At 68.5% G+C, this 46,049-nt stretch carries 37 protein-coding genes and 2 pseudogenes (1 of these 39 only partly in view); 12 read left to right on the forward strand and 27 right to left on the reverse strand.

Features of this window, described 5'->3' with window-relative positions:
* The 14 genes and pseudogenes from ACZ5NH_RS10510 to ACZ5NH_RS10575 form a co-directional block, all read right to left on the reverse strand.
* Positions 1–86: the beginning of an SCO2584 family spore wall biosynthesis protein gene (locus ACZ5NH_RS10510; RefSeq protein ID WP_468774161.1), read on the reverse strand. Its footprint begins 481 nt before the window's first position; the window shows 86 of its 567 coding nt (coding positions 1–86); it begins with the start codon at positions 84–86; its stop codon lies off the left edge, out of view.
* A 121-nt stretch (positions 87–207) separates the two neighbouring features.
* Positions 208–1,494 (reverse strand): glutamate-5-semialdehyde dehydrogenase, encoded by a 1,287-nt coding sequence (locus ACZ5NH_RS10515; protein WP_388622277.1) that lies wholly within the window; start codon positions 1,492–1,494, stop codon positions 208–210.
* Between the two features lie 72 nt (positions 1,495–1,566).
* Positions 1,567–1,992, reverse strand: coding sequence for a hypothetical protein (locus tag ACZ5NH_RS10520; RefSeq protein WP_450984531.1), 426 nt, complete (start codon positions 1,990–1,992; stop codon positions 1,567–1,569).
* Between the two features lie 133 nt (positions 1,993–2,125).
* Positions 2,126–3,232, reverse strand: coding sequence for a glutamate 5-kinase (proB, locus tag ACZ5NH_RS10525; RefSeq protein WP_388622349.1), 1,107 nt, complete (start codon positions 3,230–3,232; stop codon positions 2,126–2,128).
* Between the two features lie 494 nt (positions 3,233–3,726).
* Positions 3,727–4,941 (reverse strand): glycosyltransferase family 2 protein, encoded by a 1,215-nt coding sequence (locus tag ACZ5NH_RS10530; RefSeq protein WP_468774164.1) that lies wholly within the window; start codon positions 4,939–4,941, stop codon positions 3,727–3,729.
* 290 nt (positions 4,942–5,231) lie between these two features.
* Positions 5,232–7,349 (reverse strand): hypothetical protein, encoded by a 2,118-nt coding sequence (locus ACZ5NH_RS10535; protein ID WP_468774243.1) that lies wholly within the window; start codon positions 7,347–7,349, stop codon positions 5,232–5,234.
* A gap of 165 nt (positions 7,350–7,514) precedes the next feature.
* The gene (locus tag ACZ5NH_RS10540; protein WP_468774166.1) at positions 7,515–9,011 is read right to left on the reverse strand and encodes a D-ribitol-5-phosphate cytidylyltransferase; all 1,497 of its coding nucleotides are present in this window, start codon (positions 9,009–9,011) and stop codon (positions 7,515–7,517) included.
* A gap of 204 nt (positions 9,012–9,215) precedes the next feature.
* Positions 9,216–10,364, reverse strand: coding sequence for a hypothetical protein (locus tag ACZ5NH_RS10545; RefSeq protein ID WP_468774168.1), 1,149 nt, complete (start codon positions 10,362–10,364; stop codon positions 9,216–9,218).
* A gap of 290 nt (positions 10,365–10,654) precedes the next feature.
* Positions 10,655–12,103, reverse strand: coding sequence for a GTPase ObgE (gene obgE / locus ACZ5NH_RS10550; RefSeq protein WP_468774170.1), 1,449 nt, complete (start codon positions 12,101–12,103; stop codon positions 10,655–10,657).
* A gap of 133 nt (positions 12,104–12,236) precedes the next feature.
* A complete protein-coding gene (gene rpmA / locus ACZ5NH_RS10555) occupies positions 12,237–12,491 on the reverse strand; it encodes a 50S ribosomal protein L27 (RefSeq protein ID WP_023550764.1) in 255 nt (84 codons plus the stop codon).
* A 14-nt stretch (positions 12,492–12,505) separates the two neighbouring features.
* Complete coding sequence (gene rplU, locus ACZ5NH_RS10560) at positions 12,506–12,826, reverse strand: 50S ribosomal protein L21 (protein ID WP_009188585.1); 321 nt, start codon at positions 12,824–12,826, stop codon at positions 12,506–12,508.
* 232 nt (positions 12,827–13,058) lie between these two features.
* Positions 13,059–17,750 carry an Rne/Rng family ribonuclease gene (locus tag ACZ5NH_RS10565; protein WP_468774172.1) on the reverse strand — a complete coding sequence of 1,564 codons (4,692 nt, stop codon included), beginning with the start codon at positions 17,748–17,750 and terminating at the stop codon, positions 13,059–13,061.
* Between the two features lie 262 nt (positions 17,751–18,012).
* Entirely contained in the window at positions 18,013–18,789 is a 777-nt protein-coding gene (locus ACZ5NH_RS10570; protein ID WP_468774174.1) for a TIGR03936 family radical SAM-associated protein, read from the reverse strand.
* Positions 18,790–18,835: 46 nt separating this feature from the next.
* A pseudogene (locus ACZ5NH_RS10575) lies at positions 18,836–19,712 on the reverse strand (hypothetical protein); the annotation flags it as partial.
* 358 nt (positions 19,713–20,070) lie between these two features.
* Here ACZ5NH_RS10575 and ACZ5NH_RS10580 point away from each other — a divergent pair.
* Together ACZ5NH_RS10580 and ACZ5NH_RS10585 are read left to right on the forward strand one after the other, a co-directional pair.
* Positions 20,071–21,789: a sialidase family protein gene (locus ACZ5NH_RS10580; RefSeq protein WP_468774176.1), complete on the forward strand. Its 1,719-nt coding sequence runs from the start codon at positions 20,071–20,073 to the stop codon at positions 21,787–21,789.
* Positions 21,790–22,257 (forward strand): hypothetical protein, encoded by a 468-nt coding sequence (locus ACZ5NH_RS10585; RefSeq protein ID WP_468774178.1) that lies wholly within the window; start codon positions 21,790–21,792, stop codon positions 22,255–22,257.
* Positions 22,258–22,506: 249 nt separating this feature from the next.
* On the opposite strand, the gene ACZ5NH_RS10590 is transcribed toward ACZ5NH_RS10585, so the two are convergent.
* Complete coding sequence (locus tag ACZ5NH_RS10590) at positions 22,507–22,671, reverse strand: hypothetical protein (RefSeq protein ID WP_468774180.1); 165 nt, start codon at positions 22,669–22,671, stop codon at positions 22,507–22,509.
* Positions 22,672–22,827: 156 nt separating this feature from the next.
* A complete protein-coding gene (locus ACZ5NH_RS10595; RefSeq protein ID WP_468774245.1) occupies positions 22,828–23,268 on the reverse strand; it encodes a DUF4291 family protein in 441 nt (146 codons plus the stop codon).
* Positions 23,269–23,343: 75 nt separating this feature from the next.
* Here ACZ5NH_RS10595 and ACZ5NH_RS10600 point away from each other — a divergent pair, with 75 nt between their 5' ends.
* Positions 23,344–23,637 carry a hypothetical protein gene (locus tag ACZ5NH_RS10600; RefSeq protein WP_468774181.1) on the forward strand — a complete coding sequence of 98 codons (294 nt, stop codon included), beginning with the start codon at positions 23,344–23,346 and terminating at the stop codon, positions 23,635–23,637.
* Between the two features lie 232 nt (positions 23,638–23,869).
* Here ACZ5NH_RS10600 and ACZ5NH_RS10605 read toward each other — a convergent pair whose 3' ends face one another.
* The 3 genes and pseudogenes from ACZ5NH_RS10605 to ACZ5NH_RS10615 all read right to left on the reverse strand — a co-directional run.
* Complete coding sequence (locus ACZ5NH_RS10605; protein WP_468774247.1) at positions 23,870–24,316, reverse strand: PP2C family protein-serine/threonine phosphatase; 447 nt, start codon at positions 24,314–24,316, stop codon at positions 23,870–23,872.
* 170 nt (positions 24,317–24,486) lie between these two features.
* The gene (locus ACZ5NH_RS10610; protein WP_468774183.1) at positions 24,487–26,583 is read right to left on the reverse strand and encodes a phosphorylase family protein; all 2,097 of its coding nucleotides are present in this window, start codon (positions 26,581–26,583) and stop codon (positions 24,487–24,489) included.
* A gap of 164 nt (positions 26,584–26,747) precedes the next feature.
* Positions 26,748–26,918 (reverse strand): annotated as a pseudogene (locus ACZ5NH_RS10615) (DUF190 domain-containing protein); the annotation flags it as partial.
* Between the two features lie 692 nt (positions 26,919–27,610).
* On the opposite strand from ACZ5NH_RS10615, the gene ACZ5NH_RS10620 reads away from it, so the two are divergent.
* The 5 genes from ACZ5NH_RS10620 to ACZ5NH_RS10640 all read left to right on the forward strand — a co-directional run bounded on the left by ACZ5NH_RS10620 (position 27,611) and on the right by ACZ5NH_RS10640 (position 33,423).
* Positions 27,611–28,165 (forward strand): hypothetical protein, encoded by a 555-nt coding sequence (locus tag ACZ5NH_RS10620; RefSeq protein WP_468774185.1) that lies wholly within the window; start codon positions 27,611–27,613, stop codon positions 28,163–28,165.
* A gap of 1,781 nt (positions 28,166–29,946) precedes the next feature.
* Positions 29,947–31,257, forward strand: a complete 1,311-nt coding sequence (gene mycP, locus ACZ5NH_RS10625; RefSeq protein ID WP_468774187.1) for a type VII secretion-associated serine protease mycosin — start codon at positions 29,947–29,949, stop codon at positions 31,255–31,257.
* A 1-nt stretch (position 31,258) separates the two neighbouring features.
* Positions 31,259–31,699: a hypothetical protein gene (locus ACZ5NH_RS10630; RefSeq protein WP_468774189.1), complete on the forward strand. Its 441-nt coding sequence runs from the start codon at positions 31,259–31,261 to the stop codon at positions 31,697–31,699.
* Between the two features lie 3 nt (positions 31,700–31,702).
* Positions 31,703–32,935, forward strand: a complete 1,233-nt coding sequence (locus tag ACZ5NH_RS10635) for a hypothetical protein (RefSeq protein WP_468774191.1) — start codon at positions 31,703–31,705, stop codon at positions 32,933–32,935.
* Positions 32,936–33,219: 284 nt separating this feature from the next.
* Entirely contained in the window at positions 33,220–33,423 is a 204-nt protein-coding gene (locus ACZ5NH_RS10640; protein ID WP_468774193.1) for a hypothetical protein, read from the forward strand.
* Between the two features lie 558 nt (positions 33,424–33,981).
* On the opposite strand, the gene ACZ5NH_RS10645 is transcribed toward ACZ5NH_RS10640, so the two are convergent.
* From ACZ5NH_RS10645 to ACZ5NH_RS10665, 5 genes are all read right to left on the reverse strand, one after another.
* Complete coding sequence (locus ACZ5NH_RS10645; protein WP_468774195.1) at positions 33,982–34,881, reverse strand: bile acid:sodium symporter family protein; 900 nt, start codon at positions 34,879–34,881, stop codon at positions 33,982–33,984.
* A 16-nt stretch (positions 34,882–34,897) separates the two neighbouring features.
* Positions 34,898–36,232, reverse strand: a complete 1,335-nt coding sequence (locus tag ACZ5NH_RS10650; RefSeq protein ID WP_468774197.1) for a Dyp-type peroxidase — start codon at positions 36,230–36,232, stop codon at positions 34,898–34,900.
* Positions 36,233–36,253: 21 nt separating this feature from the next.
* On the reverse strand, positions 36,254–37,189 hold the full coding sequence (locus ACZ5NH_RS10655) for a hypothetical protein (protein WP_468774199.1): 936 nt from the start codon (positions 37,187–37,189) through the stop codon (positions 36,254–36,256).
* Positions 37,190–37,274: 85 nt separating this feature from the next.
* Positions 37,275–37,808, reverse strand: a complete 534-nt coding sequence (locus ACZ5NH_RS10660) for a hypothetical protein (RefSeq protein WP_468774201.1) — start codon at positions 37,806–37,808, stop codon at positions 37,275–37,277.
* A gap of 813 nt (positions 37,809–38,621) precedes the next feature.
* Positions 38,622–38,978 (reverse strand): carboxymuconolactone decarboxylase, encoded by a 357-nt coding sequence (locus tag ACZ5NH_RS10665; protein ID WP_468774203.1) that lies wholly within the window; start codon positions 38,976–38,978, stop codon positions 38,622–38,624.
* 499 nt (positions 38,979–39,477) lie between these two features.
* On the opposite strand from ACZ5NH_RS10665, the gene ACZ5NH_RS10670 reads away from it, so the two are divergent.
* The 4 genes from ACZ5NH_RS10670 (at position 39,478) to ACZ5NH_RS10685 (ending at position 43,127) form a co-directional block, all read left to right on the forward strand.
* Entirely contained in the window at positions 39,478–39,930 is a 453-nt protein-coding gene (locus tag ACZ5NH_RS10670) for an SHOCT domain-containing protein (RefSeq protein WP_468774205.1), read from the forward strand.
* A gap of 28 nt (positions 39,931–39,958) precedes the next feature.
* Positions 39,959–40,396, forward strand: coding sequence for a DUF7144 family membrane protein (locus ACZ5NH_RS10675; RefSeq protein ID WP_468774206.1), 438 nt, complete (start codon positions 39,959–39,961; stop codon positions 40,394–40,396).
* Positions 40,397–42,365: 1,969 nt separating this feature from the next.
* Positions 42,366–42,944 (forward strand): fasciclin domain-containing protein, encoded by a 579-nt coding sequence (locus tag ACZ5NH_RS10680; protein ID WP_468774208.1) that lies wholly within the window; start codon positions 42,366–42,368, stop codon positions 42,942–42,944.
* Positions 42,945–42,986: 42 nt separating this feature from the next.
* Positions 42,987–43,127: a hypothetical protein gene (locus tag ACZ5NH_RS10685; protein ID WP_468774210.1), complete on the forward strand. Its 141-nt coding sequence runs from the start codon at positions 42,987–42,989 to the stop codon at positions 43,125–43,127.
* Positions 43,128–43,953: 826 nt separating this feature from the next.
* Here the strand turns inward: ACZ5NH_RS10685 and ACZ5NH_RS10690 are convergent.
* From ACZ5NH_RS10690 to ACZ5NH_RS10700, 3 genes are all read right to left on the reverse strand, one after another.
* Positions 43,954–44,376 (reverse strand): hypothetical protein, encoded by a 423-nt coding sequence (locus ACZ5NH_RS10690; RefSeq protein WP_468774212.1) that lies wholly within the window; start codon positions 44,374–44,376, stop codon positions 43,954–43,956.
* A gap of 284 nt (positions 44,377–44,660) precedes the next feature.
* Positions 44,661–44,897 (reverse strand): hypothetical protein, encoded by a 237-nt coding sequence (locus ACZ5NH_RS10695; RefSeq protein ID WP_468774214.1) that lies wholly within the window; start codon positions 44,895–44,897, stop codon positions 44,661–44,663.
* Between the two features lie 931 nt (positions 44,898–45,828).
* Positions 45,829–46,049: transposase (locus tag ACZ5NH_RS10700; RefSeq protein WP_468774216.1), on the reverse strand; the 221-nt coding region annotated here is incomplete at its 5' end.

A 46,049-nucleotide genomic window follows, 5' to 3' on the forward strand; every position in this document is an offset into this window, starting at 1 on the left:
AACTCTTCGTCCGACACCCCGTGGTCGTGGTCGTCGTCGGGCTCCCAGCCGTCAGGGAACGGCGTGCCCCCCACGTCCTCCGGCACGCATCCAGAGTAGACCTGGGGGGTCAATTTGGGCAGACGGTATGGAAATTCGTCTGACTGGTGAGACGCCGTTTCGGCCGCCCGCCACGACGCGCGGGGCGTACGGCCGAACGGGTGAGCCTCAGGGGCGCACGTGGCCGTCACCGGTGACGATGTACTTCGTGCTGGTCAGCTCCGGCAGGCCCATCGGTCCGCGGGCGTGCAGCTTCTGGGTGGAGATGCCGATCTCGGCGCCGAAGCCGAACTGGCCGCCGTCGGTGAAGCGGGTGGAGGCGTTCACGGCGACGGTGGTGGAGTCGACCAGCTGGGTGAAGCGGCGGGCGGCCTGCTGGGAGGTGGTGACGATCGCCTCGGTGTGGCCGGAGGTCCACAGCCGGATGTGCTCCACGGCCCTGTCCAGGGAGTCGACGACCGCGGCGGCGATGTCGTAGGAGAGGTACTCCGTCTCCCAGTCCTCGGCCACGGCCTCCACCACCGTGGCCTTGGAGTTCTCGGCGTAGGCCATGACCCGCTCGTCGGCGTGCACGGTGACGCCGGCCTCGGCGAGGGCGTCGAGGGCGCGCGGCAGGAACAGCGGGGCGATGTCCTGGTGGACGAGGAGGGTCTCGGCGGCGTTGCAGACGCTGACCCGCTGGGCCTTGGAGTTGATCAGGATGTCGATGGCCATGTCGATGTCGGCGTGGGCGTCGACGTAGACGTGGCAGTTGCCGGTGCCGGTCTCGATGACGGGGACGGTGGACTCGCTCACCACGGTCTGGATGAGGGAGGCGCCGCCCCTCGGGATCAGCACGTCGACGAGGCCCCGGGCGCGCATCAGCTCGCGCACGCTCTCGCGGCTCTCCCCCGGGACCAGCTGGACGGCGTCGGCGGGCAGCCCGGCGCCGCCGACGGCGTCCCGGATGACGCGGACGAGGGCGGTGTTGGACTCGTAGGCGGAGGCCGAGCCGCGCAGCAGGACGGCGTTGCCGGACTTCAGACAGAGGGCGGCGGCGTCCACGGTGACGTTGGGGCGGGCCTCGTAGATGATGCCGACGACGCCGAGCGGGACGCGGACCTGACGCAGGTCGATGCCGTTGGGGAGGGTGGAGCCGCGGACGATCTCGCCGACCGGGTCGGGCAGCTTCGCCACGTCACGGACGTCGGAGGCGATGGCGCGGACCCGCTCGGGGGTGAGGGTGAGCCGGTCGACGATGGCCTCGCTGGTGCCGTGCTCCCGGGCCTTGGCCACGTCGCGAGCGTTGGCCTCGACGATCTCGGCGGTCCGGACCTCCAGCGCGTCGGCGATGGCGAGCAGCGCGTCGTCCTTCACGGCCCGCGGGAGCGGCGCGAGGTCGGCGGCGGCGGCCTTGGCCCGGTAGGCGGCCTGGGTGACCGGGGACATCGAGTCGTACGGCGAAAGCGTGGTCATGAGGGAAGGGTAGTGCGCGGCTCGTGTCGGTCACCGCTCATCCCAAACCCCGAGACAAGGTCTCAGGAGGGATCAAAAGGGATGGACTCCCACCGGTGTGGCGGGCGGCGGGCCGTAGCCCTCGGCGATGCGGTGGTGGTAGGTCTCGCGGTCGATGACTTCCAGGCCGACGATCTCCCACGGGGGCAGTCCCGCGGTCTGCCGGTGCTCGCCCCACAGGCGCAGGGCGACGGCGGCGGCGTCGTGCAGGTCGCGGGCCTCCTCCCAGTACCGGATCTCCGCGTGGTCGCTCGCGTACCGGCTGGTCAGCAGGAAGGGGTGGTCGTGGGCCAGCTGTTCCAGGGCCCGCCGCAGATCGGTGAGGGGGACGTCCGGGCCGGAGACGCTGAGAGTGACGTGCCAGAGCCGGGGCATGTCCTTGGGCTCCTCATAGGTGTCACCGGCGGCGACGCTCGTCAGGGCACCGCGGGTGGCCACCCCAGGGCGCACTCGTCTCACGACGGCCTCCTTCACCCACTGCTCGGGGACGTCTGTCGGAACGTCTCTCTGAGACAAAGTTGAGCAGGCCCTACGGCACCGCGGGGCGGTTTTACGGAACGTCCCCCACCGGGGGCTGCCGTTACGTCCCGTTTTACGCGTGCAAGAGCACCAGGTCGTCCCTGTGTACGACCTCGCGTTCGTACGCCGGGCCGAGTTCCCGGGCCAGTTCACGGGTCGAGCGCCCGATCAGCCGGGGGATCTCCTTGGCGTCGAAGTTGACGAGTCCACGGGCCACCGCGCGCCCCGTGGTGTCGCGCAGTTCGACGGGGTCACCGGCGCTGAACTCGCCCTCCACAGCGGCGATTCCGGCGGGCAGCAGCGATGTGCGCCGCTTCACGACGGCGTCCACCGCCCCGTCGTCCAGGATCAGCGCCCCTTGCGGGGTGGAGGCGTGCTGGAGCCACAGAAGCCGGTCGGCGGAGCGCTTTCCGGTGGGGTGGAAGTAGGTACCGGTGTCGCCGCCGCTCAAGGCGTCCGCAGCGTGCACGGCGCTGGTGAGGACCACGGGGATGCCGGCCGCGGCCGCGATCCGGGCGGCCTCGACCTTGGTGACCATCCCGCCGGTGCCCACGCCGGCCTTGCCCGCGCTGCCGATCTCGACGCCCGCGAGGTCCTCCGGCCCCTTCACCTCCGCTATCCGCGAGGTGCCGGGCTTGCTGGGGTCGCCGTCGTAGACGCCGTCGACGTCGGAGAGGAGCACGAGCAGGTCGGCGTGGACGAGGTGGGCGACGAGGGCGGCGAGGCGGTCGTTGTCGCCGAAGCGGATCTCGTCGGTGGCGACCGTGTCGTTCTCGTTGACGATCGGGAGGGCGCCCATCGCGAGGAGCTTGTCGAGGGTGCGGGAGGCGTTGCGGTGGTGGGCGCGGCGACTCATGTCGTCGGAGGTGAGCAGGACTTGGCCGACGCGGACGCCATAGCGGGCGAAGGAGGCGGTGTACCGGGCGACGAGCAGGCCCTGACCGACGCTGGCGGCGGCCTGCTGCCGGGCGAGGTCCTTGGGGCGGCGGCGCAGACCGAGCGGGGCGAGGCCGGCGGCGATGGCACCGGAGGAGACGAGGACGACCTCCCGCTCTCCCCCGCTGCGGCTCTTGGCCAGCACGTCGACCAGCGCGTCGACGCGGTCGGCGTCCAGACCGCCGGCGGCGGTGGTCAGCGACGAGGAGCCCACCTTGACGACGATCCTGCGGGCCTCGCCCACGGCCTGCCTTGCCCTTGCCACCTTGCCCTCTGTTCCCCTCTTTAGCCCGCGCGCTGTTCCGGCTGCCTGAGCGGCAATCTACGCGAAGCGGATCGCCCCTCGCCCACCGGTCCAGCCTCCGGACACACGGTCCGTAGCCGTTCCTTCACGGTCTGCGTACGGCAAAAGGCTGCACTGATTGTGTATGGAAATTAAAACTCGTCCAGACATAAGTCGAAGATCCTTCGGCTCGCGCCTCCACGGCACCATCGCGGCGCTGGTGGGGACGCCCGCCACCGTGCATCCGGCCGTGGAACGACACGGACCTCGCCTCGCTCGGCAGCCGGTTCGGCCGGCTGCACACCCAGGTCGGCGAACTGGCCGAAGACAACGCGAAGTCGCGCGAGCAGCCGGCCCGGTCGCGCAGCCGGGCAAGCGGGCTTCCACCCGCAATCCGCCGTCAGTGACGAGCGAACCGGGCCACACAACCCCGGCCACGCCGCGATCTCGCCCGGTCAGGCCGCCGCCGGATTGAACTTCTTCGCCGACAGCGTCCGTCGTACCTTGCGCAGCGCCCGGCGCAGGAAGGAGTTGGCGGCGGCCTCGCGGTAGCCGTGGACGGCGCGGGCCTCGCGGGGTGCGGCGAGGTAGATGTCGTCCGGGACAGCGGCCGTCTCCGAGCGGAAGTGCGGGTAGGCGAGGTAGACGCGGGTGCCGCGCTTCTCCAGGATCGCGCCGGGCCGCTTCTTCGCCTTGACGAACTCCACGACGTCAAGCAGCAGATCGGGTCGCTGCAGGGCGACCAGGTGCAGCCGCAGCCGCTCGTGCACCTTCAGCCGCCGGGCCACTCCGGGCGTCCAGTAGGCGTCCATCAGCGGCTTGGCCAGCTCGAACTTGTGCCGGCGGACCGTCTCGCCGTCCTTGAGGAACTTCGGCCCGAACTGCGGCAGCAGGGTGATGAGGAAGGGCCGGACCATGAGCAGGTCCCGCTTGTCGCCGGCCGGGACCATGTCGGCGATCAGCGTCATCAGGGACCGCGCGGAGTCGAAGCGCAGGGTGTAGCTGCCGCTCTTGGTGACGTGCTTGCCGTCGTCGCGGCCGACCAGGTAGTAGCAGGGGTAGTCGGCGAGGACCGAGACGCCGTCCGCGCGCAGGTACGCCTCCATGGTGAACAGGGCGTCCTCGCCGGTGAACAGCGACTCGTCGAACCGCATGCCGTGCCTGTCGAGCAGCTCGCGGCGGAACAGCTTCTGCGCGCTCAGCGTGAACTTGCTGTTGGAGGAGAAGACGTCGGTACGGCCGAGGGTCTTGCCCCACATGGTCTTCGGCGGAATGCGGTTGATGCCCTCGACCTTGCCGAGCACCACGTCCGTGCCGTTCTCGTCGGCCATGGCGACCATGCGCTCAAGGGCCTCGGGGCCGAGCCGGTCGTCGGCGTCGAGGAAGAACACGAACCGGCCGGCCGCCCTGCCGAGGCCGACGTTGCGCGGGCCGCTGGGGCCCCCGGAGTTCTTCTGGCGGATGACGGTGACGCGCATGGGGGCGCGGGCGGCGAACTCCTCCAGACACTCCCCGGTGCCGTCCGTCGAGCCGTCGTCGACCGCGATGACCTCGAAGCGTGCCGGGTCCATGGTCTGAGCCTCGACGGACGCCAGGCACTCGACCAGGTAAGGCATCGCTTCGTACGCCCCGATGATCACGCTCACATCAGGCTGCGTCACGACGGTCACACTTTCCCCTTACTTACCAAAAGAGAATTTTCCCCGTATCGCCACAATGGCAACCTGTCAGACAGTCTTCTCGTGGGAGCGGTTGCCCCGCATCGAGTAATCGGTGACGCACGTCACGCCGGGCTCGGGTGTCCACCCGACAGTACGTAGGGTCGGTAAGAGTTGCTCACCGTCGGTCGGGGGCCGGGGTAAGAGCGCCCATAAGAAAACCTGAACAATGGATTCCGGACAACGGCGAGGGCCGGCCCCGGGATCTCTCCCGGGGCCGGCCCTCCTGGGCAGTGGGTGTGTCAGCCGGCGTTCACACCGTCCTGGTCGGCGGCCGACGCGGTCCGCTGGCTGGGCACCGCGTTGGTCAGCCCGGCGGCCCCGGCGGGGTCCGCGCTCGCGGCGCCCGGCCGGGAGTGCTGGCCGACGTTGCGGGCCTCGGCCTTGCGGGCCAGGTCGGCCACCGCGGTGTTGAACTGTTCGATGGACTTCGGCTCGTCCGGGCCCAGCAGATAGCGCTTGAGCTCCTTGCGGGCCTCCGTCAGCGGGTCGGCCGACGGATCGCGCACGGCGTCCAGCAGCGCGCCCAGCTCGCCCGCGTCGTTGGACAGGATCACCGCGGCGCGCACCGCCGTGTTCTGCCGCTTGAACTCCTCGTGACCGAGCGCCGCGGAGTCGGTGACCGCGTACGGCTTGCCGCTCGCGATGAAGTCGGAGACCACGGAGGAGATGTCGGAGACCATCGCGTCGGAGACGTTGAAGCAGTCGTACAGACGCGGCTCGGCGCCGGTGATGACGCGGTGCTCGTACGACGGGAAGGAGCGCCAGTAGGCGGTGTTCCACTCGGCGCGCAGCCGGGCGATCTCCGCGTGCTTCGCCACGTCGACGACGCCGTCCCGGGTGGCCTCGGCCTCGTCGCCCTTGTCGTCGCCGGCCGTGACCAGTTCGGCAAGCCGGGCCTCGATCCGGGTCAGCTCGGCCTTGGCCTGGGCGAGCGCCTTGCCGTCGGCGGTGAAGCGGGAGTCGGCGGCGCGCTCGGCGGCGGCCTTCTCGACCAGGGCGGTGATCCGCCTGTGCGCGGCGGCGGCCTTCTTGCTGACGGTGCCGGTGAACGGGTGCGGCTTGTACAGGACGCGGACCGGCGGGTTCGCCGTCACCAGCTTCTTCACGATGGTCTCGCCGGCGAGCACGATCGAGGTGTTGCCGGGGTTGCCGTCCCAGCCCTCCCAGGTCGGGGCGTAGAGAACCGTCGGGCAGTGTCCGTCAGCGGCTCCACCGCGGGGGCCGTCGTGCCCGCCCTGCCGGCTCTCGATGGGCGCGAGCTGCGGACGGCCGACCTCCACGATGTCGTCGTCGCGGACACCGACGTCGGCGATGGCGTAGCGGTCGCGGCCGGCCCGGCCGGCGGTCCACACCTCGTCGTAGACCTTGCTGTACGGGTTGACGCTGGCGAGCTTGTCGCTGTCGCCGTGGCCGATGAAGACGTGCTTCATGGTGGGCACGCGCAGCAGGTGGATGTTCTTGCCGACGTTCGCGGCGTACAGGGCCACGCGCACGGTCGACAGGTCCAGGTTCATCAGGTGCACCCCTCCGGGCACGCAGATGACGGGGACCGTGGTCGGCGCGAGGTTGCTCAGGATGGCCCGCTCACGGAGGATGATCAGCGGCCGGGTGTCGAGCTGCTCCATCGTCTCCAGCCACATGTTGACCTGGTACGCGGAGTCCTTGGAGCCGGAGAAGTACAGGACCGTCTCCGGCTTGTAGCCGGCCAGCCAGTCGTCGACGGCGGCGAGGACGGTCTCGGCCTTCGGCGGGATCTTCCGGCCGCGCATGTACGGCACGAGCACGAGGACGTACAGGACGCCGAGGCCGACGGTGAGACCGACGCCGGCGAAGCCCGGCGCGGCGGGTGAGTCCTGCCCGGCCGAGACCAGGATGCCGATCATCGCGAACAGGTCCAGGTGGAGCATCTTCTCCGCGCTGCGGTGCAGCAGCCGGCGCGTCGGGGCGTCCGGGATGCGGATGCGCGACTTCAGGTCGATGTTGCGGGTGGCGACCGGCATCCGGCGGCGGTTGCGGATGAGGGTGACCAGCGCGCCGTGCGGGGCCTGGAGGCCGTAGAAGGCGATGAAGCAGGCGACGGCGCCGTAGAAGATCAGGTCGTCCGCGTGCGACAGGCGGGCCAGCAGCAGGATCAGCAGCAGCTGCCGGATCAGGAAGCGGATCGACAGACCCGCCCGGATCTTGCTGAGGCGGCTGATCAGATAGCTGCCCTTGCGGTGCAGATAGTGATCCGCCAGGTACGTCACGGCGGCCAGGGCCGCGAAGGCGGGAACGCTCGGGGCGAGCGCGGCCAGCATGAGCGCCGGGAAGCCCAGGATCATGAGGGCCGCCGCGGTCAGCTCGGCCGCGCTGCCCACCCGGGCGACGCGAATAGCGGTGGATATCACGGAGAAACCTGCTCTGGGAGGGAGAGTGCCGGTTCGCGGGAAATGGTGAGAGATGTACGGATTCAGGCCTCTACTAACGCCCGGTTAATGAGCGACGGCAGAGGCCTGAAATTCCTAAAAGCTCTTGACAAATTGTTACATGCCGTCCTGGCGGTCCAGAACAGTGGCCAGCGCCTGCTCGAAACCGGAGGCCATGGCGGCACCCGCCGTCGGGTCCTGCTGACGGACGTCGATGACATGGCCGGTCAGCTCCGACAGGAGCACGTCGAGAGAGGTGCGGGCCACGGCCTCGGAGGAGAGCAGCGAGCCCGCGGGCTCCTGGCCGAAGGCCTTGGTGCGCATCGGGGTGGCGGTGCGCTCGGGGTTGATGCAGTTGACGCGGATGCCGTCGCCGGCCCACTCGTCGGACAGCGCCTGGGTGAGGTTCACCATGGCGGCCTTGGTGGAGGAGTACAGGGAGTACTCGGCGCGGCCGCGGGTGTAGCTGCTGGAGGTGTACAGCAGCAACTGGCCGTTGGTCTCGGCGAGGTACTTGTAGCTGGACCGGGCGATCTGCACCGGGGCCAGGTAGTTGACCTTCAGCGCCTCCTCGATGGTGGCGTTGTCGGTCTCGGCGAGCCTGCCGATGCGCAGCACGCCCGCGGTGTTGACGACGTAGTCGATCCGGCCGGTCTCCGCGTACGCCTTGGACAGCGCGTCGTCGACCTCCTCCGGGTTCTCCACGTGGGTGCCGGTGGTGGAGCGGCCCAGCGCGTAGACGTTCGCGCCGTAGGACTCGGCGAGTTCGGCGATGTCCTTGCCGATGCCGTAGGAGCCGCCGAAGACAACGAGCGTCCTGCCGGTGAGCAGGTCGCGGTAGGCGTCCTCGCCGACCTGCTCGGGTGCGGCGGTGGAGGCCAGCTGGAACAGCTTGTCGGCGATGAAGACGTCGACCGGCTGGGTCACCTTCATGTTGTACTCGTCACCCGCGACGACGTGGATCGGCACGTCCGGCAGGTACTTGAGCACGACGGAACAGTCGTCCGTGGCCTGGAAGTTGGGGTCGCCGGCGGCGACCTCGTAGGCGCGGCGGATCGTGGACAGCTTGAAGGCCTGCGGGGTCTGGCCGCGGCGCAGCCGGGAGCGGTCCGGGATCTCGGTGATGAACTCGCCGTCCTCGCCGTGCGTTCGCGTGACGATGATGGTGTCCGCGGACGGGATGGCAACGTCCACGGCCTGGTAACGCTCCAGCGCGGCCACGCAGTCGTCGATGACGCGCCGCGAGAGCAGGGGGCGTACGGCGTCGTGGAACAGGACGTTGAGGTCCTCACCCTCGGCCAGGCCCTCGCGCAGCGCGGAGATGGCGCGCTCGGTGGTCTCGTTCCGCGTCGAGCCGCCCTCGATGATCTTCTTCACCTTGGTGAAGCCGGCCTTGGCCACGATCTTCTCGACGTCCGGGACATAGCCCGGCGCCATCAGCACGATGACGTCGTCGATCGAGTCCGCCTTCTCGAAGGTGGTCATGGTGTGCTCGATGACTGCCTTGCCGGCGATCTTCAGCAGCTGCTTCGGGATCGACAGACCCACCCGCTGGCCGGTGCCACCGGCCAGGATCACTGCGGTGGTTCGGGGCTTGGCTATGTGCTGGGACACAGGTGACCTACCTTGGGGCGTCAGGGAACCGTGAAATGCTCCCACTTTAGGTAAGTGCAGTGCAAGGCGAGCGACATCCCATGCATATGTGAGCGCAACCTGTCATTCACCTTGCACCCCCGGTGATTGGGTCCGGAACCTGGCGAACACCCGTGAATTTCCTGTGAGTAAGTCCACAGGTCCGTCACGGGTCATGGGCGCGGTTCAGCGCCGCCCGAGCCGCTTCGGACAGGGGTGCCCGAGGACCCGCACGAGTTCCCTCAACGGCGTCTGCCGCACGGTCCGGACGGAGGCCTGCCCGGCCGCCGCGGCGAGCGCCCCGTACAGCGCGCCGGCCGCGACCTCCGGGGCGATCCGGGGCTCGACCTGCCCGGACTGCGGCTGTTCGGGAACGGCGGACAGCAGGGCCGGATCGCCGAGGACCCGCACCCCCAGCGCGGCGATCCGCTCGGCCGACTCGGCGCCGATCCCGGCCGCCAGCTCGACCGCCCGGCGCGGCGTCACGATCTTCACTTCCCCGGGCTCGGGAGGGCACGCGTTCTTCATATGGAGCACGGCGCCGCCCCGGACAAGCCGGGAATAAAGCTCGGCCGGCAGTTCATTGCCGCGGAATTCGACATTAAGATTGCGCAGCATTTCGGTCTCGGCGAGGGTAAGAGAACGATTAGTGGCGTCGGGAACGGGCCACAGGAGATTCTCCGGCAGCCCGAGCAGCGCCTCGAAGGTGCGCAGCAGACCACCGCGGTCACGGTCGTCCGCCACGACCACGGTCACCCGCCCCGGACCGACCGCCCGCGCCCAGCGCTCGACCAGCCGCTCGTGCCGGTGCCGGTGCCAGAAGCTCGGATTGGGCTTCTCGTACGGCGGCCTGCGCAGCATGTGCTCCAGCCAGTCCGCACAGCCCATGCGCAGCCCGTTCTGCACGTACTGCTGCCACTGCGAGGGCATGATCCTCACCAGGGGACGCAGCGTGACCAGCACATGCACGCGGTCGCCGCCGAGCTGCTCCACGATCCGGGCGATCGTTCCGTCGCCCTCGGCGTCGGCGAAGAACTCGCTGCTGATCACCGAGGTGAGCCCGCCGGTGGCCGCCACCTGGTGCAGCAGCCGCCGCCAGTGCCGGTCGGTGGGCACGGTGTCGCCCATCATCGCCGGCCGGGCGCAGGCGGCTAGGGCGGCTTCCATGGGATGCCGGGTGTGCGCGGGGAACGCGACGCCGTGTTCCGGCATGCGCTCCCTGGCCGCGAAGAGGGCGCCCTGGATGGCGGTGGTCCCGGTCTTGTGCGGGCCGATGTGCAGCAGGCGGGTGCCCGGGGGCAGGGGTGCGGGGGTCGTCGTACAGGCCGTCTCCATGGTCAGGGGACGGTAAGAGCCTTGCCTGAGGCGGGGCTGAGAGGAGCCTGGGACCGGGATGAGTCCCGGGCTCCGGTGCGGGCGGCGGCCAGGGCGACACCGGTGCGATCGCGAGCGTGCACCGGCGGGGGAACGGGACCGGGACGACCGGGACACGTCGGCTCCGGGAGTCATGGTGACAGAGAAGTGCGGCGTGGGGAGGCTCAAGTGCCTCTCCACGCCGCACTGTTCGACTCACCGGAGCGGAACGGGGTTTCCCCGGCGCCGGTCCGAGTCGAAGGGGTCGAGCCTTACTCGAAGGGGTCGAACTCGTCGTACTCGCGCATCGCCTCGTCCCGCTCCGCCTGCTTGTCCCGGCGGCGCTGTGCCGCGGGCCTCGGCGCGTCGAAGCGGTGGTCCTCGCCGCGGCGGCCCAGCATCTCCGCGCCGGCCATGACCGTCGGCTCCCAGTCGAAGACGACCGCGTTCTCCTCGGGACCGATGGCGACGGCGTCGCCGGCCCGGGCGCCCGCCTTCATCAGCTCCTCTTCCACGCCGAGGCGGCCCAGCCGGTCGGCGAGATAGCCGACGGCCTCGTCGTTGTTGAAGTCGGTCTGACGGACCCAGCGCTCGGGCTTCTCGCCGCGCACCCGGAACAGCGGCTCGCCGCCGACCTCCTCGTGGGTGACGGTGAAACCGGCGTCGTCCACGGCCTTGGGCCGGATGACGATCCGGGTCGCCTCCTCCTTCGGCTTGGCCGCGCGTGCCTTGCCGACCAGCTCACCGAGCGCGAACGACAGCTCGCGCAGCCCGATGTGGGCGACCGCCGACACCTCGAAGACGCGGTAGCCGCGCGCCTCCAGGTCGGGGCGGACCATCTCGGCGAGGTCCTTGCCGTCCGGCACGTCGACCTTGTTCAGGACGACGAGCCGGGGACGGTTGTCCAGGCCGCCGTACTGGCGCAGCTCCTCCTCGATGACGTCGAGGTCGGAGACCGGGTCGCGCTCGGACTCCAGGGTCGCGGTGTCCAGCACGTGCACCAGCACGCTGCACCGCTCCACGTGCCGCAGGAACTCCAGGCCCAGGCCCTTGCCCTGGCTGGCGCCCGGGATCAGACCCGGCACGTCGGCGATGGTGTAGACGGTCGAACCGGCCGTCACGACACCGAGGTTCGGCACCAGGGTCGTGAAGGGATAGTCGGCGATCTTCGGCTTGGCCGCGCTGAGCACGGAGATCAGCGAGGACTTGCCGGCGCTCGGGTAGCCGACCAGCGCCACGTCGGCGACGGTCTTCAGCTCCAGGACGATGTCGTGCAGGTCCCCGGGCTCGCCGAGCAGCGCGAAACCGGGCGCCTTGCGGCGGGCGGAGGCCAGCGCCGCGTTGCCGAGGCCGCCACGGCCGCCCTGCGCGGCGATGTACGAGGTGCCGTGGCCGACCAGGTCGGCGAGTACATTGCCGGCCTTGTCCAGCACGACCGTGCCGTCCGGCACCGGCAGGACGAGGTCCTGGCCGTCCTTGCCGGAGCGGTTGCCGCCCTCGCCGGGCTTGCCGTTGGTGGCCTTGCGGTGCGGGGAGTGGTGGTAGTCGAGAAGTGTCGTCACCGACTGGTCGACGGTGAGGATGACGTCACCGCCACGGCCTCCGTTGCCGCCGTCCGGGCCGCCGAGCGGCTTGAACTTCTCGCGGTGGACGGAGGCACAGCCGTGACCTCCGTTACCCGCGGCGACATGCAGTTCGACGCGGTCCACGAAGGTGGTCATGGTTCAGTGCCTCCAGAAAGTACGGGTATGTCTCGTCGTCGACACAGTGGTCAACACGCGAAAGGCGGACCCGCCTTCCCGACCGGGAAGTGAGGTCCGCCTCGCGAAAGCGTTCGGCGCTGAATCAGACGATTCAGGCGACCGGAACGATGTTCACGACCTTGCGGCCACGGTGGGTACCGAACTCCACCGCACCGGCCTGCAGGGCGAACAGCGTGTCGTCGCCGCCACGGCCGACACCGGCGCCGGGGTGGAAGTGGGTGCCGCGCTGACGGACCAGGATCTCACCAGCGTTCACGACCTGACCGCCGAAGCGCTTCACGCCGAGCCGCTGGGCGTTGGAGTCGCGACCGTTCCGGGTGGACGATGCGCCCTTCTTGTGTGCCATGTCTCCTCAGTCCCTTACTTCGCAGCCGTGGGGATCGACGTGACCTTGATCGCCGTGTACTGCTGGCGGTGGCCCTGCCGACGGCGGTAGCCGGTCTTGTTCTTGTAGCGCAGAATGTCGATCTTCTGGCCCTTGTGGTGGTCCACGACCTCGGCCTGGACCTTGATGCCGGCCAGCACCCACGGGTCGCTGGTCACAGCGTCGCCGTCGACAACGAGCAGGGTCGAGAGCTCGACCGTGTCGCCAACCTTGGCGGTGGAAATCTTGTCAACCTCAACGATGTCGCCGACAGCAACCTTGTGCTGGCGACCACCGCTGCGCACGATGGCGTACACGCGGATCTCTCTTTCGCTCGAAGAAACGGCACCCCCGCAGGCCAGCCGCCCAGAAACACCACGGACGACCTCTCCCGGCCAACCCTGTGCCCGGGAGGAAGAGGTTTACGGGGATGTGGCATGTTCAGTGGACACGCCGACGGTCAAGGTTACGGGGCCATGACCTGGAGGGTCAAACCGGGCCCCGGTGGGTGTGGGGCCGGTCACCCGGACCGGCCCCACACCTCGGGCGTCAGCCCTCGTCGGGGGCGTCCGAAGCGGCCACGACCGTGGTGGTCTTCTTCGCCGCCGACTTCGCGGCGGGCGTCTTGGCCGCCTTCTTGGCCGTGGTCTTCTTGGCTGCCGTCTTCTTGGCCGCGGTCTTCTTCACCGCGGTCTTCTTGGCGGCGGCCTTCTTCGCCGTGGCCTTCTTGGCGGTCTTGCGAGCCGCCTTCTTGGCCGGAGCGGTCGCCTCGGCCACCTCCTCGGCCGTGACATCGCCGGCCGGCGCCTCCTCCGCCGCGGCCGACGGGACGACCACGACGGCCGCCTCCTCGGACGCGGTCGGCGCGCCGACCTTGCGCACGGCACGACGGCGCGGGCGGGCCGGGGCGGCGGCCTCGGCGGGCGCCTCCTCGACGGCGACCGGGGCCGGGGCCTCCTCGGCCGCGGGCTGTGCCACCGGCTCCTCGGCCTCGGGCACGGTCACCACCGCCGCCTCGGATCCCGCGGGGGAACCGGCCGGCGCCGACACCTTCCGGGTCGCACGACGGCGCGTACGGCCCTTGGGCGCGGCCTCCTCGGCCGCCTCGGCCTGCGGCGCCGCGACCATCTGGTCCTCGACGGCCGCGGGCTGGGCCAGGGCCTCGGCGGCCGGCTCCGGACGCACCGGGCGCGCCGCCGCCTCCTGGACGGTGACCTCCTGCGCGGTCGGCGCCTCGGCGGTCTCGGTCCTCCGGGCCTTCTGGCGAGGCGCCTCCGCCTTCGGCGCGCCCGCCGGAGCCGAGGCCCGGCGGCTCGCCCGGCGCCGCGTACGGCCACGGGTGGCCGCCGCCTCCGCCTCGGCGACGCTGCTGTACAGCTCCTCGTCCGGCGCGAAGTCGGGAGCCGGCAGGGTGACCGGCTCGGCGACCTCGGCGGCCACCTCGGCGGCGGTCTCCACCTCGGGCTCGACGGCCTCGCCGGTCTCCACGGCCACGGCGGCGGTCTCGTGCACGTGCTCGTGCACCTCACCGCCACGCCCGCGCTTCTTGCGCTTGCCGCCACCGCCGGCGGCGACGCTCGGCTGCTCCATGTGCACGATGACACCGCGGCCGTTGCAGTGGACGCAGGTCTCGGAGAAGGACTCCAGCAGACCCTGGCCGACCCGCTTGCGGGTCATCTGAACCAGGCCCAGCGAGGTCACCTCGGCCACCTGGTGCTTGGTCCGGTCGCGGCCCAGGCACTCCAGCAGACGGCGCAGCACCAGGTCGCGGTTGGACTCCAGGACCATGTCGATGAAGTCGATGACGACGATGCCGCCGAGGTCGCGCAGCCGCAGCTGGCGCACGATCTCCTCGGCCGCCTCCAGGTTGTTCCTGGTGACCGTCTCCTCCAGGTTGCCGCCCTGGCCGGTGAACTTGCCGGTGTTGACGTCGATGACGACCATCGCCTCGGTCTTGTCGATCACCAGCGAACCGCCGCTGGGCAGCCAGACCTTGCGGTCCAGGGCCTTGGCGAGCTGCTCGTCGATCCGGTAGGTGGCGAAGACGTCGACCTCGGAGGTCCACTTCGACAGCCGGCCCGCCAGATCCGGGGCGACGTGCGAGACGTACCCGTGGACCGTGTCCCAGGCGTCGTCACCGCTGACGATGACCTTGGAGAAGTCCTCGTTGAAGATGTCGCGCACGACCCGGACGGTCATGTCCGGCTCGCCGTACAGCAGCGTCGGGGCGTTGCCGTTCTTCGACTTCTTCTGGATGTCCTCCCACTGCGCCTGCAGCCGCTCGACGTCCCGGCGCAGCTCGTCCTCGCTCGCGCCCTCGGCGGCGGTGCGCACGATGACGCCCGCGTCCTCGGGGACGATCTTCTTGAGGATGGTCTTCAGCCGGGCCCGCTCGGTGTCGGGCAGCTTGCGGCTGATCCCGGTCATCGAGCCCTCGGGGACGTACACGAGGTAGCGGCCGGGCAGGGAGACCTGGCTGGTCAGACGCGCGCCCTTGTGCCCGATCGGGTCCTTCGTCACCTGGACGAGGACCGACTGCCCGGACTTCAGGGCGGACTCGATGCGGCGCGGGCCGTTGGCCATGCCCAGCGCCTCGAAGTTGACCTCACCGGCGTACAGGACGGCGTTCCGTCCCTTGCCGATGTCGATGAAGGCGGCCTCCATCGACGGCAGCACGTTCTGGACCTTGCCGAGGTAGACATTGCCGACGTACGAGGTCGCCTGCTCCTTGTTGACGTAGTGCTCGACGAGCACGCCGTCCTCCAGGACGCCGATCTGCGTGCGCTCGCCGTGCTGACGCACGACCATCACGCGCTCGACGGCCTCGCGGCGGGCCAGGAACTCGGCCTCGGTGATGATCGGGACACGGCGGCGCCCCTGCTCACGGCCTTCCCGGCGGCGCTGCTTCTTGGCCTCCAGACGGGTCGAGCCCTTGATGGACTGCACCTCGTCCGACGGCTCGGCGGGCTTGCGGGGCTCGCGGACCTTGACGACCGTACGCTCCGGGTCGCCCTCGCCGGGCTCGGTGTCGACGCTGGTGTCCCCGGCGCGCCGACGACGGCGCCGGCGGCGACGGCTGCTGGAGCTGGAGACACCGGCCTCGTCGTGGGCCTCCTCGGCGTCCTCCTCCTCCTGCTCGGCGGTGTCCTCGGCGTCCTGCGCGGCCTGCTCGGCGGCCAGTTCCTCGGCCTCCGCCTCCGCGCCCTCGCCCTCGGCGGTCTCACCGCGACGGCGACGCCGACCGCCACGACGGCGACGGCGGCGCGCACCGGACTCCTCGAAGCCCTCGGCGCCCTCCGTCTCCTCGGCCTCCTCCTCGGCCTCCTCCGCTTCGGCAACGGCCTCGGCGGGCTCCTCCGGCTCCTCCTCGGCGGCGGCCTCGACGGCCGGGGTCTCCTCGACGGTGCCCCGGCGGCGACGGCGGCGGCGCGTGCCGGTCTCGGCGCGCTCCTCCGGGTACTCCTCGGGCTCCTCCGCCTCGGCGGCCTCGGCGGCTGCCTGGGCGGCGGCGCGCTCCGGGGTCTGGAACCTCGGCTCGGTGAACACCGGCGCCTGGAAGACGGCGACGGCCGGGCGTGCGGGTCGGCGCGCGGCCTCGGGCTCGGGCTCGGGCTCGCGGGTCTCCGCCTCGGCGGGCTGCGCGGGCTGCGTGGGCTGCGCGGGCTCGGAGAACCCGAACACGGGGCGCACGACCCGGCGCCGGGAACGGCGCGGGCCGGCCGCCTCGGCGGGGGCCTCCTCGGCGGGGGCCTGCGACGCGGGGGCCTGCGGCGCCTGGGCGGCGGTGGCGGGCTCGGTGGTGTGCGTGGTGACGGGGACCTCCGGGGTCTGGGCACCGGCGGCGGTCTCGTCGGCCGTGGCCTCCGCGGACTCGGCGGTGTCGGTGGCGGGCGCGGACGCCCGGCGGGTGGACCGGCGACGGGTGCGGCGCTGGGCGGCCTCCTCGGCGACCGGCACCTGGACGGCTTCCGCGGTCTCCTCCGCTTCCCGGACGGCCTGGGCGGGGACGGCTTCGGCGGCGGGAGCCGCCTCGGCGGCCTTCGGCGCACCGGCGGGCGCGGACGCGCGACGGGCGACCCGGCGACGCGGACGACCGGCAGCGGCGGCCTCCTCGGCGACACCGCTCACCTCGGTGGCAGCGGCAGCCTCGGTGACGGGGGTTTCGGCAGCGGGAGCCTCGGCGGCAGCGGACTCGGCCGCCTTCGGCGCACCGGCGGGCGCGGACGCGCGGCGGGTCGCACGGCGGCGCGGACGCGCGGCGGGGGCCTCCTCCGCGGCGGCGGGCGCCTGGACGGCGGGCTGCTCAGCGAGGCCGTCGGCCTCGGCGGCAGCGGCCGTACCCGGCGCGGCGGTGGCCGGGACGACGGTCTCGGCGGCCTCGGCGGAGGCCGGGGACCCGGCGGGCGCGGACGCACGGCGGGCGACCCGGCGACGCGGACGACCGGCCTCCTCGGCAGCGGGCGCCTTGACGACCGCCGTCTCTTCCCGAGCCTGGTCGGCGTCGGACGCGGCGGCGGCCGGAACCACGGCCTCGACGGCCTCGGCGGCCGCCGGGGCGCCGGTGGACGCGGACGCACGGCGCGTGGTGCGGCGGCGCGGACGCGCGGCGGGCTCGGCCTCTTCCGAAGCAGCGGCAGCAGGGGCGGTGGTTTCCGCAGCGAGCGGGGCCTCTGCGGCCTCCTCCGTCACAGAGGCCTCATTGGCACCCGAGACAACCGCGGGCGGCGCGGAGACGCTGCGCGTGGCGCGGCGGCGGACGCGGCGGGGCGCGGCCTCCTCGCCGGAGACGACCTCGCCGCCCTCGGCGACGGGCTTCTCGGTCTCAGCGGCGGATGCGGCCGGAACGACGGCCTCGGCAGACACCGGCGCCCCGGCAGGCGCGGAGGCGCGACGCGTGGCACGGCGGCGCGGACGCGCGGCGGACTCGGCCTCCTCGGCAGCGGGTGCCAAGACTGCCTCGACCGCTTCCGCCTGCGCCTCAGCGCCCGGCACAGCGGCCTCTTCGGCCTCAGTCGCCTCTGCTGCTTCTTCAGTTGCCTGAGCCTCAGCGGCCTCAAGGACCTCGGCGACCTCGTCGGACTCGGCGGCCGGTATGGCCGGCACGGTCACCTCGGCGGGAGCCTCCGCCGCGGCCGGCGGTCCGGCCGGGCGTGAGGCGGCACGGCGACGCCTGCGCGGCGGCAGGGTGTCGCTCGGAGTGTTCAGTTCAGAACCCTGGTTGGGTTCGGTCGGTTCGAGCATGCGGGCGTTTCTCCCGTCAGGCTCCCGGGCGCCGCGCCTGGTCCGGCGTCGGTCTCGATGGACCGTCCGCCGTTGACGTCCGCGGCCCGCGTCGTACGCGAAGGCCGCCGTCCGGGGCGCGGGCGCCGCACGGGAGCACTCTGTGTCCTGTCTCGCCGGTTCCGTACGCCTTGTCGGTACGGCCTGGCGAAAGTCTTCTGGTCGGTGCGCTGCCCGACCCAGGTGGCTCCCGAGTACGAGGGCGGCGCTACGACGTCCGTCCCTACGCGGAACCTTCCGGCGTCGGCGCCGTCGCGGCGGCGGCCGGTGCGGCCGTCAGGGCCTCGGCTGCCTCGCGGTCGGGTGCGAGCGGGTCGGTCACCGTGCCGGTCTCTTCATCGAACAGCCCCTGCGCCAGCCTGGTCACCGCTGCGGGGACCGGCGGCGCCAGGTCGGCCACGGCGCGGAGACCGGACAGGACGTCGTCGGGTCGTACGGCAGGCGTCACGTGCCGAACAACCAGCCGCAGTATCGCACAGGGCTGGTCGCTAGGCCTATCAGCCGGTGAACCGTGCGTTTCCAGGCTCACCACGGCCGGGCGGGTGTCGAAGGTGCGGACGCCGTTCTTGGTCATCCGCTGGACCTCGACGGTGCCGGCCCGGTTGAACGCGTCGACCGCGCGCTCGGCGTCGGCCGGGTCGACGCCGTCCAGCCGCAGCTCCCAGACGGAGGCCGTCAGCCGGTCGGCGAGGCCCGGGGTCCGCGCCTCGACCGCCTCGATCACGTCGAGCCCGGGGGGCAGCGACTCGTCGAGGAGGACGCGCAAGGTCTCCGGCTCGCGCGCGGCGGTGAGCGCGATCTCCAGGTACTCCGCCTCACTGCCCGTGCCGGTGGGTGCGGCATTGGCGTACGACACCTTCGGGTGCGGCGTGAATCCGGCCGAGTACGCCATGGGCACCTCGGCGCGGCGCAGCGCACGCTCGAAGGCGCGCTGGAAGTCTCGGTGGCTGGTGAACCTCAGGCGGCCGCGCTTGGTGTAGCGCAGTCGGATGCGCTGCACCGCGGGTGCGGGCGGCGGGCCTTCGGGCTGTCGCTTGCCCAGTGTCCTAGTCCTTCGTGAGTGCGGTCGTACTGCTACCAAGAGTACGTGTCGCGGGCCCCTGAGGTTCCCGCCGGTCCACCGAGGCCGGCTGCCGGGGCTCGCCGAACAGGATCCGCCGGAAGTCGGCGCGGGCCTGCCGTACGGTGTCGCGGGCGCTCGTGAGGGCCTCGCGGACGGCCCGGCCCACCACGCGCGCCCTCGGCCGCGGGACGCAGAACGGCGTCCCGGACGAGGTGGCCGACCGGGGTGAGGACGTTCCGGTACACCCGGCGCAGGGGCTCCACGAAGATCCACCGGAAGAGGGTCCCGAGCACGCGGCCGACAGCCCGCGAGATCCGGCCGGCGATCCGCCAGGCGTGCCCGAGGGCATCGCCCACCTCGCGCGTCACGACGGCGAGGAACCGGCCGACCGGCGCGAGAACCCGGCGCCACGGCGCGAGGGCGGGCAGGACGATGAGGACGCGGAGGGCCCAGTACAGGGCCATCGCGACGCCGGTGCCGAGCACGCCCGGCAGCCACCCCAGCCCTCGTCCGCACCGGGCGACGGCACGTCCGACGGGCGCGAGGACCCGGTCGTACAGCCAGTGCGCGGGGAGGACGAGCAGACACCGGGCCAGCCGGGCCACGGCCGGGTACACGCCGATGCCCATGGCGGCCAGGACCGCGCCGATGCCCGTCAGCAGCCAGGCGACCGCTTGGCCGATGGGGCGCAGCACGCACGCGTGCACCCAGGCGGGCCCGGCGCCGACCCCGCGCGCCAGCCACGCGACAGCGTGCCCTGCGGGCGTGAGCAGGCACCGGTGGCACCAGAGCGCCGGTACGACGACGAGGACCGTGCCGAGCCGGCCGAGCCCCCTGCCGACGGGGAGCACGACAGAGCGCGTCGACCGCCGGGCTGGGCCGGAGGGTCCCGCTGATCGTGCACCGGGCACTCGGCGACCCCTGTATGCCACTGGTCGCAGGCCGCGTGCACACCGGGCGGGTTTCGAGTGGGCGCTCGCGCACGGTCAGGTCCGGTTCGAAAAGAGTTCGGTTTCTCGCGACGGACGCCGCCCGCCTCCTCGTAGAGCAGACGAAGGCACCACCCGTACCGCTACGCACCACCACCCTTGGTCCGACTCGCGAACCTACGAGGTACCTGTGGCTTTCCTTTCGACACTCCGTCTTCGCCGCCACCTGCCGTCGCAGGGGCGTCTCGCCGTCGGGTTGCTGGCACTCATCGCCGGAACCCTGCCGAGTGTGCCGGCCGACGCCGCCACCCCGCCCTCCGGATCGGTCAGCGACACTGCGCCCACGACCACGTGGAGCGCCGGTCCCTTCGCCGTCCCGAACGTCTCCGGCACTACCGGGACGGTGAGCTGCGGGAATGCGCAACCCTGCGACGACTACGCCCTGAAGGTGTCGGTGCCCGTGGGCTACGACACCGGTCACAGCCTGCGCGTCGACGTCAAGTGGCCGGACTCCGCCGCCGACTTCGACCTGTACGTCCTCGACGCGGGCGGCCGCGAGGTGGCCGCCTCCGCGTCTTCCAGCGACCCGGAGACCGTGCTGCTTCCGGCGGTGACGGCGTCGTACACCGTGCGCGTGGTGCCGTACGCCCCGCTCGGCGACAGCTTCACCGGCAGGGCGAGCCTGGTCGCCGATCCGGCCGATCCGCCGCCGAGTACGGCGACCCCGCCGACGTACGCGAACTCCTCGGCACCCGACAGCATCAAGGACGCGCACAACGCCGGCGAACCCTCGATCGGCGTCGACCGCGCAACCGGTGCCGCGATGTTCCAGGCCTACACCTCGACGCTGAAGGTCACCTACGCCGGCGCGGGCGGCGCCACCTGGCAGGACAAGAGCGCCAACGCGGCCAACGGCTGTCCCCAGGGCAGCACCACCAGCCTCGACCCGATCCTGTTCACCGACCCGGCCACCCACCGCACCTTCGAATCGCAGCTCGCCGGCAAGACGGCCCTGACCTGCTACACCGACGACGACGGCGAGACGTGGACACCGACGGGCGGCTCGGGCATCAACTCCGGCGTCGACCACCAGACCATCGGCGGCGGCCCCTTCGCCCCGGGCGGGCCGGGCGCCATCACGTCGTACCCCAACGCCGTGTACTACTGCTCCCAGGACATCGCCGACGCCTCCTGCGCGGTCAGCCGGGACGGCGGCCTGACGTACGGGCCGGCCGTTCCGATGTACTCGCTGCTGGACTGCGGCGGCCTGCACGGGCATGTGAAGGTCGCCCCGGACGGCACGGTGTACGTGCCCAACAAGGGCTGCGGCGGCAACCAGGCCGTGGCCGTCTCCGAGGACAACGGGCTCACGTGGACCGTCCGCAAGAACCCGTCCAGCACTCCCGGTGACTCCGACCCGAGCGTCGGAATCGGCGCCGGCGGGACTGTGTACATGGGCTACCAGAACAGCGACGGCACCGCGCGGATCGCCGCCAGCCACGACAAGGGCAAGACGTGGCTGTACGACCAGAACGTCGGCGCGTCCCTCGGCATCAAGAACATCGTCTTCCCGGCCGTGACCGCGGGCGACGACAACCGCGCCGCCTTCGCCTTCCTGGGCACCACCACCGGGGGCAACTACCAGGACACGGCCAACTTCAAGGGCGTCTGGCACCTGTACGTGGCCACCACCTACGACGGCGGCCAGTCCTGGGTCACCGTCGACGCCACCCCCACCGACCCGGTGCAGAAGGGGTCCATCTGCACGGGCGGCACCACCTGCGGCCAGGACCGCAACCTCCTGGACTTCATCGACGTCACCCTCGACGCCCAGGGCCGCGTGCTCGCTGCCTACGCCGACGGCTGCACCGGCACCTGCGCCACCGGCGGCACGCAGAACTACGACGCACTGGCTTCCATCGCCCGCCAGTCCTCCGGCAACACGCTGTACGGCGCGTACGACGCCGTGGTCGCCGGCAAGCACAAGAAGTCCACGGGAGGCCGCTAGGTGAAGCCGTTCGCCCCGGCTGCCGTGCTGCTCGGCGCCGTCCTCGGCCTGGCGGCCGTCACCGGATGCTCGCCCACGCCCCGGAACGCCGGGCCCTTGCCTGCGACGCCGTACACGGCCGCCTCCGCGCCCGGCGGCTGCCCCACCGCTGCCTCACTGCCGCTTCCCAAGGACTTCCCGGCGGATCTGCCGGTGCCCGAGGGCGCGGTCGTGACCTCGGTGGAGCACCGCACCGGCGGCCGGCTGATCGTCGCCACGGTCGTACGGAGCGGCTTCGACGCCACCCTGGGCTTTCTGCACAAGCGGCTCCCCGAGGCCGGATACACCCCCAAGGACGGTGAGGTGGAGGAGGACGACGCCGAGTCGAACTTCTCCACCACGACCGTCCGGGGCCGCTGGACGCTGCGGAAGATGCCCGACTGCGAGGGAGGGGTCTACCTGACGTACCTGACGTCTGCGGTCTCCTGAACCAGGCCCGGCCGAGGCCTCTTCCCGGCCGGTGGAACCGCGAGTGGCCACCTTTCACGGCGAGCGGCGCCCCGTGCGACATCGGCCGAAGGGTGGCCCCTCGGACTGGCGGACAGCTGGAGAACAGGTGTGCCGCGAGCAGGCACCGGACCGGCGTTCTTGACCGCCGGCGGCAGCGGCTTCCTGTCGGTCGGGCCGATCTGGATCTGGTCTCATGACCGGTTGACGCGCTGGTCACGCACGTCTGGATCAAGCATGGTCCGGCTCCGCGGGCGCACCGTCCCAGGTGAACTGGTAGCGATTCCTCTCTGGGTCGAAGGTCAGGCCGATGCCGACGCCGTCGATGCCGCAGTTCTCCCGCAGGCACTCGATGACAGCCGCGACGGTGACTTCCTCCTGGTAGTCCGTGAGCATGGGTACGTCTCAGTCGGCCACGCGTACGAGTAGGGCATCGGCGCCGTCTCTCAAGGTGTCCGGCTGCCCGGCCACCAGTCCGAGGCCGAACGCCATCCACTTCTCGTCCGTCGAGGGGCGACCAGCCCCCACGCGCCGATGCGCCTCTTGTACATGTCAGCCGTCCGCTCCCACTCGTCGGCGAAGATGCTCCGGCAGCGGGTACGGGCGTTCGGCCGACACCTGACGCTCGACCTCCTCGATCCTGCCCTCGCGTACGGCAGAGTGCGTCGACCGCGCCAGTTCGGTGACGTCTGCGATGTCCACGATCCAGTGGTCCACGTAACGGCTCACGGCTTGGCCGGACAGGCCGACCTGAATGGCACGCCACGGCTGCGGTTCCAGAAGGACCGACCGGTCCGGGTCCCACTGCACGCGCACCGGGCACGCGGCGACCTCTGCGCGCCACTGGTCGCGGTCCGCGTGCACACCGGGCTGGAAGTGGCCGAGTGCCGAATGGGCCAGCGCCCACTGGAACCCCGCCCGGTCGATCTCGATGCGGAGAACACGTTCCTGGTTCGGCTTCCGGGCCCAGACGCAGCGGTACATCATCCACAGGAAGGACGCTGCCCCGCTCGGCGGGCGTCGATCCGATCCGGCGCACGAGGGCTACTTGGTGACAGGATCGGTGCCATGGGCACCGAGAGGGTGTGGGCGTACCGAGTGGAGGAGCCACACGGCTCGCACGGCTGGCGCCCCCACGGCGGCCCTTCCCGCCGGTGGCGGGGAAGGGTCACCACCGAGTCCCGGAGCGAGGATGCCAAATACGTCGCCGCCCTCGTCCTCACCGACCTTGTGACCGAGTGGAAGGTGAACGGCATCAGCGAGCAGCACGTGCGCGTGATCGTGTGGGCGGGCGAAGAAGGCACTGGCCCCGAGGACGCGGTCTTCACGCTGGAGATCCAGCCCGGCGTCGACGGAAAGTGATCAATCGCGGCCGGATCCGCGCACTGCCGGGATACCGGCCCGGTCGTCGAGTCGATCTCCTGGTGTCCGGCCAGTGCAGGTCGACGCCCGACACCGCAGCGAGCTCAGACCCACTCCACCTCTGAGCGGATGTGCGAGGAGCCTGCCGGCTCCGGCAGGGGCGTACGGAGTCTCCGCTTCGGGGCCGCCGGACGAGCAAAGGGAGTCGAGCCCTTCGAGCCACGCTGGGGAGCTAGCTCTGTTCCGACCGATGCATCTGCTTGCCGGGCCATGAGGGCCGGATGCTCGGAGCTCGGAGGGCGAGCACTGCCATGTCGTCGTGTCCGTCGCTGGGGTGTTCCTCGATCAGTACGCGGACGAGGTCGGCCACGGGCAGTTCAGCGTGGGCGGCGGCGATGGCAGCGAGGCGTTGCAGGCCCGCCTCGAGCGAGTGGTCACGGTGTTCGACGAGCCCATCGGTGAAGAAGACGACCGTGGCATCGGCGGGGAGGGGATGGGCGTGGTTGTGACGTCGTGGGGTGCTGTCGATGCCGAGGGGCAGGTCAGGATCCGCGCGCAAGTGGCAGGCCCGGCGATCGGGGGTGATCACCAAAGGCGGAGGGTGCCCCGCCGTACTCCAGCGCAGCGTCCAGCCGGCTGACGGCGCGGGTTCGATCCGGGCAAGGCACGCGGTAGTCAGTGCGCGTGACCACTCGAAGCCGGCGCCGGACCTGCGTTCTTGACCGTCAGCGGCAGCAACTTCTTGCCGATCGGGCCGATTTGTATGGCCGTGTCCATCTGCGGGCAGAGGCCTTAGAGTCCTCCGTGCGATTCCTGCGGATCCCTCGTCAGCCCAGGGGGTATGACCACTCACGGCCGAGGGACCGCAGGTTCCGGTTCGGCATGCTCTAGCAGTTCACGGACGAGGGCGACGAGGGCGTGAGGCGTTTTCGCCACAGTCTGCGGCAGAGCACGAGCCGCAGGCGGGACGATGTCCGAGCCGTCTAGGTTGATGATCCAGAGCTGCAGTTCGCCTACCTCATGCCGTCGCAGGGCTAATTCGATCTCGTCGAAGCAGAACCTGCTCAGTGCGTACGACCTGCTCCACAGGACGACGAACAGGTCTGCGGAGAGAACCGCGTCCTCAATCGTTGGGTTGACCATGCGGTCCGGCCGCAACTCTCTCTCGCCGATCAGCGCAGTGACCCCCGCACCGGAGAGGTAGGCCTCCAGGGCCTGCGCGAATTGGGAGTCGGGCCTCGCACGGCTGATGAAGACGCGACCGGGTGGCCATCTGTAGTTGTGAGGCGTGCGCAGCCGGGCGGTCACCAGCTGATCCGCGATCTTCATGGCGTCGGCTACCGCATCTCGTTCCGTGAGCTGGCGGTGGTCCAGTCCAGGATGGATACGGGCCCAGTCCCGTCGTTGGTATGCACGCCGGGACGCACCGCCGAGAAACGCGAACGGTACGATCGGCTTCCTACGGGCCTCGGCCAGATGGAGCACCGTGTTCGCGGTTTTCGAGACGCGGCCTCCAATCGATATCACCACATCAGCTTCTTCGAGGGCCTGAATCTGGCACAGCAGCCACGCCTGTTCCTTGGAGTCGTCGTCTTCAGGGCCCGGGTAGTACCAGTTCTTAATCTCCGTACCGTGACCGGTACCGAGCATCTCCAGCATCTCCCTCTGCTTCTCGGCGACCTCCGGATGCCGAGGACTGTGCAGATGGACAATGCGGCCCACGCCGGACTGGACGTAACCGATCACCGTGTGAAGGTCGGCGGAGTCGGGAAAGGGGCTGCACACGGCGAGTTCCGCACCGGCCTTGGCCACGGCCTGCCCCAGTTGCTCGCAGACGTGCGCAAGCTGGGACTTCTCGTAGTCGGGGTAGGTTGTTTCACCCGTGACGCCACCGATGACGTAGACGGACCTGACCCGGGACATGGCACCAATCTGCGCGGGCATATGCTTCGAGGCCAGGCGCCGACCCAGCAACTTGAACAGAACCTCTGCGGAGGAGCGCGCCGCGAACCGCTTGTGCCGGTCGTCCTTGCGCGGGTCGGCGTGGTCCATGACCCCTTTGGCAACCACCCAATCGGACAGGCCCAGCCGGTGTGCGACCTGCGCGATGGTCGCGGACTCCATCTCCAGGCCAGCGACGGAACGGACCCCCCACTGCTTCAGCCGGTCCCAGGTGAGCCCATCCTTCACGACGACGTTGCCACTGGCCATGGGCCCGACGACGACGGCGAACGGCAGCTTCCGAGGGCCGTCCAAGTCGTCGTAAACGACCTGTTCGATGAGCGCGTACCCGGCGTCCGTCAGGGAGAGGGCAGTACCTTCCCGGATCACCAGGCCGTCCGCTTGCAGGCTCTGGATTTGTTCGGTCCACGATGCACGAGGCAGGAAACGAGAGCGTGCCGGATGCCGCCTGGGGTCCTCACCCGCGTAGAGCCGTTCCATCAGCCAGGTCCGCCCCTCTTCCGGAGAGGCCTCGCCGAAACTGGGTAGGTCTGTCGTCTCCAGGTCCTGCGCGACGCGCACCCACCCATCGGGCGCGGGAATCTGGCGGTGATCTCCCTCGAAGCCGTCCTGCGTACGCTTGCCCTCGTCGTAGGCGTACGCCAACTCGGCCACCACCACGTCACCGAGGGCCGCATCGGCCGGGTTGCCGGCGCACACTCCGCACATCGCGAGGCACCGTGGCCTCAGGCGTTCCACGAGCGTCGACACCACCGGCGCGGTCGCGGTTACCCCCATCCTGGTGGGCCGTGCCAGAGCCACGCTCATGCGCGAGCCGTCGGCCAGGACGTACGTTCCTACGAGATAAGGGGTCAAGGACTCCGGCTCACGTTCTTCCCAGGCCGCGACACCGGGGTGCCCCGCGTACCCAGCTGAGCCTGCGGCGCGGGCCGCCTCGTACTCCTCCTTCAACGCCGTAATGATCAGCGCGTCGACCTCGCCCATCCCGCCTCCCATAACGGGCCTACCGTTGGCACGAATCACCTGTCCGGTGGTCGATACCCAAACGCCCCAGCACACAAGGCTGATCGCACCACCTGCGAAAGGCAACATCACATCGGCCAACGGCTAGATGCTGAAGGCTATTCAGACGGCTGGTCTGAACACGCGGAGGACACATCGAAGTCCTCGGTGCCCTTGAACACGCTCGCGCCAGCCAGCCCGGAATGGTGTGCACGGTGGACGATCTCGCTGTAAATCGGCTTGTGGTGGAATGAGTAGCACTCGCCAATGAAGATCGTTACCCGGAGCGCGGCGCCGTGCAGCCGCGGGCGGCTGATTGCTTTGCACGGTACGGCCGCCAGCCGCCAAAGCACACCAGCGGGTCCCCTCCCTCAGGGAAGGGGACTCGGGGGCCATGCAGTTGTGTACAAGCCGGGAACGGCCCTCAGACCCACTCCACCTCGGAGACGATGTTCGGGGCACTTCCACGGCTCGGCAGCGGCGTCCGAGAGGATGCCAGCGGCGCCGAAGGGCGAGGACGCGAAGCACCGACCGCAGCCACGTCCTCCTCGCTCACCCTCGCCAGCGCCTCAATCACCCGATCGAGTGCCCCGCTCACGTCAGTGCGCGTGACCACTCGAAGCCGGCGTCGGACCCGCGTTCTTGACCGTCAGCGGCAGCAACTTCTTGCCGGTCGGGCCGATCTGGATGTGGGTGTCCATCTGCGGGCAGGGAGCCATGCACACTCGCGCCACGCCTCACGGCTGACACATGGGGCTGTCGCCGACCGCCGCTTATGGAGTTCGACCTGGGCTCCGCCCCAGGGGGAGGCACCGGGGAACAGCGCCGACCGTAAGGCGTGGTCATTTCCCAGCCAGCCGTGTCCCCGGGCGGCGTAAGAGTTCCGTGATCAGCCAAGGTCACGACTATCGTGCCTGGGTTGCATCTGTTACGGATATCAGATGGCAGGGGCACCACAAGTGACTGGCTAAGGTGCTGCTGAGGGGCTGACTGCACGGGGGAGGACTCGGTGGCCGACAACACGGGGGATCCGCAGGCAACTGCCGCTGCGCTGGAATCGGCCGCCGGTGCGCTGGCCGCGTCCGGCATCGGCCCAATCGCAGGTGTAGGTGCCGTCATGACCCGGGAGTTGCGGGTCGAGGCCGAGACGCTGACGGCCTTCAAGAACCGGGTGAACGACCTCCTGACTCGGCTGGAGAAGTTGAAGGCTGCCCCGCACAGGATCGCGGACGGCACCCTGCCGGCAGGGCGGTTGGGCAACTTCGACGAAGCAGACGCGCTCCACGGTGCCTACACCCAGGTGCATTCCCAACTGGAGCGCCTTTCCAAGGTGCTGGCTCTGCAGATCGAGGGGCTGATGGTCACGGTCGACGCGTCGAAGAGCAACTATCACAATCTCGACGCCGACGTTCGCGATCGCCTGCACCGCATCCGTGTGGAGGCCGACAAGCTGGCTGTCGATGAGGTCGGGCCGGGATCAAAGGGACACGCTCACGGCGGGGCGGATGCGTCCGGCGATGGCGGACACGGCTCCACGTCGGACTCGCAGACAGGTGGCCTGTGATCCCCGTGGTGATGAGACAGCGCGACGGCATGCTCTGGGCAGGAAAGATGCTGGGGGCCCGTGTCTGACTTTGTCAGCCGCATGTGGGAGACGGTCAGGCAGGAGCGGTTCCTGGTCCAGGACCCCGAACAGTTGTGGGCCATGGTGGAGTCGGCCGACGGGCCGACGGCCAGCGGTCTCGGTGAGCTTCTGACGGAGGCCGCCAAGACGATCAAGGAGATCGGCGGCGATCTGCGGACCCACAGCATGGCGGTCGAGTGGGAAGGCGAGGGCGGCCAGGCGTTCCGGACCTGGTGCTACCAGGCAGCGCTGGCCACACTGAGCCTGGGTGATTACAGCGAGAACGCGGGTAAGTGGCTGGGCCACGCGGCAGACACGCTGCACGAGGTCAAGCCGCAGCTTGAGATGCTACGGAACCAGAGTGTCAGTGCGCGCTCGGTGCTTGACGCGCATGCGGCGAAGGCGACGAACGTCGGCGATCACGGCGGCGGCCCGTCGGACTCCGCGGTGGCGAAGGCCAAGACCCAGTACGCCAACACCCGTGCTGAGGCCGGCGGGCTGATGATGAAGCTTGCTCAGTCGTACACGGCATCGACGGAGCAGATCAGCGCGCTGGCTGCACCGACGTTCCCGGAGTTGCCTCAGCGGTTCGTGCCGGATCGGTTCGGCGGCGAAACCCACATTTCCGCCACTACCGACGGGCGGAAGGGGACTTACCCCGGGATGCCCGTGCGAACAGAGGTACCAGCACGGCAGACGACCGTCGACTCCAGCGTGAGCCGGACAAGTCCTGTACCGAGGGTCCCCGTGCCACACCATCCAACGGATGTACCCAGCGTGTCAGATGTGCCGCTGCCGCGACATCACGTAGATGCCGCGAACACGGTGATCGACAGCACAGGCACCCTGCCGTCTCCGGTGATTCCTGCCTCCCCGTCAGCGCCGCCTGTCGGAGCGGGGGGCAGTCCGGTCGGTCGGGCACCGGTGGTGACCGGACCGCTCCCGCCGGCGTTTGGGACCGGAACACCCTTGCCTCCCAGCGTCCGAGGAGGGAGCGAGCGTCCTGTGTACGGGGGCCGGGGCCCTCTGGCCACGCGATCCGGACCGGGGACGTCCGCAGGCCCGCGTATTCCAGGACGCGGATTCGCCGGCCCCTACGGCCCCGGTGCGACCGGCGGTCAGCCCGGCGCTGAGCCCGGGCCGACTGGCTCCCCCTCGGCCAGGAGCGGCGGTGGCATCACTGGCGGTCGTCCCGTCTCGCCAACGCCCGGACGGCCTGGCGGTGCGTTTCCACGTGGCAACGTCATCGGTGGCACTCCGAACGAGCAGCAAGCTCCCAGCGGCCGTGGCGCCGAGCTGAGAAGCCGTGCTGCAGGGGGCACGCCAGCCCGCGACGACGACGGCGCTGCGAACCGGGAGGGTGTGACGCGAGGGCGAATGCCTGCCTCGTCCAACGGGATCGTCGAGGGGCAGCCCCGACCTTCCCGAGACCGCAAGCGGGCAGGTTTCACCTCGCGAGGTGTCCGACCCGCAAACGAAGTGTGCGCAGACGAGCCGCTGCAGCAGCGAGGTGGACCATCCCGTGGTGCCTCCACCCCCGTCCCGAAGCCTGATGACCGTGCAGCCCGGGCCAGGCGCGCTGGCAGCCGCGAGACCGACCAGGCGGAGGACAGGGAGCACCAGGCAGAGGAAGACGCGGAGCATCAGGCTGAGGAGAAGAAGAACCGACCACTCCCGCCGCCACTACCCAAAGGGCCCGATGGAGACCTACGACGAGAAGGATGACCATGCGCAGCCGCAGTGAGCGGGTTAGATGGCGCAGCAAGGCCGTGTCCGCGGCCGCGGGAGCCTTGTTGGCGAGCATTGCCGTTACTCCCGCGCACGCCGACAGCGTCCGCGAGCGGCAGTGGTACCTCGATGCCATGCACGCCGATGAGATGTGGAAGACCAGTACGGGCAAGGGCATCACGGTCGCGGTGATCGACACCGGTGTCCAGGCCGACATTCCGGACCTGCGGGGCCAGGTCGTGGCTGGCAAGGATTTCTCGAACCGCGCCGGTGACGAACGTACGGACTACGACGGTCACGGCACCACCATGGCCGTGCTCATCGCCGGCACGGGGGCCAAGGGTGCCACTACGGGCTCGTACGGCCTGGCCCCCGGGGCCAAGATCATGCCGATCCGCACTCCGGGCTTCATCGAGCGCAACCGCGCCGACGGCAACCAGGACGACTTTCCCACCGCCACGGCGAAGGCCATTCGGTTCGCGGCCGATTCCCGCGCTCAGATCATCAGCATTTCGGGAGGCAGTGCCGCGAACTCTCGGGAGTTGACGGATGCTGTCGCCTATGCGCTGTCCAAAGGCAAGCTGATCTTCGCAGCTGTGGGCAATGACGGCGACGCCCTCAACGAAGTCAATTACCCGGGCGCCACTTCCGGCGTAGTGGGCGTCGGAGCGATCGACAAGAGCGTCAAGGCGACGAAGGAGTCCGAGCACGGCCCCCAGGTCGATCTGGTCGCGCCGGGCGATGACATTATCTCCGCCTGCCTCGGCGGCACAGAACTGTGCAGTTCACACGGCACCAGCGACGCCACCGCCCTCGCCTCCGCCTCCGCTGCCCTGATCTGGTCCAAGCACCCGAACTGGACCAACAACCAGGTCCTGCGGGTCATGCTCGACAGCGCGAGCAAGCCGACAAGCGGCAAGGAGCGCACCGACTACATCGGCTACGGCGCCGTCCGCCCCCGCATCGCGCTGACCGCGCCCGGCGACCCCGGTCCGGCCGACGTCTACCCGCTGCCCGACTTCAAGCAAGCGGCATCCAACGCACCCAATGGGTCGGCCACGGCCTCTGCGAAGGATGACAGCAGGCCATCGTCGGCAGCATCCGCATCGATGGGCGGTGGGTCTGCACTGCCATGGATCCTCGGGGGTGTGGGAGTTGTCGTGCTTGCGGGTGGGTGTCTCGCCGCTGGGGCTGTGAGCAGGCGCCGACGTGCAGCGGCGGTAGCCCAGGCGCAGGCAGCCATGCCGACTGAGCCGGGGCGGACGCCGTGGTACGGAGACAGCAACTACGGGGGGAGGCCCTGAGATGGCGTGGGACGAGTGGGAGCAGCTGAAGGCCGACGCGCTGGCCCGCAGGCAGGACGGCATGCGGCTGGACAGCGCTGCCGACGCAGCGGGCGGAGGTGGTACCGGAGCTGCGCCGGACCTGAAGATGAACCACGCGGGCAACCAGGTCGCGGTCAAGGCGCTGCGGGAGGAAATTCGGCCTGACACGGACAAGGCCGGCAGTCACGCCGACGACTCCTCGTCCACAGCGGCCCAGAAGTTCCATGGTTGGGCGACCGGATCCGCTCTCAAGGCCGCGCACACGGAGTGGGAGCTGCAGGTCAAGAACCTGAAAGGGCGTCTGGGAGAAGACCAGAACGCCTTGGAGAAAACCCACCAGGACTTCCGATACACCGACCTCGGCGTCAAGAGCCGGATAGCGCAGATAGACATGGGAACCAATCCTGGAGAGGAGGGCTAGGAGATGGGAACGAACAATCTCACCTATCAGGACGTGGTCACCATCGACCTCAGTGCGCTAATTACGGCGGCCAAGGACTGGGACGACATGGCCCACACCTTCGACGACCTGGGACGCCTGTACGGGGCAAAGGTGGAGTCCATAGCGAACGACGGCTCCTGGGCTGGCGTCAGCAGCGACGTCGCTTATACACGGTTCACCAACACACGTAAACAGTTCACCGATGCCCACACGGAAGCCCACGCAATCGCCTCCCTTCTTCGGAGCGCCCACGACCGCTTCTCCCAGCTGATCGGCCACGTGAAGAACCTGGTCGAGCAGGCGGAGAAGGACGAGATGACTGTCAACAGCGTCGGCGAGGCGGTCTATGACTTCAGAAAACTCACCCCGATGCGCCACGACCCGGATTACCCGAAGTACGTGACGCAGGTGAAAGATGCCGAGGCCGCCTGGACCAAGAAGATCAAGGATGCCGTGCGGGCAGTCGACGACGAAGACCAGGTCGTGGGTCGCGCACTTCGCGAAGCAGCCGGCGTCGGGGGCTTCCTCGAGCAGATGTTGGAAACCCTGGGTCAGGGCCAAAGCTTCAACGGGGCGGCAGTCGGCGACCTAACCACATATGAGACGGAAGTCAAGAAGGAGGAAGCGGAGCAGAGGGCAGAAGCCGAGCGAAAGAAGAAGCACGACGATACCGTGAAGGCTATCTGCCATGGCATCGTCAAGGGACTTTCGATCTTTAACGGGGAGCCCGGTCCCGACCTGGGCAGTAAGTTCGTTGGAACGCTAATTGACGGCGTCGCCAATGCCACTGGTTATAACAACACTCAAGGCATTACAATCGGCGGCTCCCTGGGACTTGGGGTGGGGATTAATGGAAGTATTTCCCTAGTAGAAACCCGCACACCGGATGGGCGCAACCAACTAAATCTCATGTATTCGGGAGGTAGCACTACTGCAGGTTGGGACTTTGGCGCCTCTGCAAATGTCGGCTTGGTAAAAAGCAACGCTGACGATATAAGCCAACTCAAGGGAGCAGGTTGGGACAAGTCCGGATCGTTCCATGCAGGCCTCGGCATGTGGGGAAGCCACCAAACTGCGATCGGAACTAACAACTCCAAGGGTGACCCGGTTGGAACAGTCTCAGCTGGTGTAGGGTTGGGCTTGGGCAACGAGGTTTCCACAGGGTTTAGCAACGCGGACGGATGGACCCTATGGGAAAGCCGGAAGGGGAAGTGAACGAATGTTCTTCGGGGCAATAGGGGTAGTTTTTTTCGTGGCCGGAATTATCTTGGCGACAAATGTCGGAGGGGCGGCCGAACGCGCCTTCCGCATTTTCGCTCAAACCAACCCAGCGATTGGTACGGCCACCCCGAAGACACTGCGTATCGTAGGCGGCTTCTGGATCCCCCTGGGCATGTTCTTCATTGCAGTCGGGTTCTTCAGGTGATTCCATGCGGCAAGGGGGGTTGACCATCTCGCTGAAGAGGTCCTGGAGGGCAGGAGATCGGATTGGGTAGAAAGTGAACGGCTTCGACCTGGGGCCGCTACTCTTCTTCATCTTCGGCTGGTTCTTCGCACTGAACATCAGAGGGACCACAGACCGGACACATCGATACGCATCCCGTTTCATGCTGATGATCGGGGGCTCGGTCACGCTTCAGATCATGGGCTGGATCTGGATCTTCGTGGGCGGCACGCTTGTCGCCTTGGACTTCTTGAGTTGAGTGGATCTCTGGGGCAGCCGCGCTCCTGTACATCGGTGCAGGTACGTGTTGGCCCTCTGACCCGATAAGAAAGTGCCACCATCAACTTCGGCACGTTGAGGGCAGCGGATTTGAGGCCTTGCAGATCCGATCAGGGAGCTCCGCCTCCGCACAGCTACGAGCACTCCTCCCATCAGGGAGGAGCTCGAGGGCAGAACGTTCAGGCAAGCTGCAGGTCCCTCAGACCCACTCCACCTCGGAAACGATGTACGGCGTGCTTCCAGGGCCCGGCAACGGCGTCCGAGAAGGCGCCGGCGGCGCCGACGGGCGAGGGACCGAAGCGCCGGCCGCAGCCAGCGCAGCCGCCACCTCGTCCTCACCCGCCCCCGCCAGCGCCTCCATCACCCGATCGAGTGCCTCGCTCACCTCAGTGCGCGTGACCACTCGAAGCCGGCGCCCGACCTGCGTTCTTGACCGTCAGCGGCAGCAACTTCTTGCCGGTCGGGCCGATTTGTATGGCCGTGTCCATCTGCGGGTATGTCCGCCTCCACATCCGCGAACCAACGTGTGCGCGGATCACTACTCAGTCACCTGGTCAGGGCATTCCTGCGGCCTCTTCGGAGCACCTCGCCGTTTGCTGAGAAGCGTGGCGATCGGAAGGCCCGCGACCAGGCCGCTGAGGAGGATCGCGGCGAGCGCGCCCAGGATCGCGGGTTGGTCGGCGAAGGCCAGGCCGATCGCGGCCAGGGCGGGTCCGACGTTGCGTACCGCGCTTATGCCCCCCATGGTGGTGCGGCGTGTCATCGGGCCGGTGGCCAGCAGTGTTCCGACAGCGAAGGCGAACGCCGCAAGCAGGAAACCCGCGAGCAGTGCGAGTGAGCCGAAGAGGTCGACGACGTCGTGCCAGCTGCCCAGCAGCATGCCCACCAGCACGATCAGGAACGTGATGTTGGAGACTGCGGCTCCCGTGGGTTGCCACGACTGTGCGGTGGGTTCGGCGTAGCGGCGCAGGAGCAGGCCGATGGCGAAGGGGACGAGTTGCAGGATCGCCACCGTCCGCACCAGCGCCCCGACGTCGAGGGTCACCTTGGTGCCGATATCGGCGGCGGTGAGGATGGCGTTGGCGGTGGGGGCGAAGGTGAGGCTGCCGATGGAGGCGAGCAGTACCTGCATGGCCGCGCCCGCGACGACGTCGCCCCTTTGTATCGTCGCCAGCTTTGCTCCGAAGGGGCCGCCCGGGGATGAGGCGATCAGGATGAGGGCGACGAAGGAAGGAGGCGGGAGGGCGAACAGCGCGCCGATGCCCCAGCCGAGCAGCGGGATGACCACCATGTTGGCGATCAGCGCCAGCAACAGCAGCGGTAGGTCGACGAAGACACCGCGCAGTGCCGGGACGGTGGCCTTCAGTCCGGCGGCGAACATGGTGGCCGCGATAAAGATGACGGTGACCGCGTTGAGGACGATATGCAGGGTGTCCATGACGCTTGCCCGCCCGTCAGTCCGGAAGGTCCCCGAGCCAGCGCAGGGCGCTCAGGCTCGGCAGGAAGCAGTACTCGCCCCCTCGGACGACGACGAACCGGGGCAGTGGGGCGAGGCGGCGCCTCACCGGCCGGCGGGGAATGGTGTAGCCGGTCTCCCCGTCCGCGAATCCGACGACGGGATCCTTCGTGTGGCCGGCCCCGAAGAAGACGCCATCGTTCATCCACTCCGACTGTACGAACTCGAACTGCCGGCCCAGATGGGCGCCGATGAACGCGAACATCAGACCGCGGTCCACTCCATCGTCCTCCAGCACGCCTCCGGGCAGCGGCGGCCCGTAGACGGCGCCACGCCGGATCATGCGATGCAGCCGCACCTCCCCGGCCACCGAGGAATCGCGCGGGTTGGCCCGACGGATGTGGCAGCCTCCGGGGGTGATGAATCCTGTCGGATCGTCCTGCTCGTACAGGAAGGTGTTGCGGCGGTGGGGGTCGGCGCCTAGTGCGGGATCGTCGCGCTGCGGGGCGAGCGCCAGTGGGGCCCCGCTGCGCCAGCGGCCCATGATCTTCGCCGCGATCAGTTCCTCGTCCTGCTCGCCGGTGGAGTTGTCCCTCAGATAACGCCTGAACTCGGCCACGTTCTGGTGGAGTTTACGGAAGACCGCATAGCTGCCGTTGCGTCCAAGCACGGCCGGCTGCGGCGTCTGGACACCACCGATCTCATCCGGGTAGCCGAGTACGAACTCCCCGCCCTTCAAGGGCGCTTCCCACTCATTGGACCCTGGGATGCCGCTGCCTTCGACGGCCGGATGGCTGACACCGTCGAGGTAGCCGAAATGTTCCTTCTCGGTGGGCAGCGCGTAGCAGTCCTGCCTCCAAATCGCTGTCACACCGGGGAGACGCTCGTAGACGGGGCGGGCGCGGTCAATGGCCGCTTCCAAACGTGGGGAGTCGGGTGCTACCGCCGTGATCACCACATGGACGTCGTGCGTGCCGAGCGGTGTTTCCCAGCGCTGTGGGCTGCTGTCGCCCTCGTCGCGCAGCGCTCGTGCGCGGGCGGCCATCCCCTGCCGGAACTCCCAGGCGAATGTGTCCAGCGATGAGCGCGGCACCCCCAGAGCTTCCAGACCCCAGTACGTGACGGCGACACTGATCCAGGTGTCCCCGAGGGAGCTGGAGGAGTCGGCGGCGGACGTCGCCGCCGCGCACGCCCGTCTCATCAGCTCCCGGCCGTGGGAGCGGTCATCGATGCGGAAGACCAGGTACGTCGCCGCGTACGGGGTCGGCCGCGGGCTGAGAATCCCGCGCTGAATGTCGTTGAGTTCCAGTGTGACGTCCGTGGGTGCACTCACGCGGGCCTCCCTGCGACATCGCTACGACACGAGGTTGCGCCAGAAATTCCGCAGGCTTTCGTCGGCGCCGAAGAGCGTGCTGAAGATCGTTGAATCGGCCAGCAGCACGTCAGCCGCACGGTCACCACTCGGAGGCATCCACAGGAACATATTGAACTCGGTGTTCCCGTCCTCGGTGAACGGATGGGGCCGGGATGTGTCGACCGGCTGCCGGGCCAGCACATGGATCGACTTCGACTCATCGCTCGTCACCGCGTAGTGCGGCAGGTGCATGTGGAAGTTGAAGTTCGTCACCCCGTTCAGCCAGCCCTTCTCGTCGAGATCCCTGATGGTCGACAGAGGGGCGATCCGCTTGTCCTCACCGGTAGCGGGGCGCAGCCCGTACCGGTTGATGACCGGCACGTCCAGGCCCTTCATCAAGTCCCTGACGTAGGTCGCGAAGCGCTGCTGGCGGGGCACCAGGGGGTCTCCGTGGTGGCGGTACTCCGTCTCCCGCACGGACAGGTCGTCTGACGCGCCGACGTCGTGATGAGGGCCCAGGACCAGGCGGGCATCCTCCCGCGAAAGGAAGGCTCGCAGCGCCTCGATCTCCCCCGGCTGCGCCTCCTGTCCGGTGATCATGTGGTCCAGTCCGAAGACGAACAGGACGTCCGTGTCGTCGAGCACCCGCTCGTCGAGCGGGGCGTGGAAACCGGCCTGGTCGATGCGCTGGTAGACGGGGACGGTATGCCCGGTGATCTCCGTGGCGAAGTCCTGGAACGGCACCCAGGCCCAGAAGAACAGTTCCAGCGATCCCGCGATGCCCTGCTGGAACTGATAGGGGTCCGACCATTTGGGGTCCTCGTAGGCCGGCCAGGCGACTCGCCGGACCTCGGTCATGGTGGAGAAGCGGTTGTCCAACTCGGCCGGGTTCCGGCCCGCCTCGGCGGGATAGCTCCACGAGACATAGACGCTCACACGCCTCCCGGCAGGGGTGTACTTCCGGGGGATGTGCCACTGGTTGTAGGTACGCGCAGTTCTGGCCTCGCTCATCGTCCAGCCCTCACTGCATCTGGTCGAGCATCTCCGACAGAGCGCCCTTGATCCGCAAAGCCTTCTTGATCTCGTCCGCCGTCACGTAGGGATACTCTCCGTACTCGATGAAGCTCGGACAGTGGTGTTCGCGGACGAATCTGACGAACGCCTCCGGATTGGTCCGCCAGTCCTCGGGGAATCCCTCCAGATGCTCGAACGCCGTGCTCACACCGGCCTTCGAGAACAGCGCGATGGCGTCCTCGGTGTACTTGTCGAAGTCGGTGTCGAAGATCCCCTGGTACATGAAGCGTGTGTCGTCGTCGAAGAGGACCCAGCGCAGGTAGTGCAGCTTCAAGGGTGCGAGGAGGTACGGGTTCTGTTCGAGTGCCTTGGCCAATGTGTAGCCGTACTCACGCATGGCATCGGCGTGGCCGGGCTTGACGGGCGCGATGATCGTGAACCCGTAGCACGCCGGAGTCCTGGGGAAAACGGGGCCGTACTTCCCCTGTTCGAGGTGATCCGTCTCCTTGGGGAGAACGACCGCCTCAGGCTTGATTTCCATGTCCGCTCCTCCCGCCAGCCAGTGGCCGGGGCGGATTCATTTTCCCGCCGGACAGCTCGACGCGCGCGGTGAGCCGGTGCAGATGACCGACACCCAAGCCCGCACAAGCGACGGGGGCATACGCGATGCCTGTTCGTCGTCACGCAGCCAGGCAGGGCCCGCGGACCCCGGCACGGGCCGACGGCGAGACCATCTGGACTGACCAGACGCGTCGAGCGGATCTCAGGACAGCAACGAGCCCCTCTGTGACTGGAGCAGCTTAACGCGGCGTGGGAGCCGACCATGAGCCTGGAGGGATCAGATCCACTCCACCTCGGAGACGATGTGAGGCGAGCCGCCGGCCTTCGGCAGCGGCGTGCGAGACACCACCACCCGGCGGCGCCGCGGAGCGGGGACAAGAGGCGCCGACCGCAGCAAGCACCGCAGCCATCTCTTCATCACTCGCCCCGCCAGCACCTCGACCACCCGATCGAGTGCCTCGCTCACATCAGTGCGCGTGACCACTCGAAGCGGGCCCCTGACCTGCGTTCTTGACCGTCAGCGGCAGCAACTTCTTGCCAGTCGGGCCTACTTGTACCCAAGTATCCATCTGCGGGCGGGGGGCTATGCACAACCGCCTGGCAAGGCACGGGAACAGCCCATGCCGCTGCTGTCGAAGCCGTCTACCTAGACCTCTTCGTCCCGAACTATCGGCTGGACGGTCGTTGCGGTCCAGAACGCTGGTCGTGAGGTCATCGTGGTCGTTGCTAGCCACTTGCGGTTGCGGTGGTTGCTGTACTGCGCTGCTGTACCTAAACGGCAGCGTGGGGGTGTCTAGGAGGCGGTACGGCTGTCGGCTTCGGCCTGGGCGATGGCTTCGGCTTCGCTATCGGCCAGGGCGAGTGCGACACCGAACGCCTGGGCTATGTGACCTGCGGCCGACATGACGCGTGCTGTCCCGACGACGGGAGCGATGGCGACGAGTAGGTCTTGCAGCTGCTCGACCGTGAACTCGGCCTTGATCGCGGGATTGATGTGGGCCAGGTAGGAGATCGCTGGTGCGTCCATGGCCACGAGTGCGGCGATGCGGGACAGGATCAGCGTGCGCTCGTCCATGTGGCAGTGCTCGATGGAGTCGATCGTCATGGCGGCGATCGTGTTGAGTACCGGAGTCTCAGGTGCAGTAGCCATGGTTGGCCCGCCTTCTTGCGACGTAGGGAGTTCAACTGCCACCCGCTCAAGCGGGACCCCCCTGCACAACAGCCGGTTGCGACTCAAGCGTAGGCACGCTTGGATGGCCGCGCACGTCGAGCCGGACTTCCGGATCGAGCGTGTCTGATCTGGGTCGACCGCGGTGTCGAATTGAGACGAGCCGGCCTCACGCCCAATGCAAACCGGGTTGCCCCACCGGCCTTCCGACGCGCCTAGCCATTGCATGGCAATATCAGGGTTTCGGAGGAAGCATCCCCTCTCGGCAAGGGGCGTTTTCCGCCTCGATGCGGATGCGGGCAGCATCGTCCATGCCTGCGGGATGAGGTCTCCGACGCTGGCCTCCATGACCAGGGTGAGCACGAGGCGCCGGCCGCGAAATCACCCGCACGGTGTGAGGCCGCCGGCCCCCGTCGGGTGCAGCGTGGAATCAGGACGCCGTCCGGGTGAAGCCCGCGGCGGGAGAAGGAAGGCCACGCAGATGTACCTCGCCTACGACTACCCGGTGCTGGGGATCTTCTGGTCCATGCTGGTGCTCTTCCTGTGGATCATGTGGTTCTTCCTGCTATTCAAGATCGTCTTCGACATCTTCCGGGACGACTCGCTGAGCGGCTGGGGAAAGGCCGGCTGGCTGGTCTTCGTCTGCGTGCTGCCGTTCCTCGGGATCCTCGTCTACCTGCTCGCCCGAGGCAAGGACATGGGGCGACGCGAGATGCAGCAGATGGTCGACCAGCGCAACGCGTTCGACTCCTACGTCAGGGAGACGGCAGGCGGCGCCAAGTCCAGTAGCGCTGACGAACTCGCCAAGCTCGCCGAGATGCGCACTCGGGGCGACATCACGCAGGAGGAGTTTCAGAGGGCGAAGGCACTGGTCCTGAGCGGCGGCCACCCCACGAGCAATGCCACCTCGATCCACACCCCCAACCCTCGCTGATCACCAGACGAAGCCAGCGGAGGCAGAGATGACCACGACACCCGTCACACAGGCCCGGAAGCAGCAGTGGGCCTCCGGACTGATCCTCTTCGGCGCCGTCATGCTGATGATCGCAGGAGTGATCGACATCTTCCGCGGCATCATGGGAATCGCCAAGGATGACGTGTTCATAACAACACGCGGCTACGTCTTCCAGTTCGATCTGACCGGCTGGGGCTGGGTCACCCTCATCCTGGGCGCCGTCGCCGTGGTGGTCAGCATGGGACTCTTCCAATCAGCGAACTGGGCTCGGATCTCCGGCATCGTCATCGCTGGACTGATCGTCATCGCCAACTTCCTGTCCCTGCCCTACTCGCCTGTGTGGTCCACTCTGATGATCGCGTTCTCCGGGGTCGTCATCTGGGCCCTGTGCGTAACGCGGCCAGAAGAGCCTCTCCCACGCCAGGGCACACCGCGCGTCAGCTAATGACCTTCTCGTCGTCGAGTTGGCGAGGGTCCAAGGGCGGGGGCTGAATGCGTCAGACAAGCCCACGGTGCGCCGATCATCAGTGGACAGCGCACCGTGTCCGATGCGGGCTTCCGCGTCATGCACAACGGTGAGCATGCCACGCGGCTGTGGCGCGGCTTCACCCCAGCCACGTTCTCTTCCGTGGTGCTCCAAGGTCCTGGCCGGTGACGGAGGAGACAGAGTGGTTATGCGATGCCGGGGGGGCGCGTTCCTGTCTGGCGCTCGGCTCCGGGCGCGCCTGCGCTCGCTCTATCCGGCGACGGCGCATCCGAGGCATGGCAGCGCGTCGGGCATTGCGGTGGACTACGACTCGCTCATCCGCGGTCGGGAAGCACGAGGAGAAGGGCGCAGCCTGTCTCAGGGTGCCCATCTTGTGACCGGTTCCCGACAGTGCGAAGCACCGAGGAGTCGAGTTGCTCCGGCAGCCGGGTCAACTCATCCGTCGTCCGCCTGAGATGGGAGTTGGCAATGACACTGTCACAGTGGCAGAGAGCGTTGGAGTGGCTGGCTGCCGCGGCAAAAGACCCGCGCGCATGTCGCGACGACTGGATGCACGGGGTGACCGGGGTCCACCTCCTGGCCACCGGGCGCATGTGGGATGTCCTGACTGTTCCTGAGCGCCTCGGCCTGTACACCGCCGAGTTATTGGACGCCATTTCGGTGACGGAACGGGGGCCGGTCCTGCATGACAGTCGAGGCCGCCGCGTGGGATTCCTGCTGCCGGCCGACCCCACCGCCTTGTGGGCCGGTCACAACCTGAGATACGTCTCGAAGGGCGGCTGGATCGCGGCTCCCGCCCCGCACTGCCGGTGGGGGACACTGCACTGGCTCATCCCACCGGACGGAAGCGGCGCTCTCACCCCGCCTGAGCTTCTGGAACTGGCCCTGGACGAGGCTCTTCGCGAAATGGCTCATACCCAGGGCTGCTCTCGGCACCACCTTGTGCCTTGCCGTCGCGTACCAGAGCCGGCCGCGAGCGGCACCGACGATCGGGACCCTGACCGCTGCGGGTGATCTACAGGATCTGCTACAAGCACCTTCATGAGGTCCGCGGTCAAGGAAGGTGGGCACAGGTTCCCGTCGGCTACCCCGGAACCATGTTGCAGGATCGCAGCCCCCGCCACCCGGGCAACACGCTTTCCAAGTCTGTTGGTGATCCCGGGGCGTCTCGTGCCGGGGCGTTTACCTGCGTTCATGCTCGGCTGGCCACCACTGCGGGAGCGACTCGATGTCCAGTCCGAACGGCCATGAACGGGGCTGGTAAGACGGAAACTGAGACGGCCCAAGGCATCGCCTCATCCGAGGAGTTCGGCCCGCTCTCGAACCCGATCACCGAGCTTGCCTTCCTCCAGATCGTATCGTTAAGGGCGGCTGCGTACCCGGCCCTGACTGCCTCGTGTACGACATCGTGGAGGTCTACAGGGATCGACCTCGAAGATGCCGGAGCAGATGTTCGCGGTTGCGTCGTACGCAGGTCGGTAGTGCGGATCACGGATGCCAGCGCCCGAGTGGCTGACAAGTTGGGGTGGTTCTTTCCTGGTCATCGCTCACGCCGGCTTCACCACTCTCGCGCCTGAGCGAGAACCGTACTGGGACCTCGACCGACCACAGTCAGCCACGGCGGCGGGACTGCCGACTGTCCAGGCGCGTGTGCCTCGCTGCGGCCCACACCGGCCTCAGCCACGCTGCCAGTGCCGTCGACCAGAGCAATCCGAGACCGCCTGCCCGTGACGGCGGTGGCTGAGCTCTCAGCTTGGGAAGCTCGTGTCTTTTGCCCCAGATGCGGTTACCGACACTTGCTGGATACCCTCGGTGAGTGGGGTGGTGACGGGTCCCGTGTCCGGTTGTACCACTGGTCCAGCAGAAACGACGACTTCCGCCAAACAGACTCATGCAGCGTTCATGCCTCAACGGAGGAAGGTTTGCCATGAGTTTCACTGCTACGCGTACGGCAAGAGCTGCCACGGCAACTGCGATCGCAATTCCCCTCACGCTTGGCGGCCTGACATCGCAAAGTCACGCGCAGAGTCCGTCCCCCAGCCCGTCGGGAACGTTCGGTTCCGGCTGTTCGGCACTCTCCCAGAAGGTTGACACGTCCAAGGACAAGGTGACGGAAGCTGCGGCCGCATATCCACAACTCAGCCAGCTGGTCTCAGCCGTGGTCAGAGCGAAGCTGAACGACGTCCTCGACGGGAAGTCCAACATCACCATCTTCGCGCCCAACAGCCAGGCGTTCCAGAAGGTGACCCTGTCGCAGCTCACCTCGCTACTGGGTAAGGAGGGTCAGCTGAAGAAGGTGCTGACCTACCATGTCGTGGACAAGCAAATCGCCCCAGACGAACTTTCCAAGGGTTCCTTCACGACGATGGAGGGCGGGAAGCTGACCACGTCGGGATCGGGTACCGAATTCAAGGTCAACGACAAAGCGAATATTGTCTGCGGCAACATCAAGGCTGCGAACGCCACTGTATATGTCATCGACTCCGTGCTCCAGCCACCGTCCTGACATATTGAAGCGCCCCGGCTCAATGGACTTGCCTGCGCGCCAGTGTCGAAAGCTCCTCGATTCGCCTACAACGCCCCGGACTCCTGGCCCGCTGATCTCCGCCCAGCCGAGCCCGTCGCCCTATGGCTGGCCGACGGGCTGACCGCCGCCGGCTGGATCCTCGCCACCACCGTCGCTGCCTGAATCTCTCGGGCGATCAGCTTTCCCGCCCGCGCCTCCCATCAACCCCCTGCTCCTGGCGGCGCTCATGCACCGTTGACGCCCTGGCGCCCTAACCGGTTTGACTTCGACATCCCGCTCACGTGGTGAAGTCGCCGGCGAAGAGTCACCGGTAAGGCCGCCCAGGCAGTGTCAATCCGCAGGCAGAAAGGCTTGCCCTTCGCCTGAGACGTCAGGCGAAGGGCAAGCTGACTGCTGCCCGATGAAGAACCTGACCGCTGAGGAAGGCACCATGGCAGCTGATTCCGGCAACGAAGCACACCGAGAGCCATTGCAAGAATTCATCGATGATGTTTTCGAGGAGATTGGTACGGGAAGCTGGTCTCCCGCGTAAGACAGCAAGCGAGCACGGAAAAGATCCAATTACAATCACTCTGCTTGAAATGCCAACAGCTTCGCTGTCGACGCCGACGCACATGTCAGAAGTCGAACGACTCCTCTTCAATCAGGCACTCGCGACCGCACTGGCAAACGCTCTTGCCCCCGCCCTGGCGAATGCCCTGGCGGCAGAAATCACGAAGGTTCTGCAAGTTCCTTCGGGGTCCGGCGGCAAGGAGTCGGCCAGGACCTCCGGTTCTCAGCCACATGGTGGATCGGGCGATGGTCCGCAGCACAGTCCGGGGAGGGAATAGAGGAGAATTGTGGCCGAGCACGTGGATCCGGGTTCGCCTGGGGATACAGGGTTGCTGCCATTCACCGTGACGGCGTAGTCCCCACCAGTCGGCATGAGGCGGGCCACCTCCAGGATCCAGAGGTGGTCCGCCTCTTCTCGGTGAATTCGTCGGGAGCGCTATCCGATTGCCTTGTCATCAGCCTCCATGCGGGCCAGCCGCGCATCGAGAGTCGCGTACTCGGCCTCTTGGATGACGGCCAACGCGAATTCGGCCGCGGCGACCGCGTCCGCCTCCGCCCTGTCGGCCTCACGCGCCGCGCGAGCCGCGCTGTGTTCGCGCTTGCGGGCTTCGATGTCGCTGCTCACCTGGGCCGTATGGTTGCGCCAGTTCTGCTGCATCTCGGCCCACCACTGCGAGATCTTCGCTTCCGCGTCGCGCGTCGACTCCTGGAGCTTGGCGGCTTGTGCCTGGGCCTCTTCGCGGGCCCGATCAACTTCGGCTTGCAACTGCTCGCGGCTCTGGGTTGCCGCCTGGGATACGTGATCTTCGGCAGCCTTGGCCCGCTCGGCGAGGGTAGTCAGGGTGTCTGACACTGCCATTTGTGGTTCTCCTTCTGGCCGTCCGGGACGGTTACGCTGTGCGCGACTAGCTCGCACAGACGGTGCTTTGTTCTGGTTGGACCGCATCCTTCGATCACCGGGGCGACGCTCTCAACGTCGATAGCCAGGTCCACCAGAACAAGGACGGACGTCTTGGGAGCGCCACCGCCAGCCCGTCTCTCCCAACGGGCCGGCACATGGATCCGGGCGCCCGTGGGGTCGGGCACCCGGATCCACCCTTCGCTAGTCCTTGTCAGGGGTTTACGGCTCACTGCTACTGAGGCTCAGTCCCAGCCCCAGCCACCGCCCCAGCCGCCGCCCCAGCCCCAGCCGCCGCCATCGCCCCAGCCCCAGCCGCCGCCGCAACCCCCACCGCCGTCGTGGTGGTAGGAGACGACGTTCTGGGGTGCAGCGGTGGTGGTAGCTGCATGGGCGGCTCCAGCTCCGGCGGCGAGGGCCAGGATCGGCGCCGAGCAGATGACGATTGCCACTCTCTTGATACGGGTTGTTTGCGCGCGCATGATGCGCACCTCTCCGGAGGGTGTTTGGTTCTCCGGCGGCCTCCACAGGTCGGCCGCCCGCGCTCGGAGCCTGCGCGGTAGCTCCGGCGCCCGCCCGCCGCACGCTGCACACGCCCTGCGACGGGTCACCACTTGCGGTAAGAAACCGACACAAGTGGCTTTTTGCCTTAAACCTACGACGAGGTCGCCGGGCAGTCAAAAGGATGAACGCACAGGTTGCTTGAGCCGGTGCGCCAGCTGTGAACCGCGTGAGGCCTCCGTAACGGCGGGCCCGTGAACTCACGTGTCAACGAACGCCAACGAGCCCCCTTCCAGTCAGGAAAGGGGGCCCGCGGAGCCACGCACTCACGCACGGCTGGTATGGACCTCAGACCCACTCCGCCTCGGAAACGAGGTGTGGGGTACTTCCAGGGCCCGGCAGCGGCGTCCGAGAGGGCGCCGACGGCGCCGACGGGCGAGGGACTGAGGTGCCGACTGCAGCCAGCACAGCCGCCACCTCGTCCTCGCTCACCCCCGTCAGCGCCTCCATCGCCCGATCGAGTGCATCGCTCACGTCAGTGCTCGTGACCGCTCGATGCAGGCGCCTGACCAGCGTTCTTGACCGTCAGCGGCAGCAACTTCTTGCCGGTCGGGCCGATCTGGATGTGGGTGTCCATCTGCGGGCAGGGAGCCGCCCATATTCATCTCAAGCCGCCGAAAGTAACCACGCGCACGAGGCTGCTGCCGATTACCGCTTCAGTCTCGGCGACGGCCGAACGGTTCACACGACGCCGACATTCAGGAGTGAAGCGGGGCGATCTAGGACATGAACTGCGGGCTCTCTGCCTTGGCCGGAGCCTAGCTGCGCGTACCCCGATGCACCCCGGGTCCCCGTCAGTCCCCGTCCCTTCTGACACGAGAGCGGTGGACGCAGGGCTGCTTAGACGTCGTTTCAGTTGGTGAGTCGGCGGTAGCTGATGAGGGCTGCGGCGATGCCGACGAAGGCCAGGAAGTGTTCGGCCTTGCGCTCGTAGCGGCGGTGGAGGCGTCGGCAGCCGGCGAGCCAGGACACGGTCCTCTCGACGACCCAGCGGTGGCGTCCCAGCCGCTGCGAGGACTCGATGCCTTTGCGGGCGATGCGGTGGCGGATGCCTCTCTTGCATAACCATCGAC

The organism is Streptomyces sp. NPDC031426, assembly GCF_055581585.1.

What these genes read in the sequence shown, in the direction of transcription:
- ACZ5NH_RS10515 (WP_388622277.1), bottom strand. Translation starts at nt 1,494, where the DNA reads ATGACCACGCTTTCGCCGTACGACTCGATGTCCCCGGTCACCCAGGCC.
- ACZ5NH_RS10545 (WP_468774168.1), bottom strand. Translation starts at nt 10,364, where the DNA reads ATGGAGACGGCCTGTACGACGACCCCCGCACCCCTGCCCCCGGGCACC.
- obgE (WP_468774170.1), bottom strand. Translation starts at nt 12,103, where the DNA reads ATGACCACCTTCGTGGACCGCGTCGAACTGCATGTCGCCGCGGGTAAC.
- rpmA (WP_023550764.1), bottom strand. Translation starts at nt 12,491, where the DNA reads ATGGCACACAAGAAGGGCGCATCGTCCACCCGGAACGGTCGCGACTCC.
- ACZ5NH_RS10565 (WP_468774172.1), bottom strand. Translation starts at nt 17,750, where the DNA reads ATGCTCGAACCGACCGAACCCAACCAGGGTTCTGAACTGAACACTCCG.
- ACZ5NH_RS10590 (WP_468774180.1), bottom strand. Translation starts at nt 22,671, where the DNA reads ATGCTCACGGACTACCAGGAGGAAGTCACCGTCGCGGCTGTCATCGAG.
- ACZ5NH_RS10600 (WP_468774181.1), top strand. Translation starts at nt 23,344, where the DNA reads ATGGGCACCGAGAGGGTGTGGGCGTACCGAGTGGAGGAGCCACACGGC.
- ACZ5NH_RS10610 (WP_468774183.1), bottom strand. Translation starts at nt 26,583, where the DNA reads ATGGGCGAGGTCGACGCGCTGATCATTACGGCGTTGAAGGAGGAGTAC.
- mycP (WP_468774187.1), top strand. Translation starts at nt 29,947, where the DNA reads ATGACCATGCGCAGCCGCAGTGAGCGGGTTAGATGGCGCAGCAAGGCC.
- ACZ5NH_RS10630 (WP_468774189.1), top strand. Translation starts at nt 31,259, where the DNA reads ATGGCGTGGGACGAGTGGGAGCAGCTGAAGGCCGACGCGCTGGCCCGC.
- ACZ5NH_RS10635 (WP_468774191.1), top strand. Translation starts at nt 31,703, where the DNA reads ATGGGAACGAACAATCTCACCTATCAGGACGTGGTCACCATCGACCTC.
- ACZ5NH_RS10645 (WP_468774195.1), bottom strand. Translation starts at nt 34,881, where the DNA reads ATGGACACCCTGCATATCGTCCTCAACGCGGTCACCGTCATCTTTATC.
- ACZ5NH_RS10660 (WP_468774201.1), bottom strand. Translation starts at nt 37,808, where the DNA reads ATGGAAATCAAGCCTGAGGCGGTCGTTCTCCCCAAGGAGACGGATCAC.
- ACZ5NH_RS10665 (WP_468774203.1), bottom strand. Translation starts at nt 38,978, where the DNA reads ATGGCTACTGCACCTGAGACTCCGGTACTCAACACGATCGCCGCCATG.
- ACZ5NH_RS10670 (WP_468774205.1), top strand. Translation starts at nt 39,478, where the DNA reads ATGTACCTCGCCTACGACTACCCGGTGCTGGGGATCTTCTGGTCCATG.
- ACZ5NH_RS10675 (WP_468774206.1), top strand. Translation starts at nt 39,959, where the DNA reads ATGACCACGACACCCGTCACACAGGCCCGGAAGCAGCAGTGGGCCTCC.
- ACZ5NH_RS10680 (WP_468774208.1), top strand. Translation starts at nt 42,366, where the DNA reads ATGAGTTTCACTGCTACGCGTACGGCAAGAGCTGCCACGGCAACTGCG.
- ACZ5NH_RS10690 (WP_468774212.1), bottom strand. Translation starts at nt 44,376, where the DNA reads ATGGCAGTGTCAGACACCCTGACTACCCTCGCCGAGCGGGCCAAGGCT.
- ACZ5NH_RS10695 (WP_468774214.1), bottom strand. Translation starts at nt 44,897, where the DNA reads ATGCGCGCGCAAACAACCCGTATCAAGAGAGTGGCAATCGTCATCTGC.